Source organism: Parvimonas oralis, from assembly GCF_047608425.1.
Classification (GTDB): domain Bacteria; phylum Bacillota; class Clostridia; order Tissierellales; family Peptoniphilaceae; genus Parvimonas.
Genome location: NZ_JBLKRS010000005.1, coordinates 1 through 57,671, shown reverse-complemented (window position 1 = coordinate 57,671; position 57,671 = coordinate 1). Strand labels below are relative to the sequence as shown.

Below are 57,671 nucleotides of genomic sequence, written 5' to 3'. Positions count from 1 at the left end.
AAGGATGTTAATTTTAAATTAGACAAAGGAAAGTCTATTGCCTTTGTAGGTGCTACCGGAAGTGGAAAGTCAACTATAATGAATTTGATTTTAGGATTTTACGACAATCAAAAAGGAGAAATTTTACTTGACGGACAAAATATAAAAACATTAAGTAAAGCATCTTACAGAAAACAAATGGCTGTAGTTCTCCAAGACCCATATATTTTCACAGGAAGTATAAGAGATAATATCACTCTTAAAGAAGAAAATATAACTGAAAGTGAAGTTTTAGATGCGATTATAAAAGTTGGTGGTAAAAATCTTTTACAAAAAAGAAATGATAATTTAGATTATGAATTGGCGATAAGCGGTTCGGATTTATCTCTTGGAGAAAAACAAATCATTTGCTTTGCAAGAGCCATTGTAAGAAATCCAAAAGTTTTAATTTTGGATGAAGCAACTGCAAATATTGATACTGAAACGGAAAAAATAATCAATTATGGAATTGATGTTTTGAAACAGGGTAGAAGTACGATGATTATTGCACATAGATTGTCCACAGTAAAGAATTGTGATACAATAGTTATGATAGAAAACGGAAAAGTTTTAGAGACCGGTACTCATGATGAGCTTATCGCTTTGAATGGTAAATATAAAACTTGGTATGAAATTCAATCTGCAAAAGGGGACAATAATGAAGCAAGAGTATTATGATTTATATGATATAGTTATTAAAGATATAAATTCTGAAGGATATTTTGTTTATTCAAAAAGGGCTAAAAAACTTATTAAAGAAAAAACAAATATGACCGTTGATCAACAAAAAAGAGCTTTTCAATTTTTTGAACTTATGGGATATTTTAATCAACATGATAAATTCCCAAAGATTTATATAAGAAGTAAAAAATTAAAAGGTGGTTGTTAATTTAAAAGGGCTGTAAAAACAGCTCTTTTTTGTTGAGGAAATTATTCAGATATTTTGAAGCTGATTTACATTTAACGGTAAGCTATTAAACAAAGTTTTTTTCCTTATCCGTCATTTCGACTGTAGCGTTAGCGAAACGGAGAAATCTCATACTTTTGCTTTAGCAAAAGTAAATGTATCAAAGATACATAGAAAAATTATTTTAGAATTTCTTTTATAAATACTATTTCTTGTTATTAGCAAAAATAAGTAAAAAACTTTTCTAAATAGTTATTTTTGGAATAATCAACTACATAAATTTAGTTCTACATAATGGAGCTTTATGAGATTTCCATAGTCATTGTATTAGATAATACTACAATGACTATGTCAGACCTACTATTGATTATTTACTTGTAAATAATCTAAGTTAGGGCTAGATTCACTTCGTTTCGCTTTGCTCAACTACGGTCGAGATGACATGTTGGGAGTTTTTATTTGTTAAGTTTTATGATGTTAAATATTTTATTTGTTATAATTTTTTAAAATAAATCGTAAGCTGATTTACATTTAACGGTAAGCTATTAAACAAAGTTTTTTTCCTTATCCGTCATTTCGACTGTAGCGTTAGCGAAACGGAGAAATCTCATACTTTTGCTTTAGCAAAAGTAAATGTATCGAAGATACATACTAAAATTATTATAGAGTTTCTTTCATAAATACTATTTTTTGTAAACAAGCAATAGTCGAGAAATCTCCTAAAGCCCCTGATTTTTTGCAACAAAAAAAGCAGATTGCTCTGCTTTTTACTAGTCCATATTGTATCTTTTTTTGAATTTTTCAATTCTACCACCTTTTTCAACAAATCTTTGACGACCTGTGTAGAATGGGTGAGAGTCAGAACTGATTTCGATTTTAATTAATGGATAAGTGTTACCGTCTTCCATTTCTATTGTTTCATTTGAAGTTTTTGTTGAACCACAGATGAATTTATATCCACTTGTTGTATCCATAAAAACTACTTTATTATATTCTGGATGTATTCCCTTTTTCATTGTATTCACCTCACTTAAATATTGTAAATTAATCACTTTAGGTATTATACCATATCACAAAACTTAAATCAAGTATTTTTAATATAGAAATTAAAAATATTTTGAAATATAGCAAAAGCTATAAGCAATATGTTGTGAAAAACACTTTAATGAATTTGCCTTTTTTTAATAAAAATGTTATTCTTATTGTAGAATAATTTTAGGAGATAATTATGAGTAGAGCAGATGATATATTTATTTCAATGTGTAAAGATATACTTGAAAATGGAGTAGATACAAAAGGAGAAAAAGTTCGTCCTGTTTGGGAGGATGGAACAAAGGCATATACGATAAAAAAATTTGGAGTTGTAAATAGATACAATTTGGCGGAAGAATTTCCTGCACTTACACTTAGAAAAACAGCCATAAAATTATGTACTGACGAAATGCTTTGGATATGGCAAAAGAAGTCCAATAATATTAAGGATTTAAAGAGTCATGTTTGGGATGAATGGGCTGATGAAAACGGAAGTATCGGAAAGGCTTACGGTTATCAGCTTGGAGTTAAACATAAATATAAGGAAGGGATGTTTGATCAGGTTGATAGAGTTATTTACGATTTGAAAAACAATCCTTATAGTAGAAGAATAATTACAAATATTTACGTTCATGAAGATTTATCTGAAATGAATTTATATCCTTGTGCATATAGTATGACTTTTAATGTTACAGGGAACAAGCTGAATGCTATTTTAAATCAAAGGAGTCAAGATATTTTGGCAGCAAATAATTGGAATGTTTGTCAATATGCAATTTTGATTCATATGCTTGCTAGAGAATGTAATTTGGAAGTTGGAGAGCTTGTTCATGTAATAGCTGATGCTCATATCTATGATAGACATGTTCCGATTATAAAAGAACTTATTACTAGAGAAAAATTTCCTGCTCCAAAGGTTACTTTAAATCCTGATGTTAAAAACTTTTACGATTTTACATCAGATGATGTTATAATAGAAAATTATAAATGCGGAGAACAAATAAAAGATATTCCGATTGCAATTTAGGAGAAAATTATGAAAAGAAAAATTAATGTTTTTGATTATGCGAAAGAAATAATGTTGGCAGTTGAAAAAGGTGTTTTGCTTACTACAAAGTCAAAAGGAAAGGTAAATACAATGTCAATTTCTTGGGGAACTTTGGGAATAGAATGGAATAGACCGATTTTTACAGCATTTGTTAGAGAAAGTCGTTATACAAAAAAACTACTTGATGAAAGTGGAGAATTTACTGTAAATATTTTTTTGAATGATTTTGATAAAAATATAATTGGAGTTTGTGGTACAAAGTCAGGAAGAGATACTGATAAAATTAAAGATTTGAATTTAACTTTAGTTGAATCTGAAATTGTAGATGTTCCAGCTATTAAAGAATTGCCTTTAACTTTTGAATGTAAGGTTATTTATAAACAAAAACAAGATGAAAATGCAATACCAAAAGAAATAAAGGAAAAAAATTATCCTGAAAATGTGTCAGGAGAATTTTATGGAGCAAATAGGGATTATCATACAGCTTATTATGGAGAAATTGTAAGTGCATATATAATAGAATAAAATTAAATTTTTGTGTCAATTTTTTAAAATTGACACTTTTTTAATTGTGAAATTATAAAAATATATTGACAAAATTAATTAAATTATATAACATATAGAGAGTTTATAGATTATACGGAGATGTTTTTATGGAATATAGAATATTAAAAAGCGAAGAAATGGAAAAGGCATTCGCTTTGCGAGAGGAAGTTTTCGTAGATGAACAAAAAGTTCCGCTTGAATATGAAGTTGATGATAGAGATAGTTTAGAAGATACAATTCATGTTGGAGTTTTTGAAGGAGATGAGCTTCTTGCTACTGCAAGGATTATGAATATAAATAAAGACATTGTCTATTTTGGAAGAGCCTGTGTAAAGAAATCTTGCAGAGGAAAAGGAGTAGGAAAGTTTTTATTTATAAGTATGGAAGAAACTGTAAAAAAATTTAAAAAAGAAAATGAAAAGAAGACAATTAGATTTTCGGCGCAATATCATGCAATGACATTTTATGAAATGTTAGGTTATACTAAAGATAATGATGATATTTTTGTTGAAGTTGGAATAGAACATATTTCAATGAGTAAGATTGTATAAGGAGTTAGTTTTGTATAAAAATTTAGTTATAGTAGAATCTCCAACAAAAGCTAAAACAGTTAGCAAAATGCTTGGAAGTAATTATAAGGTTGTAGCAAGTGTTGGACATATAAGAGATTTACCTAAAAGCAAAATGGGGATAGATATAGAAAATAATTTTGAACCTGAATATATAAATGTAAGAGGAAAAGCGTCTAAGATTAAAGAATTAAAAGAACTTTATAAAAATTCTGAAAATATATATCTTGCAACCGACCCCGACAGAGAGGGAGAAGCAATTTCTTGGCATATAGCCTACCTTTTAGGTCTTGATATTAATGATAATAACAGAATAGAATTTCACGAAATTACTAAAAAGAGTATCAAAGAATCTATAAAAAATTCAAGAAAAATAGATATGAATTTAGTAAATTCTCAACAAGCCAGAAGAGTTTTAGACAGACTTGTAGGATATAAACTATCTCCGATTCTTTGGAAAAAAATAAAGAGTGGACTTTCTGCAGGTCGTGTTCAATCTGCAACTTTAAAAATTATCTGTGAACGTCAAGAAGAGATAGATAATTTTGTTCCTGAAGAATTTTGGAAGATCGAAGGGATACATAATGTCCAAAATATAGAGTTTAAATCACTATATTATGGAGAATATGAAAATAAAAAAATAGTAAAAAAAGAAATAAAAAATGAAAAAGAGGCTTTAAAAGTTGTAGAAAAAACAGATAAAGATAATTTTATCGTGGAAGATGTAAAAAAGGTAAAAAAAGAGAGAAAACCACAACCACCTTTTACTACAAGTACATTACAACAAGAAGCGGGAAGAAAATTAGGTTTTTCAAGCTCAATGACTATGAGTATTGCTCAACAACTTTATGAAGGGATTAATGTTGGTAAAGAAGGCTCTGTCGGTTTAATTTCATATATGAGAACTGACTCAACTAGAATTTCATCAGAAATAGTTGCAGAGGCAATTGAGTATATTACCGAAAATTATGGGAAAAATTATGCAAGTAAAGGTAATGAGTACAATTTAAAGAAAAAAAATTCACAAGATGCTCATGAGGGTGTTAGACCAAGTAGTATTTTTAGAAGTCCTGAAAAAATAAAAAGCTATTTAACTGCAAATCAATATAAACTATATAAATTGATTTGGGAAAGAACAGTCGCTTCTCAAATGAAGGCAGAAAGTTATGAAAGCACACAAATAGTTTTAAATTCTAATAATTGTATCTATAAATTAAATGGAAGATACACTTTATTTGACGGATTTTCAAAAATATATACTTCAAGTGATATTAAAGATGAACCATTGCCTAAATTAGAAGTTAAAGATGTAATAAATGCAGAAAAAATAGAAAAAAGTCAACATTTTACAAAACCGGTTGCCAATTTTACAGAGGCTACTTTGGTTAAAAAACTTGAAGAAAACGGAATTGGAAGACCTAGTACTTATGCTAGTATTATAAACAGTTTGACAAGCAGATTTTATATTTTAATTGAGAATAAAAAAATAATTCCTACAGAGCTTGGAAAAAATGTAAATAAGTTTTTAGTTTCCAACTTTGAAACAATTATAAATGAAAAATTTACAATGGAAATGGAAGAAAAACTTGATGAAATAGCTGAGAATAAAAAGGATTGGAAAAAAGTTATTTCTGACTTCTATGCTGTTTTTGAAACATTTTTGAAAAAGTCTGAGGGGGATTCAGAGGATTATAAAATAAAAGATGAAGTTCTTGATGAAAAATGTCCACAATGTGGTAAAAATTTAGTTGTCAAAAAGACAAAATTCGGTAGATTTATCGGTTGTAGCGGATTTCCTGATTGTAATTATATAAAAAAGGAAGTTAAAGATACTGGGGTAAAATGTCCTAAATGTGGTGGAAGAATAATAGAAAAAATATCCAAAAAGAGAAAAGTTTTTTACGGTTGTGAAAATTATCCTGAATGTGATTATGCAATTTGGGACAAGCCTATAGCTGATAAAAAATGTGAAAAATGTGGAAAATTCTTAGTTGAAGTTAAAAACAGATTTAAACATGCACTAAAATGTTCCGATGAAAATTGCGATTTTGAGATTGATTTAAAGAAAAAGAAAAATGAAAAATAAAAGATTAGAACTTAACAAATTCGCTTTTCCACTTATGGTAAATTTTATTTTAAGTTATATTTTGGAGTTATCCGATATTGCTATCGTTGCAAGAGTTTCAACACCTGCATTTAATGCGGTAAATTTGATTTCTTCAACATTATATACAATAAGTGGAGTTTTAGGGGCGACTGCAATAATTATAAATACAAAACTTGGAGAAAAACTGGGACAGGGAGATGAAAAAGGTCTAAATTATGAATTCTTTTCATCTCTTGCTATCAATATTTTTATGGGAATTTTATTCTTATTATTGATGTTGCTCGGAAAGACATATTTTTTAAAAATATTCTATAATTTGTCCGGAGAAACTTTGGAACAGGGGATTTTGTTCTCATATCCTATGAGTTTTTGTGTCTTATTACAACTATGTTTATTTACATTTGGGGCATATTTTAGAATTTCAAATATGACAAAGTGGATTTTAATAGGATCTACTGTTTCTTCAGTTTTAAATCTGGGTTTAGATTATTTGTTCGTTCTTGGAAAGTTTGGTTTCCCAAAATTTGGAATTACTATGGTCGGATTTACTACAGTTTTTTCAATGTTTGTAAATCTTTTTATTTATATTTTTGTATTGAAAAATAAATTAAATTTAAAATTTGAATTATTAAAAAGCTATTTTATAAATGGAATTAATCATTTTAAATTAGCTTTTCCTATTATGATACAGGAAATTTTTGACGGAACTATTTTTGTCATTATTTTCAATATGATTGTTATTAGAATAGGCAATAACGAATTTGCTGGATATTCAATAATTACAAATTTAATTATGTTTTTATTTACTTTTAAACATATCTATGGTTCTGCGACTTTGAGTTTAATAAGCATAAGTTCCGGAGAGAAAAACATTAGAAATTTGATAGATTATCCTAAAATATCAGTTAAAATTACAACTATATTATTTATCTTTGGAAGTGCATTATTCTTTATTTTTAGAGAATATTTACCTAAACTTATTACAGATGACGTTTCTGTACAAAATATTGCTACAAAATTTTTGATATTTTTCTTAATTGCAAATATTTGTAGTTCATATTCATACATATATAAATGTGCTTTACAAGGTTTGAATAAAAATATGTTTTTATTAAAAACAACTGCAGGAGTAAATATCTTAAGCCTTATTTTAATGTTGATATTAACACAAATTTTTGATTTATCTCTATTTGGAGTTGCATTTTCACAATTTGTGAATGAATTTATCTTGAGTGTAATATTTTTGAAATATTATAGATATATTGTAACTGATGAATTTTATAATTTGACAAAAGATTAAATAATGTATATAATTTATTTAGTTAAAATATTTAGATTTTTTTATAAAAAACTTTTGGAGGCTGGTTATGAAAATATTAGTTGTTATTGATGTTCAAAATGATTTTGTTGATGGTAAGTTGGGAACTCAAGAGGCTATAAATATGATTCCTAAATTAAAGGAAAAAATTAAAAACTTTGACGGAGAAATTATTTATACAATGGATACTCACGATGATAATTACTTAAATACACAAGAGGGAAGAAAACTTCCTATAAAACATTGTATTAAAGGAACTGACGCTTGGAAAATCAGAGAAGGTATCTATAAAGAAAACTGTAAAATTTTTGAAAAAGCAGGTTTTGGCTCTAGCAACTTGGTTGAGTATTTAAAAAGCATAAACGAAAAAGAGAAAATTGAAAGTATAGAATTTGTTGGGATTTGCACAGATATTTGTGTGATTGTAAATACTTTAATGATTAAAGGATTTTTACCTGAAGTTGAATTAATTGTAGATAGTAAATGTTGTGCGGGAGTTACTCCACAAAGTCATAACACAGCATTAGAAGCTATGAAAATGTGTCAAGTTGATATTTTGTAAAAAATAAATTATTTAATTAAGCAAAAAACGCAACAACACGATATGCAATAATATACTATTGCATATCGTGTTTTTTTATATTATAATTATATTGAGGTGATTTTATGAAATTTATTGGAAGAAAATATGAACTAAAAGAGTTAAATTTAGAATATGAAAATGGAAAATTTGCCTTATCTGTAATATATGGAAGACGAAGAGTTGGAAAAACCTATTTAATTCAAGAATTTATAAAAGACAAAGAGGGCTATTATTTTGTTGCTACTGAATCAAATGAGTTAATAAATCTTAGTTTAATTTCAAAAGCGATATATAAGACTTGTGGAAATTTAGAGGGATTACCTGATTTCAGTAATTTCGAAAGTGCATTAAGATATTTATTTCAATATAGTATAGATAAAAGGATAATTTTTGTTATTGATGAATTTCCTTATTTAGCTGAATCAGCACCATATATTTCATCATTAATACAAAATTTGATAGATGAATATAGAGAAAAAAGTAAATTATTTCTTATACTTTGTGGGTCATCTATGAGTTTTATGGAAGAACAAGTTTTAGGGTACAAGAGTCCTTTGTATGGAAGAAGAACAAGTCAATTTAAAATAAATGCTTTTAATTATTTGGAATCCGGAGAGTTTGTCAATTCATATTCAGATAAAGAAAAATCAATAGTTTTTGGATTAACTAATGGGGTTGCTGAATATTTAACATTTTTTGACGAAAATTTGTCTTTAAAAGAAAATATAATAAATATTTTTTTAAAACCAAATGGTCGTTTGTATGAAGAACCTCTTAATCTATTAAAACAAGAATTAAGACAGCCAAAGTTTTATAATGATATTTTATTTTCTATTTCCGCAGGAGCTAGTAAACTAAATGAAATATCCACAAAATTAAATGTAGTTAGTGGTGGTTTAGCTCATTATCTAAATTCTCTTATAGAGCTTGGAATTATAGAAAAAAAGACGCCTGTACTCAATAGAAAAACAAAAAGACCTATTTATGTTATAAAAGATACTATGTTTCTATTTTGGTATAAATTTGTTCAAACCAACTTAAATATGATAAATATAGGACTGGGAGAAGTTTTATATGAAAGCATAGAAAAAAATTTGAATGATTATATGGGAGATGTTTTTGAAAAAATCTCTATTGAATATTTTGAAGAGAGATTAAAAAAATCAAAATTTTTATTTATTCCAACTGATTATGGTAATTGGTGGGGAACAGATAAAGAGTTAAAAAAAGAGTCGGAAATTGATATGTTGGCTTATAATAATGAAAATGAATTTTTATTTGTCGAAGCTAAGTGGAATAATAGCAAAGTTAAACAAGATATTTTAGATAATTTGATTAGTAAGTCTTACAATTTTAGATATAAAAAAGCACATTATTGGATTACAAGTTTATCAGGATTTGAAAAATTTAAAATTGAAGACAATGTTGAGCTTATAGATATTGGAAGCATGTATAAAATATAACTTCTATAAAAATGGAGAGTTTTTGTGTTTGTATGAGTATTGTTTTGTTGTAAAGATAGTTGGTATATGTTATAATATACAATAATTAAAATAGATTCTATCTATTTTGATTTTGATATATTTATTATATGGAGGTGAGATAATGGATTGTATATTTTGCAAAATTGTTAATGGAGAAATTCCATCAAATAAAATTTATGAAGATGATGATATAATTGCATTTAATGATTTATCCCCTCAAGCTCCGATTCATTTTTTAGTAATCCCTAAAAAACATATTGAATCTTGTAATTTCGTAGATAAGGAAAATTCTGAAGTAGTTGGAAAGATATTTTTAAAAATTTCCAAACTTGCAAAGGGAATGGGATTTGATGAATCAGGTTATAGAATTATAAATAATTGTAATGAAGACGGTGGACAAACTGTTAAGCATTTACATTTTCACGTTCTTGCAGGACGTAGTTTAAATTGGCCACCGGGCTAAAATTAAAATTATCTTAAAATTTTTTATAAATTTTATCAATTATACTGAAAAAATATAGTGAATTTACTTGAATTTATATCATTTTTGTTGTATAATATTTATGTTATTTCTCAAGACAGTTTGTCTATATAAGAGAGGGGGGATATCATGGCAGAAATCAGAGTTGGCGAAAACGAATCTTTGGATAATGCGTTGAAAAGATTTAAAAGACAATGTGCACGTGCTGGAGTGCTTTCAGAATATAGAAAAAGAGAACATTACGAAAAGCCAAGTGTAAAGAGAAAGAAAAAATCAGAGGCAGCAAGAAGAAAAAAGAAAAAATTCTAAGCTGTTTAAAATTTAATTTTTTGAATTAACTAAAGTCCTTTATTTTAAGGACTTTTTTTATTGCGAAGCAACAAGGTTCTCGGGTACCCGCCCGATGCAAAGTATCGAGGAAGGGTGATGTTTTTCTTGAGTATAAGGGATAATACTTCGTTAAATAGCTAGACGTTAAAGGTAAATATCTTAACAGCTATCTATCATTTATTATTTTAATATTTTTATTTAAAAATATTGATTTTTATATAAACATTTGATATAATATAATAAGCTGTTGTTTAAGGAGGTATTATGACAAAAAGAGAGCAAGAACTTTTAGAAATAATAAAAGAAAATCCTTATATTTCTCAAAATGAACTAGCTGATTTACTTAATATAAAGAGATCGTCTGTTGCAGTTCATATTTCAAATTTGATTAAAAAAGGATATTTGGTCGGAAGAGCCTATGTGATTAATTCGAATTTATCAAAAGAAGTTTGTGTAATTGGTGGATGTAATATTGATTTTATTGCAAAAAGTTTTGAAAAAATAAATATGAAAGACTCAAATCCCGGAACTTTGGAATATTCTTTTGGTGGAGTTGGTAAAAATATTGCTGAAAATTTACTTAAAATGGGAATAGAAAATAAATTTATTTCTGTATTTGGTGATGATGTCTATTCAAGAGAAATCAAAGATTATTTGAAAAAAATTGGGCTGGATTTTTCAAACAGTAAATTTTTAACAAATAGAGGGATGTCAAATTATATTTCTATTTTGGATGAAAATAATGATTTATTTACTGCCATTTCTTCGATGGAAGTTTTGGATGAAATCAATATTGAATTTATCTCTAAACTAATTGATTTAATTAAGAGTTATAAATATATAGTTATGGATACAAATTTAAGAGAAGATGTCCTTGAATATATCTGTAAAAATTGCCCTAATTCAAAGATAATTGTAGATTGTGTTTCTAGAAAAAAGGCTTTAAAAATTAAGAAATTATTAAAGTACATCTATCTTTTAAAACCGAATATTTATGAAGCAGAAGAATTAACTGACATTCCTTATGAAAATGAAAGTGATTTAGAAAAAATAGTGAATGTATTTTTAGAAAAAGGCGTTCAAAAAGTTTTTATTTCAATGGGGGAAAAAGGAATTTTATATGCTGATAAAAATGAGAATGGAATAGTAAAGATAACTGAAAAACCAAAGATTGAAAATACTTCAGGCTGTGGCGATTCAGCTATGAGTGGAATAATCTTTGGAGTTGTTAACGAAAAAGATATTTTAGAATGTGCAAAACTTGGAAATATCGCAGGATTTATAACAGCACAATCTATGGATACAGTAAGTAAAAATATAAGTGAAAAAAATCTATTAAATTTTGGAGGAAGTTATGAAATTAGAAAAATATTTAACAGTTAGTGAAGAAGTAAAAAATGCAATTAAAGAAAATAAACCGGTTGTAGCTTTGGAATCAACAATAATATCACATGGTATGCCTTATCCTAAAAATGTTGAAACAGCTCTTGAAGTTGAAAAAGTTGTTAGAGAAAATGGAGCAATTCCTGCTACAATAGCTATTATAAATGGAGAAATTAAAGTTGGGCTAACAAAAGAAGAAATTGAAGTAATCGGGAAAGCTGGACTTAGTGTAACAAAAACTTCAAGAAGAGATTTAGCTTATGTTGTTGCTAATAAATTAAATGGAGCAACAACTGTTGCTGCAACAATGATTTGTGCAGAAATGGCAGGAATTAAAGTTTTTGCAACTGGTGGAATCGGTGGAGTTCACAGAGGAGCAGAAACTACTATGGATATTTCGGCAGATCTTGAAGAATTAGGAAATACAAATGTTGCAGTTATTTGTGCAGGATGTAAATCAATTTTAGATATGGGGCTTACTTTAGAATATTTAGAAACAAAGGGAGTTCCTGTTTATGGATACCAAACTAATATATTACCAGCATTTTACACAAGAGAAAGTGATTTTAAAGTTAGTAAAATAAATTCAGAAGAAGAAATTGCAAAAGTTTTAAAAGCTAAATGGGATTTAGAGCTTAATGGTGGAGTTGTAATTGCTAATCCTATTCCGGAAGAATTTTCAATGGATAGAAATTTAATTGACAAGACAATTTTAGATGCTTTAAAAGAAGCAGATGAAAATGGAATAAAAGGAAAAGACACAACACCATTCCTACTTGATAAAGTTCAAAAACTTACACAAGGAAAGAGCTTAGAAGCTAACATCAGATTAGTATTCAATAACGCAAAACTTGCAAGTAAAATAGCAATAGAATATTCAAAATTAGCATAAAAGTCGGGAAATCCCGACTTTTTTTATGAATTTATGCCTTAAAATTTACTATTTTGAAAAAGTTTTTTAGTATGATATAATAAAAGTGCAAAAGCATATTTTAAATGTTGTTGATGATATTATTTTAATAAAGGACAATGTTAATGATAGTGTGTGGATATCTAATATAATTAATAATATACCAAAAGATATTGATATTGTTTATCTAGGTGAAAATAAAGATATATAGGTTTATTATAGTAAAAAGTTGTGTAAAATGATAAAAATATTAGATGAAGGTAGTAAGTGGGAAATTGATAAGAAAAAAATTTACAAAGTGCCAAGTCAATCACAAAAATAGTACCTAGTATTTTTGAAGAAGAACAATTATATGAATTAATAAAAGAAATAAAAAATATTAAGTATAAAATAGGTAAATATTAAAATAAAACAAGTATTTTATATTATTAATTGATAAAGGAGTGTTATATGAATGATTATCAATACTATTTTTTTGATTTAGATGATACGTTATGTAATTATAAATCAGCAAAGGAAAAAGCTAATATTAGAATCAATAGACAATTAATGAATTATGGAATTGATATTCATCTTTTTAAGGAGAAATACATTTCAAATGAAGTTAAATTAATGAACTCTTTTCTTGAAGGAAAACTTAATAAAATAGAATATCGAACAAGAAGATATTCTGATATTTTAAATTTTTTTGGAGTAAATAATGTAGATGAAAAAGCTAAAGAATTTAATTTAATATTTATGGAAGAAGGGAATATTAAAATTAAAATATTTGATGATGTTATTCCTTTTATGAAAAAAATTAAAAAAGCTAAGAAGAAAATAGCAATTATTACAAATGGTCCTACTGATGGTCAAATGAGTAAATTAAAAGTCACAGGGCTATTAGATTATATAGATCATATTTATATTAGTGAAGAAGTTGGAGCTGCAAAACCTTCAAAAGTTATATTTAATTTTGCAATGCATGATATAGGTGCTTTACCTAAGGAATCTGTTATGTTCGGAGATAATATTAAAGAAGATATCTTTGGTGCAAAATCAGTTGGAATGAGTGCTATATTAGTTAATAGATTTAATAAAAATATTAATTATAATAATCAAATAAAAAATTTTTTTGAATTAGATAATATTTAAATTCATTATAGGACGATGATGGGAGAATATATTATCTATTATAAAGAAAAAGTTATAGGTGGAATATATGATGACAGATTTTTAGTAAAAGCTACAAAGAAAGCTATTGACTATGTTTCTGAGGTACAATTTCAACTACCTTATGAAGGAGCAAAAGAAATGCTATTAGTTGACGATGTGGAAGATAAAATCTATCTAAAAGGATTATTTTATACAATGTATGATGAATTACCTTTCCCAAAAGTTAAGAAGAAAAAATAGAACAAACAAATTATTCAATAACTATATATTATAATAAAATGAAAAAATAGGAGAATTTATGGGAAAAAGTAATTATAAAAAATCTTGTTTTGAAAATTGTAAGAAAAAATATATAAAAATACAGCAGAATAAATTTGGTCTTTGCTTATTTTTAATTTTTTCTAGTGTGTTAGTTGATTTTTTTTTTTGATTATCTGCTAAAATTTTTAGTATGGATAACAAGTGTCTTTTTTGATTATTCCAATAAAATGTTTGTATTAATTTTTTTATATGTCTAGTAGTTGCAATATCTATTACTTTTTTAGGTTTTATATATAAAATAAAAAATAATAATAGTAAAATAGCAATAGAATATTCAAAATTAGCATAAAAGTCGGGGGATCCCGACTTTTTTTATGAATTTATGCCTTAAAATTTACTATTTTGAAAAAGTTTTTTAGTATGATATAATAAAAGTAAAATTATGATTTAGTATTGAAATATCATAATAAAATGTTGAAATTAGGAGTAAAGTGATGATAAAAAGTAAGTATAAAAAGAATATTCATAAAATAATTATATTATTTATATCTGGAATTATTGTCGGAAGTTTCAGTATTTTTCCTATGGTATTAATTCAAAAAGTTATAGATTCTTTGACTACTGGTTATACAGTCGAGTTTTTTAAATATATTATATTGTATTCACTTATATATATTTTAATTGATTTATTTAAGATAATTCTTATAAATTTTGGGTCAAAGTTTGAATTGAATCTAAATAGAGATATAAAAGATGAAATTATTGAAAGTATTCTCAATACAAAAATTGATTTGCTTGAAAAAATTGGGGGAAGTAATGTTTTTAATTCTATAATTGATGATTTAAAATCACTTGATGATAAAATTATTCCTTTAGTTTTTGGATTAGGTTTTTCAATATCAAGTTTTATTATAGGTGCAATTATAATAATAAAGTATGATTATATTATGTTAATATCAATGTTGCTTATTTCTTCTGTATCAACGATTCTTATTCAAAAAATTTTAAATAGTTCGGAAATTGCTTCCGAAAGGAGTCAAATTCAGAGATTAAATGTTATAAATAAATTATTTGATATTATCGTTGGTGCAAGAGATATAAAATTATTTAATAAAGAAAAATTTTTTAGTAAGGATTTTACTTCTGAAAATAGCAAATTAAATAAATTGGATAAAAAAATTGTAAATATAAAAAATATTTCTCAAACACTTGTAAGATTGTTGTTTAATCTAATTATGGCTATTTTGATTCTTATCGGAGGAATTCGTGTCAGTCAAAATAATTTGTCCATTGGTGCGTTGATTGCAATAATTTTATATGCATCTATGATTACTGACCCGATATTTAATATAATAGAAAATCAAAAAGAAATTTCAGCATTTAAAAACTCTGTTAAGAGAATAGACAATACTTTTGAAATGCTTGAAAGAGAAAATATTGATTTACAGAAAAACTTTAATGTTATTGAATTTAAAGATGTTTCATTGAACTATGGTGATAATCAAATTTTAAGTGAATTTAATTTTATTATTAATAAAAATGATAAAGTTAAGATTAATGGAAGAACTGGTTCTGGAAAATCATCATTAGCAAAATTGATTACAAATTTGTATAAGCCTACTTCAGGAAATATCTTAATTGATGGAAAGAAAAATAAAACAATATCTTTATCGGCAGTTTTTCAAGAAAATAAATTATTTAATATGTCAATCATAGATAATATTACTTTCAAATCGAATATTGAAAAAGAAAAATTGAAACAAATAATAAAGATATGTAGATTAGAAGAAGTTATTGAAAAATATTCAGATAATAGCATCGGATTTGATAGTAGCACCTTATCAGGTGGAGAAAAAACAAGATTACTTTTAGCCAGAGCATTGTATAAAGATTGTGAATTATATATTTTTGATGAAATAAGTACAGGGCTTGATGAATCTCTTTTTTATGAAATATTTGACGATGTTATGAAATTTTTGCAGTCAAAAACAATAATAGTTATAGATCATAAATATATAGATGAAAAATACTTTACAAAAAGTATTATTATATAATTTTTTTGTTTTAGGAGGTTATTATGGCATCAAGTAAAGAATATTTAAAATATATTTTAGAACAGTTATCTGAACTTGAAGATATAAAATATAGGGGAATGATGGGAGAATATATTATCTATTATAAAGAAAAAGTTATAGGTGGAATATATGATGACAGATTTTTAGTAAAAGCTACAAAGAAAGCTATTGACTATGTTTCTGACATACAATTTCAATTGCCTTATGATGGAGCAAAGGAAATGCTATTGGTTGACGATGTGGAAGATAAAACGTATCTAAAAGGCTTATTTGATACAATGTATGATGAATTACCTTTCCCTAAAGTTAAGAAGAAAAAATAAAAAGTAAAAATTTTGTTATAAATTAAAATGGATAGCATTTCGCTATCCATTATTTTTTATATTTCTTCTAGTTAAAGTTTATTTGCTTTGTTTTATTTTAGCTTGTGCTGCTGCAAGTCTTGCGATTGGCACTCTGAAAGGAGAACATGATACATAGTCGATTCCTACAGAATTTAAGAATTCAATTGTATCAGGATCGCCACCGTGTTCACCACAAATTCCTACATGAAGATGAGGGTTTGTTTCTCTTCCAAGTTTGAAAGACATTTTTACTAATTTACCAACACCTTTTTGATCTAATTTTGCAAATGGATTAAAGTCGAATATTTTTTTATTTTCATATTCGTTTAAGAATTTTCCGGCATCATCTCTTGAAAAACCAAAAGTCATTTGTGTTAAGTCATTTGTACCATAACTAAAGAATTCAGCTTCTGTTGCGATTTCATCAGCAAGTAGGGCAGCTCTAGGAATTTCAATCATTGTTCCAATTTTGTACTTAATGTTTTCGTTCAATTCTTTTAGAGTCATTTCGATTTCTTCAACGATTTCTCTTTTTACATATTTTAATTCTTCAAGTTCTCCAACTAATGGAATCATTATTTCAGGAGTAATTGAGATATTCAAATCTTTTTGTGCTTTTATTGCAGCATTTATTATAGCTTTTGCTTGCATTCTATATATTTCAGGATAAGTAACTGCAAGTCTACAACCTCTGTGTCCAAGCATTGGGTTTACTTCTTCCAAATCTGTAATTACATCTCTTAAATGAGATTCGTCGATATTCATTTCTTTTGCCAAGTTTTTAATATCTTCATCTTCATAAGGTAAGAATTCATGTAGAGGTGGATCAAGCAATCTGATTGTTACTGATTTTTCTTTTAGTACACAGTAGATATCATAGAAATCTTTTTCTTGCATTGGTCTGATTTTTTCTAATGCTTCAACTCTTTGTTCAGTATTTTCTGAAAGAATCATTTGTCTTACAACAGGGATTCTATCTTTGTCAAAGAACATATGTTCAGTTCTACAAAGTCCAATTCCTTCAGCTCCAAATTCAACAGCTTGTTTTGCATCTCTAGGGTTATCAGCATTTGCTCTAACTCCTAAAACTTTTATTTCATTTACCCAATCCATAAAGATTTTAAAGTTTCCTGTTAATTGTGGATTTAATTTTTCAATTTCGCCTTTGTAAATAATTCCTGTTGTTCCGTCAAGAGAAATTATATCGCCTTCTTTGATAACTTCGTTTTGAGTTTTTATAACTTTTTCGATTTCATCAACCTTGATTTCACTTGCTCCTGCGATACAACATTTACCCATACCTCTTGCAACTACGGCAGCGTGTGAAGTCATACCGCCTCTTGCAGTTAAGATACCTTCAGCTTCAATCATTCCTTCGATATCTTCCGGTGAAGTTTCTTGACGAACTAAGATTACTTTTTCTCCTGATTTTACTGCATCAACTATATCTTTTGAGTGGAAATAAACTTTACCACTTGCAGCTCCCGGGGAAGCGGCTAAACCTTTTGATAAAATAGGAGTATTTTTCATCATTTCAGCATTGAAGATAGGGTGAAGAAGTTGGTCTAAACTCTTTGGTTCAACTCTTAAAATAGCTTCTTCTTTTGAAATTAATCCTTCATTAACTAAATCTACTGCTACATTTATTGCGGCATCTGTAGTTCTTTTTCCGTTTCTTGTTTGTAATAAGTATAATTTACCTTTTTCAATTGTAAATTCCAGGTCTTGCATATCTTTATAATGTTTTTCTAAAACTTTTGCAATTCTTAAGAATTCATCATAAACTTCAGGCATAATTTCTTTTAGCTTTTCAATTGATTCTGGAGTTCTAATACCTGCAACAACGTCTTCGCCTTGTGCATTCATTAAAAATTCTCCGAATAATTTATTTTCTCCTGTACTTGGATTACGAGAGAAAGCTACACCGGTACCACTTGTGTTACCCATATTACCAAATACCATTGCTTGAACATTTACAGCAGTTCCTAGTGAATCATCAATACCATTTAATTTTCTATAAACGATAGCTCTAGGATTCATCCAAGATTTGAAAACTGCTTTAATAGCTATGATTAATTGTTCAATAGGGTCTTGTGGGAATTCTTTGCCTGTTTCTTCTTTAAAAATTTTCTTAAATTTTTCAACTAAAATTTTTAAATCTTCAGCAGTTAGTTCTGTATCCAACTTTATATTTTTTTCTTCTTTAATTCTGTCAAGTTCATTTTCGAAGTAAATTTTTGGGATTTCCATAGCAACGTCGCTGAACATTTGGATAAATCTTCTGTAACTATCAAATGCAAATCTTTCATTATTTGTAGAATTTGCAAGACCGATAACTGATTTATCGTTAAGACCTAAGTTAAGAATAGTATCCATCATACCAGGCATTGATATAACGGCACCACTTCTTACAGAAAATAATAGAGGATTTTCTGTACTTGAAAAACTTTTTTGTAGCTTGCTTTCACAGTCTTTAATATGAGTTTTAATTTCTTCAATTAGACTTTCAGAAATTTTTTCGTCATTTTTGTAAAAATTATTACAAGCTTCAGTAGTAATAGTAAAACCAAAAGGAACATTTAGTCCAATGTTAGTCATTTCGGCAAGGTTAGCGCCTTTGCCACCCAATAAAGCTCTCATGTCTTTATTGCCTTCATCAAAATTGTAAACAAATTTGCTCATTTTTTTCCTCCAATTACTTATTAATTTTTAACAGATGTTTTAAGATAATGTCAGCTGTTTCTTCGATAGCTTTTGCTGATACATCTATTACGGGACAGCCTATTTTTTTCATTATTCGGCTAGAATATTCAAGTTCTTCAAGTATTCTATTTGAATTTGAATAAATACTATTATCAGGAAGACCTAAAGATTTTAGTCTTTCCTTTCTTATGCTTTCTAACTTTTCCGGAGAGTTTGTTAAGCCTATAATTTTTTTAGGCGAAACTTTAAATAATTCTTCTGGTACCGGTGTTTCAGGTACTAGTGGAATATTTGCAACTCTAATATTTTTGTTTGCAAGATACATTGACAACGGTGTTTTAGATGTACGAGAAATTCCTATTATTACAAGGTCAGCAATTAAAACTCCTCTCGGATCTTTTCCGTCATCGTAACGAACGGCAAACTCTATAGAGTCAATTCTTTTAAAATATTCTTCATTAAGTTTTCTAAGAGCGCCGGGTGTATTTCCGGGAGCCATATTACTCACTCTTTGAATTGCTAAAATAGATGCAGAAAGTAAATCTACATTAGTTATAGAATGTAGTTCTGAAAACTTTTTAACATAATCCAAAAGTGGAGCATCAACTAAAGAATAAAACAAAATTGAATTCTCAGTATCTTTACATTTGTTTAGTATCTCTGAAAGGTCTGAAAACTCTCTTATATGAGAGAATCTTTCAAAAGTGTACCCAATGTTGTTGAACTGAGCGAGAGCGGCACGTGCAAGTTGTTCCGCAGTTTCTCCGGTAGAGTCGGAAATTAAAAAAATGTTAAGCATTTATCTTCCTCCTTACTAAATATATTATAAACTTTTAATTAAGGAAATACAAGTTTTTTAAAAATTTTACTTTTAAAATTAAATATGATAAAATTAGATGATAATATTAATTGATTATTCTTTTGATATATTAAAATAAGTAAATAAAATGATTATAATACTTAAAATTATGGTATATATTAAATTATTATTAATATATTCTCATAAGAATGGAGGTGTATTTTTTGATTAAAATTAGCAAAAAATCAGATTCAGGGAAAAAATTATTTAAAAAAATAGGAATATTTTTGGGTGCATTGCTTTTATCAATTTATTTATTGGGAGTTATTATATTTTCTTTTATAGCTTTACCTAATACTAAAGTAAATGGAAATGATGTAAGCTTTGTAATGATAGATGATGTTTTCAATAAGGATTGGACAGATGTTTCTATTAAGTTAAATCGTGCTGATGGAAAAAGTGATTTTTTTAAACCTGAAAAGATTAATTATAATGAAGAATATTTAGCTGACAAGAAAATTTTACAAAATCAATTTACTTGGCCTATAGCGTTTTTTACAAGTCGTGATTTTAAATTAGAAGTAAATATAAGTTATGACAATGATAAATTTGAAGAATTTTTCAAAAATACTTTAATTTTAAAAGGTCTTAAACATCCGGAAGATGCGAAGATTATTTATAAAGACGGTAAGTATCAAATTCAAAGCGAAATTTCCGGAACTTATACAACCAAGGAAAAATTAAAAGAAGCTATTTTAATTGCTTTATCTGAAAGAAAAGAAAGTATTGATTTAAGTACAATTTCAGAGCAACCAAAGTTGAAAAAAGATGATCCGTCATTACAAGATGCTCTTTCAAAGTATGAAAAAATTTCGAAATTAAAGTATGAATTTAATATCGGTTCAAATAAAGAAGTGTTAGACGGGGAAATTTTGGCAAATATTTTTACTTTTGTTGATGGTGAATTAAAGCCGGATGAACAAAAGGCAAGAGATTATGTTAGAAGACTTGCTATAAAATATGATACTTTTGGAATGGATAGAAAATTCCAAACTACCGGAAAAGGAGAGGTTGTTGTTCCCGGTAAAGATGGAATATATGGATGGCAAATTGATGTTAATAAGACAAAAGATCTTTTAGTAGAAAAACTGTTAAAATATGAATCTGATTCTATCGAACCTGTTTTCATACACAAGGGATTATACTACGATAAAGAGGATGATATAGGTAATACCTATATTGAAATAGACTTAACCAGACAACATATGTGGTTTTACAAAGATGGAAAGCTTCTTTTAGAGACGGATGTTGTTACCGGAGATGTAAGTAAAAAGGTTGAAACCCAAATAGGAGTTATGAAAGTTTGGAGTAGAGAAAAAGATAGAAATCTTAAAGGATTATCTCCGCAAGGATATGATTATGTTGCTCATGTTGACTATTGGATGCCGATAAATTGGAAAGGTGTAGGGATTCACGATGCAACTTGGAGAAATGGAAAATTTGGCGGAAACATATACAAAACATCAGGAAGCTATGGTTGTATAAATACTCCACTTGATAAAGTAAAACAAATTTACGATAATGTTCAAATCAACACTCCGGTTATCGTATATAAAAGTAAATAAAAAATAAATTAAGTTTAGTAATTAAGGCTGATTTTTATGTCTTATTTGCTAAACTTTTTTTGTTTAAAATTGGATATAAAAAATCCATATTACAGTATTAAGCAAAGCAAATCTCATAACATGTCATTTCGACCGAAGTGAAACGGAGTGGAGAAATTTCATTGTGAAATAACGAAAGGTATGATGGAATAATTATAATATATATTATAAAGTTCTATATTTAGTGAAAGGGATTTTTACAGTCAAAATTATTAATTTTCCAACTGTTGACTTTTTAATTTAATTGTATTATATATAGTATAAGTATAAATTTTGAAAAAGGAGATTTAATTATGGAAAATATACAGGATAAAAAATGGTATGTTAATGTATTATATATATTGTGGATTTGTATAATAAGCTATGCAATTTTATTCATAAGCGAAATAATAGGAGGATTATTTATATCTAGGTTAGTTAAGGGATTATTTACATCCGGATTAATTAGAGGTGATGTATATATTTATACATTTATTATGTATATTTTATTCATTAATATATGGATTGGAGTTCTTTTTGTACTATTCATTTTTAAAAATAATCATTATATAATTGATAAAATAACAACAAAGACTAAAGGAAATAATATGGCAAATCTATTTTGGGGATTATTTATAGGATTTGTGTTAAATGGACTCTGTGCATTAATTGCCATGATAAATGGAGATTTTACTTTACGATTTAGTCAATTTGAAATATTTCGTGCTTTTGGTTTATTTTTCGCAGTTTTTGTTCAATCTTCTGCAGAAGAGTTATTATGTAGAGGATTTATGTATCAGAGATTATTAAAATCTACTAATAGTCCGGCTTTTGCAATTATATTTAATTCACTATTCTTTGCAGCTTTACATTTGTTCAATAATGGAATGTCTATTTTACCATTTTACTGTATATTAATTTTTGGCGTTTTTGCGTCAATGCTTGTATATTATTTCGACAGTTTGTGGATGGTAATGGGATTGCATGCAATGTGGAATTTTACTCAAAGTATATTATTAGGATTACCAAATAGTGGAAATAATGTTCCTTACTCCATTTTCAAAATCGGGAGCTCAGTAAAGGGAAGTTTTGCTTATAATCCGATTTTTGGGTTAGAGGGAACTATTTTATCTTGTGTTTTGATGACCGCTTGTTGTGTGGCATTGTATCTTTGGAAGTCAAAGAAAAAAGTTGAAATGGTATAAAAATATTTAAAATAGTTTAGCAATTAAGATTTAAAATTTCTTAAAAGCTAAACTTTTTTATTGTGAAATAACAAGGTTCCCGGGAACCCACCCGATGCAAAGCATCGTGGAAGGGTGGGGTTCTTATTGACTTTTTGTATTATCTGTATTATAATATATAATACAAGGAGATGAGAAAAATGTTTTTTATTGATACTTTGTCGGAAGTTCCTATTTACACTCAAATTTGTAACGGAATCATTAAAGAAATTGCAGAGGGAAATTTAAAAAATGGAGATGAATTACCTTCTGTTAGACAGCTTGCAAAAGATTTTGGAATAAATCCTATGACTGTGAATAAGGCTTATGGAATTTTAAAAAGTGAAAATGTAATAGAGATTGACAGACGTGTAGGCTCGATTGTATATGTTAGATGTACGGAAGAAAATATTGAGAACATAAAAGAAAATTTACAAAACTTAATTAATGAGGTTAAGATGAGAAATCTTGGAAAGGAGTTCTTGCTTGAGCTTATAGAAAGGAGTTTTTAATATGATTTACGATTTAATTTTAATTGGATGTCTATGGATGACTTTTACAATATGCTATTTTTCACAAAAGAAAGGATTTTCTTACAATAATAGGAAAATTTTACTTACTACAATTCCTATAAATGAGGTAGATAGTAAGGAAGTGCAAGAAATTAGTAAAAAAGCTTTAAAGAGTTTTAATTTACTTCATTTAGTATTTTTTATAATTTCATTTTTACCACTACTTACCAAAACTGATATAGAAATTCTATTTTTTATCGGAATAATCTTTGCTTATTTGATTTCTCTAGGATTTTTGTCAAATAAATATATAAAACAAATGAGAAAACTAAAAAAGGAAAAGAACTTTGCAAGTTTTACGAGAAAATATGTGGATTTTACAGTTTCAAAAGAAATAGATAAACAGAAACTTCCAATTTTCCTTTGGTTAATTCCTTTGGTGGTTTTTATTGGGGGATTTTCTATTTTTGGAACTTTTTCTGATATGGAGTTAATTTTGTTTATTTGCTTGTCAACAACTTTAATAGCAATGATATTTATGGGACTTTTCTGGAGAAGGTCTAAAATATCAGTAATAAGCGATAATAAAGAAAAGAATTTATATATAAATAAAATTAAAATTATAAAACTTCAAAATAAAATTTTTACTTTAGTAAATGTATATTCTGTTTTATTTTTAGTTTTAATATATTTACAAAAAATGGATAAATACTCTTTTCTTCCTTTTGTAGCAAGTATAATACTGATTACATTTTTTATCTTTTATATTATATCTACTGTTAATAAAATTGATATGGAAATAAGCAGTAATATTGAAGATGATAAATTTGTTGAAGATCAAGATGAATACTATGATATTTTTGGATATAAAAATCCGAATGATTCAAGAATTTTAGTACCTGATCCTATGAATACAGGTAATACAGTTATTAATCGTGGAAATAAAAAAGGGAAAATATTATTTGCCTTCTCAAATATAATTGTAGCATTTGTAATAATAGTTGCATTGGCATTAATTTTTGAAAAAGATTGGAAAGTTGAGATTTCAGATACCGTAAAAATTTCAACAATGCTTTATAAAGAAAATATAAAACAAAGTGATATTGAAAATTTAGAATTGCTTGATAAATTTCCTAAAAAAAGAGCTATTAGGATTAATGGTGGAGCTACTAAAGAAAAATCTTATGGTAATTTCTCTCTAGAAGGAGAAGGAAATGTTAGGCTTTATGTTTTCAACAAGACTGATAAGGTCATAAAGATAAGTAGAAAAAATGAAAAGCCGGTTTATATTAATATGAGAACTAATGAGAAAACTGAAGAGCTTTATGAAAAGTTAAAGAATTTTGTGGATAAATAGGAGGAGATTATGGACTTTTTAAGAGAACATTTTTTAATTTTATTGCCAATTATTATTATAAATATAACATTATTAGTAGTTGCATTAAGACATTGCTTAAAACATCAAAATTATAGATGTGGAAATAGATTGATATGGATTTGTGTGATAGTTCTTATTCAAACTATTGGACCTATTTCATATTTTGTATTTGGAAGTGAAGAATAGTGAATATTTTAACTGTAAAAAATCTAAGAAAAACTTTTAATGAAAATGACGTAATCAAAGATTTGTCTTTTAGTATCAAAGAAAAACAGATTTTTGGATTTCTAGGAAAAAATGGTGCTGGAAAAACAACCACTATGAAAATCATTTTAGGTTTTTTAAAAGCTGATTGTGGGGAGATTTTAGTTTTTGATGAAAAAGTCCATTTTGGAAATACGAAAACTAATAGATTTATTGGATATTTGCCTGATGTTCCGGAATTCTATGACTACATGACTTCAAAAGAGTATCTGAATTTATGTGGAGAAATTACGGGATTATCAAAATCAGAAATTAAAGAAAGAACAGAAGAAATATTACATTTAGTCGGACTCAAAGATGAAAATAAGAGAATAGGAAAATTTTCTAGAGGAATGAAGCAACGTCTTGGAATTGCTCAGGCTTTGTTTAATAGACCTAAATTACTAATCTGCGATGAGCCGACTTCAGCTTTAGATCCAATCGGTAGAAAAGAAATTTTGGATATACTATTAAAGATTAAGGAGCATACAACGGTCTTATTCTCAACTCATATCCTACAAGATGTTGAAAGAGTTTGTGATAAGTTTTTGATATTAAATGACGGTGTTAATAGCTTAAATGGAAATATATCCGACATCAAAAATATGGGATTAAAAGATAAAATTTCAGTAGAATTTTTTAAAATTGAAGATAGGGATTTATTTTTAAATAAATTTGAAATTAATAATATTAAAGTTGAATTAAAGGATTGCTCTGCAATATTTTCTTCTTTTGAAAACTTGAAATATATTGAAAATAGAATATTTAAAACTGTTTTGGATAATAATTTGCTTATTGGTAGCTACAATATAATTAAGCCTTCATTAGAAGATTTATTTATAGAGGTGATAAAATGAAAGTATTTATAGCATTGTTAAAGAAAGAATATCTTGAAAGTGTTAGAAATAAAAAATTATTTATAATGTCTTTTATATTTTTATTTCTTGGTATTCTAGGTCCTGTTACAGCAAAAATATCTCCTGAAATTTTAAAATCATTTTTAGGAGAAGAACTAGCTAAAGGGCTTCAAGAGCCTACATTTATTGATTCATGGGCACAGTTTTTTAAAAATGTAACTCAACTTGGCTTTATATTTATAGCTATAATTTTCAGTAATTATATAGTAAATGAGTTTTCTAAAAAAACATTAGTAAATTTAGTTGCAAAGGGATTACCTAGATTTCAGATAGTAATTTCTAAAATGATTTTTGCTTCTTTACTATGGACAGTATCTTTCATTATTTACTGTTTAATCTTTAATATATATACAGTTTATATATTTAAAGAAAATGTTGAGATATTACTTGCAATAAAGGCTTCAATCCCAATTTGGATATTTGGAATATTTTTAATAATCTTGGAATGTTTTGCAGGTTTTGTGTTTAGAAATACTGTCGGTGCTTTATCAACTTTAGTTATAACAGTTGCATTACAATTTTTACTTGGAATGTATGATAAAATAGCTAAGTTTTTACCAATGTTTTTAATCTCGGACAATATTAATTTCATTAAGGGAAGTATGTCATTTATGGATTATAAATACTCAATTACAATTACAATATTACTTACAATTTTGATGATTTTTACATCTATATTTACATTAAATAGAAAAGAAATTTAAAAATGCATTGTTCATTCGACAATGCATTTTTGCTTTCTTTAAATTATTTTAAAAGTTCCAATATATGTTGTTCAATATCTTTCGGCTTTGTTGTTGGAGCAAATCTTGAAACAACATTTCCGTTTTTATCAACTAGAAACTTTGTAAAATTCCATTTTATTTTGTTCCCTAAAAGACCGGATTTTTTTGCCTTTAAAAATTTATATAATGGATGAGTATCTTTTCCGTTCACTTCTATTTTTTCAAACATAGGAAAAGTTACACCGTAGTTCAAACTACAAAAAGATTTAATTTCTTCATTAGTTCCTGGGTCTTGATTTTTAAATTGATTACAAGGAAATCCCAAAACCACAAAATCTTTATTTTTATAGTCATCATATAGTTTTTGTAATCCTTCAAATTGCGGAGTGAAACCGCAACCGCTGGCTGTATTTACTATAAGTAAAACTTTGTTTTTAAATTGTTCCATTGAAACTTCGTTTCCATCAATATCATTTACTTTAAAATCATAAATATTCATTTCTACCTCCGAAAACATGTATAAGATATATTTATTTTAATACCCTTAATAATAGAATAACAAACATAAATCAACTTGTTTTTGTAAATAATATTTTTTATGAATAAAAATATTTAATAATTTTATTGTTATAAAATGAAAAATATCGAAAAACAATTTTTTCTAATGAAATATTTAAAAGTAAAAAAATAGAAATTTATATTGAATTTTTATTAAATGAATTGAATAAAAAATTTGACTTTTTTATGCATTTATAGTATAATTATGCCTATATTTTATAATAAACAATGAAGAGGACGGAGCTTGTGAATTAACTCAGAGAGATAGTGTATGGTGCAAACTATTTTATGAAGCAAACTCGTATCAACTTGGAGTTTTTTGGTTAATCCCGTTAAGGATTTTTGAGTGATTTAAGATTTTTTTAATCTTAAATAATTTGGGTGGTAACACGGAAAAATTTCGTCCCTAAGATTTTATCTTAGGGATTTTTTTATAGAAAAAATGGAGGTATATATGGCAAAGTTTAGAGAACTTTCAAAAGAGTCCGTTAAGGATAGAGAAATGAAAATATCTGAATATTGGAATGAGATAGATTTGTTGCATGAATCTGTAAATGCAAGAGAGGGACAAAAAAATTATATATTTTTTGATGGTCCTCCAACAGCAAATGGTAAACCCGGTATTCACCATGTTATAAGTCGTACTTTAAAGGATATGACTTGTAGATATAAAACTATGAAAGGTTTTAAAGTAAAGAGAAAAGCAGGTTGGGATACTCATGGACTACCTGTTGAAATTGAAGTTGAAAAGAAATTAGGACTTACAAGTAAAAAAGATATTGAAAATTATGGTGTAGAAAAATTCTGTAAGGAATGTAGAGATTCTGTTTTTGTTTACGAAAGTAAATGGAGAGAAATGTCTGAAAGAATGGCTTTCTTGGCGGATATGAACAATCCTTATATAACTCTTGACAACAATTATATTGAATCTGTTTGGAATCTTTTGAATGAGATTTTCAAAAAAGGTTTAATGTATGAAGGAGCAAAGATTTTACCATATTGTCCACGTTGTGGAACAGGTCTTGCATCTCACGAAGTAGCTCAAGGCTATGAAATGATTAAGACTACAACAGTTTATGCAAAGTTTAAGAAGAAGGACGAAGATGCTTACTTTATCGCATGGACAACAACTCCTTGGACTCTTCCTTCTAATGTTGCTTTGACTGTTAATCCTAATGTAACTTATGTTAAGGTAAAATATAAAGATGAAATTTTCTATTTAGCTGAAAATCTAGCAACTAAAGTTTTAGGAGAAGATTATGAAGTTGTAGAAAAATTCTTAGGAAAAGATATGGAATATTGGGAATATGAACAACTTATTCCTGAAATTGAAACAAAACAAAAAGCATTTTTTGTAACTCTTGCAGATTATGTAACTGTTGAAGACGGTACAGGTATTGTTCATACTGCTCCTGCTTTTGGGGAAGATGACTATCAAACAGGAAGAAGATATAATCTTCCGTTGATTAATCCTGTTAATGAAGAAGGAAAATTCAGCACTACAAGATATGAAGGCAGACCTGTTATGGAATGTGACGCTGATATTATCACATATCTTTTTGAAAATAATAAGGCATTGAAAAAACAAAAGGTTGAACATAATTATCCACATTGTTGGAGATGTCATACACCTTTAATTTACTATTCAAAACCATCTTGGTACATTGAAGTAACTAAATATAAAGACAAATTAATTGAAAATGCAAAGGCTGTAAATTTCTATCCTGATTTTGTTGGAGAAAAGAGATTTGCAAACTGGCTTGAAAACTTAAATGACTGGGCAATTAGCCGTTCAAGATATTGGGGAACTCCTTTCAATGTTTGGAAATGTGATTGCGGTCATTGTACAAGTGTTGGCTCAAGAAAAGAATTGGCTGAAAGAAGTATTGAAGATATTGACGAAAATATCGAATTACACAGACCTTATGTAGATAATGTTCATTTGAAATGTGAAAAATGTGGTGGCACAATGACAAGAGAAAAAGACGTTATCGACGTTTGGTTTGACTCCGGAGCAATGCCTTTCGCACAACACCATTATCCTTTTGAAAACAAAGAAAACTTTGGAGAATTATTCCCAGCAGATTTCATTAGTGAAGGAATTGACCAAACTCGTGGATGGTTCTATTCATTACTTGCAATTTCAACATTAATAACGGGAGAATCTCCATATAAAAATGTTTTAGTAAATGATTTGATTTTGGATAAAGATGGCAAGAAGATGAGTAAATCTCGTGGAAATACAATTGATCCGATAGAATTATTTGACAAATACGGAGCAGATGCTGTGAGATTTTATTCGCTTTATGTTTCACCACCTTGGGTTCCAACTAGATTTGATGTCGAAGGACTTAGAGAAATTGAAAGTAAATTCTTCAGATCTTACAAGAATACTTATAATTTCTTCCAACTTTATTCAGGAACTGACGATATAGATCCAAGAGAGTTCTTTGTAGAATACGATAAGAGACCTGAAATAGATAGATGGATATTATCACGTTATAATAACCTTTTAAAGATGTATAATGAAAATATGGATAAATTTGAAGTTACAAAAGTTGTTCGTGCTATTTCCGATTTTGTAATTGAAGATTTGTCAAATTGGTATATCAGAAGAAATAGAAGAAGATTTTGGAATACAGAAGTTGATGACGACAAAAAAGCTGTTTACAATACAACTTATGAAATACTACTTGGAATTTCAAAGATTATTGCTCCAATTACACCTTTTGTTGCAGAAGAAATGTATCGTAATTTAACTGACAAGAAGAGTGTTCATTTAGATTTTATTCCTGAATGTGATGAAAGTCTAATTGATGAAGCATTGGAAGAAAAAATGGATATCGTTAGAAATCTTGTAACAATTGGTCGTGCAAGTCGTGAAAAAGTTAAGATTAAAGTTAGACAACCACTTTCTGAAATAGTTGTTGATTTTGCTTTAAAAGAAAAAATTGGCGACTTAGAAGAATTGATTAAGGAAGAACTTAATGTTAAAAAAGTTGTATTCGAAAAAGATTTATCAGGCTTTATGAATTATATGTTAAAACCGGATTTTAAAGTTTGTGGTAAAATTTTAGGAGCTAAAATTAAAGAATTTGGAAAATTCTTAAATGAAACAAATGCAAAAGAATTTATAGAAAAACTTGAAAAAGGTTCTGTTTTTGTAAATCTAAATGGAGAAGAAACTGAAATCTTAAAAGAATATGTTGATGTAAAAGTTAGTGCAAAAGAAGGCTTTGACGTTACTATGGAAAATAATCTTTTCGTAATTTTAGACACAACTTTAACTGATGAATTACTTGACGAAGGTTTTGCAAGAGAAGTAATTTCAAAAATACAACAAATGAGAAAATCTGCTGATTTTGACGTTCTTGATGAAATTAGAATAAAATGTGCATGTTCAGAAAGATTGAAAAAAGCAGTTGAGAACTACAAAGAATTTATAATGAATGAAACTTTAAGTGTTGAATTGACTTTTGTTGACAATTTAGATACAGAGGAAGTTGACTTTAATGGAGAAGTTGGAAAATTATTTGTAGAAAGAGTTTAATAAAAAACTTTGAAAAACAACGGGTAAAAATCCGTTGTTTTTTTGTGCTAAAATAAGGCATAGAAAAAGCACAGAAATTCTGTGCTTTAATTAAAATCTTTTTATTATAAGTTTTCTCTAAATAGAGGCATACTCATACATCTTGGACCCCCACGTCCTCTAGATAATTCACCTGAATCAATCTTATGAAGTTTTACTCCTTTTTCTTCAAGTAATTGATTTGTTATAGTATTTCTATCATAAACGATAGCTTCTCTAGGTGCGATAGCTAATGTGTTATATCCGTCAGACCATTGTTCTCTATGTGTATCTAAAAGTCCACCTTTTCCTTCGCGGATAAAGTCAATTTTATCAACATGTAAATATTTTTTCAATACAACTTCTATATCAGTTGATTCAACTTCAACTTTTACTTTTCCATCAACTAATTTTAATGAATAAATTTCTAATGTCTTTTCGATTTCAGGATGTAGAGTGAATAAATCTCTATCAACTGAAGTTAAAACAGTATCAAGATGCATAAAAGCTCTGTTGTTTGGAATTACCAAAGCAAGTACGGTTTTTACTCCGTTTTCATCAGTAAGAAGTCTTTTTGCAATAGTTTCAATGGCTATTGGTGTTGAACGTTGAGAAATACCGATAGCAACAACATCTTCAGATAAAACTAAAATATCTCCACCCTCAATTGAAGGAATATCTGTTCTATTATACCACTTTTTAATTCCTTTAAATTCTTTATGATGTTCAAATATTTGTTTTCCAAAAAGAGTTTCTCTTCTTCTTGTAACGGACCACATTGTATGAAGACTTACTCCGTCTTTAATAAATGAAAAAGGATCTCTTGTAAAATATAGATTTGGAAGCGGTTTTGAAATGAAGAAATCATTTTTTGAAACAAGTTCGCTCAAAGTTGAAGGCTCTCTTAAATCTACTTCATTCTTCCTAACACCTTCCATCATTTTTAAAACTAATTCTTTATTATCTTTGATAGAAAATAAAAATTCTCTTAATAATCTTTTTTCATTCTCTACATGAACATCCGCATTATCTAAAAATTCTTCAATAAAAGCAGTTCTTATACCGTCATCATAAAGACTTTCAGCACACAAATCTTCAAGATAGAATACTTCACATCCATTTTGTCTAAAAATGTTTGCAAACATATCATGTTCTTTTTGTGCATTTTCCAAAAATGGAATTTCATCAAAAAGAAGTTCATCAAGTAAATAAGGTGTTAAATTTAAAAGTTCTTTATGAGGTCTGTGAAGTAAAACTGATTTTAATTTTCCAATTTCAGAATTTACATTAATTTTCATAGCTCCCTCCTTAAACTTACTAGCTATATTATAACAAATAAAATATTTAAAGACAATACATTTTTATAGATATATTGACAAACATAGAACAAAGTTTTACATTTTTCACATTATATTTTTTATATGTTTAAATAACAAATCAAATATATTATTATTCAAATTAATGTAATTTTTTCTCGTGAAAACAATTAGCAAAGTAAAGCTCCTAATACGTCATCTCGACCGGAGTTGAGCATAGCGAAACGAAGCGAAGCTGAGTGTAGCGAATCTAGCTCTAACTTAGATTATTTACTTGTAAAGAGAATTAACTAATTCACGTCAAAATACTTAGCATAGTAAAGCTCCTTACACGTCATCTCGACCGAAGTGAAACGGAGAGAATCTAGCCCTAACTTAGATTATTTACTTGTAAATAATCTATAGTAGGTCTGACGCAAAGATTGTCCAAATCTTGATTTGGATACAATCGACTGTGGAGATCTCATACTTTTGCTTTAGCAAAAGTAAATGTATCGAAGATACATAAAAAATATTTTAGAATTTCTTTCAGAAATACTATTGCTTATAACTAAGCAATAGTTGAGATTTCTCCACTTCACTTCGCGTTGCTTCGTTACGGTCGAAATGACGGGTAAGGAAGTACCCTCGTTTAATAGTTTACATAAATAGTGACAAATCTATTCAAAAAGGGTATAAGTAAGGAAGTACCCTCGTTTAATAGTTTACCGTTAATAGTAAAACAGCTTTCGATTTATAAAAAAATTTTAACATACAAAAAAACTCACGTCAAAGTAGTTAGAAAAGTAATGCCACTAAAACGTAATTTCGACTGAAACCTTAGCAAAATGAATCTATCCCTAAATTTATTTACCTGTAGAGGATTTAATAGTTCACGTCAAAAACCAAGCAAAGTAATGCTCTCAACACGTCATCTCGAGCGAAGTCGAGAGATCTCATACTTTTGCTTTAGCAAAAGTAAATGTATCAAAGATACATAAAAAAATTATTGTAGAATTTCTTTCAGAAACACTATTGCTTGTAAAAGAGCTTACGATTTATTAAAAAAATTATAACGAACAAAAACTCACGTTAAAATAGTTAGCAAAGTAATGCCCCTAATACGTCATCTCGACCGGAGTGAAACGGAGAGAATCTAGCCCTAACTTAGATTATTTACTTGTAAATAATCTATAGTAGGTCTGACGCAAAGATTGTCCAAATCTTGATTTGGATACAATCGACTGTGGAGATCTCATACTTTTGCTTTAGCAAAAGTGAAATGTGTTATAGACACATTAATTACTCACAAAAAAACTGACTGCAATTGCAGCCAGTTGTTAATTCGTGTTTATGATTTTTCTTTATTAAAATTTTTATCTGTATGTTTTTTTTATTCTTGTAGTTAAAACTAAAATTGCAACAAAAGTAATTCCCATTTGAATTAAATTTGGCAATGTTCTTGAAGCAACATAATACCAAAATCCTTTACCTCTTGTGATAGATAGCCAAAAGCTGTCTAAAAATATTGTAACTGTAAAAGAAAGAATTGATATAAGTGCAACTTTTAAAATTATAGAAAGTTTACTTTCTTTTTCAATATTTTTTCCAAGTATAAGTCCCGGAAAAAATCCCATTATCATATTAGTAAACATATATCCTGGGAAATACATTCCGGGAGAACCCAAAGTCATGAAATAAATCAATGGATCAGAAGCTCCACCAATCATAGTTCCAAGTGTAGGTCCTAATAATATACCTGAGAAAATCATAGGTATAAATCTAAGTGTAATTCTTCCACTTCTAGGTGGGAATAAATAAATATTTTGATAAGACAAAATAACTGTTAAAGCTATCATAAGTCCTGATATAGCTAATTGTGTGGTTGTAAACCTATTTTTTTTCATTTTTCTCCTTTCAAAAATCAATGCCAACAGTGGATGCGAAAACTAACCACGAGAATTCTCTTCGTTTACAAGCAACATCCCATCTTGTAACACTTAATGCAAGTTTCCTACTCTGCCTAAAAAATAGGCTACTATTGGTATCACACGAATACCAAATTATTTTATAAGATTTTAAAAAAATTGTCAATATCTTACATTAAAACGGAAAAAATTATTTGTATAAATTCTTTTTGAAAATTTGTAAATTTTGAGTATTTATGGTAAAATATCAGTTGTGATAAAATATATATTTTAAATAGAGGTGAGTTATGGGATTTTTTAGTGATATTTTTAATTCTTCTGCAAAAAGAGTTAAAAAGATAAACCCAATCGTAGATAAAATAATGTCCTACGAAGAAAAATATTCAAAATTAACAGATGATGAACTTAGAAATAATACAGAAATATTTAAGACTAGATTAGCAAATGGTGAAACTTTAGACGATATATTACCTGAAGCTTTTGCAACTGTTAGAGAGGCTGCTTATAGAGTTTTAGGTATGAAACATTATAGAGTACAGTTAATTGGTGGGGTTGTTCTACACGAAGGTAGAATTGCCGAAATGAAAACAGGTGAAGGAAAAACTTTAGTTGCCACTTTGCCTTCATATTTGAATGCTCTTACAGGTAAGGGTGTTCATATAGTAACAGTAAATGATTACCTTGCAAAGAGAGATAAAGAGTGGATGGGTAAAATTCACGAATTTTTAGGCTTGAAAGTAGGTTGTATTTTACACGGACTTTCAAATGATGAAAGACGTGAAAACTATAATTGTGATATAACTTATGGTACAAACTCAGAATTCGGTTTCGACTACCTTAGAGATAATATGGTTGTTTATAAAGAAGAACTTGTTCAAAGAGGACTTAATTATGCAATCGTCGACGAAGTTGACTCGATTTTAATTGACGAAGCTAGAACTCCACTTATTATTTCAGGTGAAGGAGATCAATCAACAGACTTGTATGCACTTGCTGATAGATTTGTAAAAAGTTTAAAGGGAAGAATTGCAGATCCAAGTGAAGAAAATGAAGACTTTTACAACAGAGAGCTAAGAGAAGAAACTGTTGATTTTGTAGTTAATGAAAAACATAAAACTGCAAACTTAACTGAAATTGGTACTGAAAAAGCAGAAGAATTTTTTGGACTTGTAAACCTTTCAGATCCAGTTAATATGGAAGTTGCACATCATATTAATCAAGCGTTGAAAGCTAACAACACAATGCAAAGAGATGTTGATTATGTTGTAAGTGAAGATGGAGAAATCTTAATCGTAGATGAATTTACTGGACGTATCATGGAAGGTAGAAGATACAGTGAAGGACTTCACCAAGCTATTGAAGCTAAAGAAGGTGTTGAAATTAAGTCTGAATCTAGAACTCTTGCTACAATCACTTATCAAAATTACTTCAGAATGTATGAAAAATTGGCTGGTATGACAGGAACTGCAAAGACTGAAGAAGATGAATTCAATGAAATTTATCATATGGATGTTATTGAAATTCCAACAAATAAACCAGTTATAAGAATAGATCATCACGATAGAGTTTATTTAACAGAAGAAGCTAAATTTAAAGCAATTGTTGAAGAAATTGAAAGAATTCATGCAACAGGTCAACCTGTACTTGTTGGTACAATTTCAATCGAAATTTCAGAATTACTAAGTGCAATGCTTAAGAAAAAAAGAATAGAACATGATGTGTTGAATGCTAAATTCCATGCAAGGGAAGCTGAAATAGTTGCTCAAGCAGGGGTTTTCGGTAAAGTTACTATTGCAACAAATATGGCAGGTCGTGGTACCGATATTCTTTTAGGTGGTAATCCTGATTTTATGGCTAAACATGAAATGAAGAAAAATGGAACACCTCAATACATTTTAGATAATTTAGACTCTTTCTGGGAAACTAATGATGAAGAAGTTTTAGAAGCTAGAAAAGTGTTTAAGAACTTGTATGAAAAATATAAGGCTCAAACTGATGAAAATGCGAAGAAAGTAATTGAAGCAGGTGGTCTTTTCATTGTTGGTACTGAAAGACATGAATCAAGACGTATTGACAATCAGTTAAGAGGTCGTTCAGGTCGTCAAGGAGACCCTGGTGAATCAAGATTTTTCGTTTCCCTTACAGATAACCTAATGCGTTTATTTGGTGGAGAAGCTATACAAAAATTTGCCATGAATAGAAATTATGACCCGGATGAAGTATTGGAATTTGGTACTGTTACAAAGAGAATTGAAAGAGCTCAAGAAAGAGTTGAAGCAAATAACTTTGGTATCAGAAAGAATGTATTAAAATATGATGACGTTATGAATGTTCAAAGAAATGTAATCTACAAAGAAAGACGTGCAGTTCTTGACGGTGCAGATATGAAAGACACTATTCAAGAAATGTTGATTGAATTCGTAGATGCAACAGTTGAACAATATTCTGACGGAAAATCAATAGAATTAAGCGATTTAAAAATGGCAATTGAAAATGCATATTTACCTCACGGTTTATTAAACTTTGATGAAATGAAGGGCTTAAATAAAGAGGAATTAAAAAGCTATATAACAGAAGTTTCTCAAAAATTCTATGCTGAAAAAGAAGAGCAAATCGGCGAAGAACAAATGAGAGAAATTGAAAGAGTAATTATGCTTATGGTTGTCGATAGAAAATGGATGGATCATATAGACGCTATGGATCAATTAAGACAAGGTATCGGTATAAGATCTTACGGACAACAAGACCCTGTAAGAGCATACGGAGCAGAAGGCTTTGAAATGTTTAACGAAATGAACGAATCAATCAGAGCAGACGTTCTAAAGGGATTATTCAACATTCAACCTGCAGGAGCTGAAATCGAAAGAGAAAGAGCGGCAGTAGAAGTTTCAACAAATGTTCCGGACGAACAAACAACAGTTGTTAAAGGAAAACAAGTTGGAAGAAATGACCCATGCCCTTGCGGAAGCGGTAAAAAATATAAAAAATGTTGTGGAAGAAATAAATAGATAAGTTAGAGGAAAGAGTGAAGTTATTTCGCTCTTTTCTGCTAATAGAAAGGAAATATATGTCAAGAAGAAAGAAAAAATATATAGAGGGAATAATTGAAAAAGTCAATTTTCCAAATATGTCCGAATTTACTTTTGAAGATAAGAAAGTAAATTTTAAAGGTGGAATTGAAGGGCAAAAAGTTTCTGTAGTCGTTGGAAGAAAAAGAGAAAAACATATGGAAGCTAAACTTTTGGGAATTTTAGAAAAAAGTCCACTTGAAACTAACACAACTTGTCCAAATTATTTGGAATGTGGAGGTTGTAGCTATCAAAGCGTTCCTTATGAATATGAACTTAAACTAAAACAAAGACAGATAAAGGAACTTTTTGAAGATGTATATTCAGAAGAACCTGAAATATTTGAAAGTCCATTAAAAACAGCATACAGAAACAAAATGGAATATACTTTTGCAGATATGTATAAAGACAGTCCAATAATGCTCGGAATGCATAAGAAGAATAGATTTTACGAAGTTGTTGACACAAAAGAATGTAATTTAGTACATAGTGATTTTGAAATAATAAGAAATGCAATTATCGACTTTGTAAGAGAAAAAAATCTTCCATTTGTTAAAAAGAGAACTCACGAAGGACTTTTAAGACATTTAATCATTCGTTATGCATTGACAACTGGCGAAATAATGGTAAATATCGTAACGACAACGCAAAGTGAGTTTAATAAACAAAGTTTTGTAGAGATGCTTCTAGGATTGAAACTTGAAGGAAATATTAAATCTATCGTGCATACTGAAAATGACTCGCTTGCAGATGCTGTTGTTCCGGAAAAAATAAATATAATTTTTGGAAAAGAATACATAACAGAAAAAATATTTGACTTGGAATTTAAAGTAACACCATTTTCATTTTTCCAACCAAATGTATTTGGAGCAATAAATCTATACTCAAAAGCAATTGAACTCTGTGGAGACATAGAAAACAAAGTAGTCTTTGATTTATATTCAGGAACGGGAACAATAGGACAAATTGTAGCTAGAAAAGCAAAAGCAGTCTATGGAATTGAAATCGTAGAAGAAGCAGTCGAAAGTGCGAATAAATCCGCAAAGGAAAATGGACTAACAAATTGTACTTTCATAGCCGGAGATGTGCTAGAAGAAATTGAAAACAGAAAAGAAATGGTAGATGTAATCATCGTAGATCCACCAAGAGACGGAATAAACCAAAAAGCATTGGAAAAAATAATCTCTTGCGGGGCAAAAACAATGGTATACATTTCTTGCAATCCAAAAACACAAAAAAGAGACGTACAAGTTCTACTTGAAAATGGATATGAACTAAAAACATTAAAAGTCTTTAACCAATTTCCAAGAACAGTTCATTGTGAGACGGTATCACTGCTTGTACGAGCTGATACATCAACAAAGTAGAAATTGAGTATATTTATATTTCCAGCACCAAATGGAGGTGACAACAAGTGATTCATCTTAGTCGCTTAAAAAAAACGAATGAAAATTGTTTAATAGACAATCATAACCATTCCGATAAGAGTTTTAAAAATATAGATACCAAAGAAGGAACTTTAATCGACTGCCATCAATTTCAGAAAAACAACGCAACTTGGTTCGCTTATCGAAAAAGTGACAATGAAATTCGGATTGAAGTGAGAGACGAAAAGAATCTTCAAAGTTTCTATTTAGATTTGGAAGATAGCTTTCTTGATTCTGAGGTAACTTTTAGGAGTTTCTCTGATAATAATAGAATTATCATTTCATTGACAGCGGGACAGGATGGTTCACAGGACTTTTGCCTTGAATTTTTGAATTATGAGCTAAGTGTGAGGCATAAATTTCCACGAAATTTAGCGTATGTTTTTACGATTGATGATGAAAGTTCGTTGTTGGTAAATTTTTACACGACTGAATTTTATAAAATATCGAACAATGATTTTCAAATAGAGTCTAGTCAACGATTTCCTGTATTTGAAAATGACGGGGTTTCAAACGTATGGAAGATTAACGATTCTTATGGTGTATTCTCTACAACGGAAGAAAGATGGTTTGTGTTTCATTTAAAGACATTGAGGCTCATTGATGAAATGGTACTAGATAAATGCCAAGGAGAATACTCTGGGGTAGACACACTGTTTCAGACAAGCAATCAATTGATTTTTAGATGCTATCATTACAATGAAGGAACAAAAGAAGTTGAATACATTATTGTGAAAAAGAATTATTTAGAGAGCGTGATTAAAAAATCAAGCTAAGGAAAGTTTAGGAGGGTTATCGATGTATATATTGGAATTATATCAAAATAATTATTCAAAAGATTTAGTAGCATTTGATTCATTAGAAGAAGGAAAAGACTTTGTGTCTAAAATACCCGGATATACAATAGAAAAAGAAGATAATATAGAATATGAATATTTTAATCCTAAAAACATACCTGATTATATGGAAATTATCTATAATGAAAATATTGTACCACTATCCAGATTTATGTTTGACACTGAAGAGAATGTTGAAATTATTTGGAAAGAAATTTCTAATCTATCAATCACAAAAGATAAAATTATAGCAGGATATTCAAAAATTTTATATTCAGTTTCCAAGAACAGTCCATTATGAGTTTGTGGCATTGTTGTCAAAACTTAACTGAGTAGGGCATAAGATTAGTCAATTCTGTCTATTATATGATTTATATGACGAATGTTATTGCAAAAATGAAAAGAAAAGAGGGATATTATTCAAGAAATGAGAATTATCGAAACATTGACAGAGTATCAAATACTCAAAGAACAAGAAAAGTTTAGTTTGTTTTTGTTTGGATCACAGGCTTGTGCTCCGTGCAAAGCGCTTAAGGAAAAAATTACAGTTTGGAGTGAAACACATCCGCAAGTGTTCACTGGCTATGTATCAATAGATAATAATATCTCACTTGCAGGACAGGAAAATATCTTTGGTACACCAGCAATACTTGTTTTTGTTGAAGGGAAAGAAGCGATACGAAAAATTGGATATTTCAGCCTTGAAGAAGTGTTTACCGCATTGGATAGATATATATCATACAGTGATTAAAGTAAGCCAAACTTATTTTGTTATCAAAGAAATTATCAGAATTAAAGGAAAAAGTTAATATTTGATAAGTTATTTATTAAGATTTGGAGGTTTGTAGATGTATATATTGGAATTATATCAAAATAATTATTCAAAAGATTTAGTAGTATTTGATTCTTTAGAAGAAGGAAAAGAATTCGTATCTAAAATACCTGGATATTCAATAGAAAAAGAAGATAATATAGAATATGAATATTTTAATCCTAAAAATATTCCTAAATATATGGAAATTATCTATAATGAAAATATTGTACCACTATCCAGATTTATGTTTGACTCTGAAGAGAATGTTGAAATTATTTGGAAAGAAATTTCTAATCTATCAGTCACAAAAGATAAAGTTATAGATGGATATTCAAAAATAGATGCTTATGTAATTAACAACGAAGAAGTAAAGGCTTATATTGAAGAAAGAGAAACTAAATACAATATGATAAAAGATTTCTTAGAAAGTAATGGATATGAAGTAGATAGAAGCTTTTTCGGAAGTGAAGATGGAGAAGCAATCTTATACAGAAAAAAAGAAACTAAAGATTGGCACTTTTTGTGTCACTTAGACCCAGCGTTCTTAGAGATAGAAGATTTAGAAGGATATGTTAAAGAATTAATAGAGGATTTATAGTAAAAAAATGAAGATGATATGAAAAAGTAACTTAAACAGGTATATATTTATGGAATATCTTATATACAAGAAGTATCTTTAAAGAGAAGGAGTTATTATGTGGTTCTTAGATAAATTATTAGGTAAAGATAAAATATGTATTAAATCGTATAAAAGAGGCATTGTGTCAGTAAATCAAATACAGGTTAATTATAATAATATTGATTCTATAAAAAAGAGATTTATTGCATTTGATGTTGAGACAACAGGATTAGATTCATCCCATGATAGAATTATTGAAGTAGCTGCAATTTTATTTGAAAATGGAGTTCCAGTAAAAAAATATGCATCATTAGTTAATGCAAAAGTTAATGTACCATATTCAGCATCTTCTGTTAATCATATTACTAATGAAATGGTAAAAAAAGCACCTTCTGAAGATGAAGTTTATACAAAATTGATAGATTTCTTTGGAGATGCATTACAGGAACAAACAGTTATTTGTGCACATAATGCAAAGTTTGATATCAGTTTTTTGTCTGAAACACTAATGAGATTAGGATATAGTGCTAAGATAAACTATGTTGATACACTTTCTTTGTCAAGGTATTTGATAAAAGGACTATTTAATTATAAGCTAAAAACAGTAGCATCTTATTTTAATCTTAAAAATCTAAATGAACATAGAGCTGAAGGTGATGCAGAAGTATGTGGTAGTATTTTTCAAAAATTATTGTTTATTTTAGATGGAAAATTAAAACACAATAAAATTTTTATGGAAAATCGAAAGCCATCAGAAGAAGAAATGGAAGTTTGTGCTGTTATTCAAAATATGATTTTGTCAAGAAATGGAAATGTAGACTTACTTGGATTTTATAAAAATAGTAGTGGTTATGTTGATGTTTACTATTTACATAATATTATTAAATTTAAATTTGCGAAAAAAGGTAAATACATTATTGTTGATAGAAATTTAATAGGTATTCATAATTTTACTAAAGAACCGTGTACAATGACTGAGGGAGGATGTGAATTTATTAGAGTATTTTTTAATTCTCCGCTTGAACTTAAAGTTTTAGACGACTATATTTTTCAAAAATATATGGATGCTCGTAATTCTGTTTTAGAATATATTTCTTATAATGATAACTTTTTATTAGAATATAAGAATAGTATAATTATGAATAATGCCCTATCGACTTGTGATTTAAAAAATATTTTATCTACTGTATATAATAAAGATTATGGTATTAATAATATTAGAGAAGATATAGAAATAGCTGATATGACAGATTTAGAGATAAATCCTATAAATAATAGGGTTCCAATTTCTGAAATTTTGAATTTAAATAGTTGGGATAAAGGGTTTGAAATGGGATTTCCATTTTGGAAAAAGGGAGAAGACTTTAGAAAATCTGGTAATATTGAGAAGGCAATAGCTTTATATGATAAAGCAAGATTTTATGGTTATTGTGCTCCAGTATTATTTGAGTCTTATGCTATAGCATTTCACAAAATTAAAGATTATGAGAATGAAATTGATATTTTAGATGAAGGAATAGAACGTGAGAGAAAACAAGGAACAAATATTAGCAAATTGATAACACGTAGGGCAAATGCAATAAATTTGTTAAGAAAAATTAGAAAAAAAGAAGAAACCATTAAAGAAAAAGATAAAAAACTGAAAGAAAAAGAACAAAAAAAGAAAGAACAACAAAAAAATGTAATGGAATTAATTTTAGATAAACACAAAATTAACAAGTCAAATACTGAAGATACACTTAAAAAATATAATTGCAATAAAAACGGACGGCCTATATTGCAAATGGATGATGATATGAATATTATTGAGCAGTATGACTCTGTTGCTGAAGCAGTAAGAATTACTGGAATCAATTCAAAAAGTATTCGTGATGCAGCCAAAGGAGTTCAAAAGCATGCTGGATTCTTTGTGTGGAGATATGCTGATGAGTATGACAAAGAAGATTAAAGCTGTTGAAAATAAATTATTAATAAAAAGTTATGATAATAAAGATAAAAATAGAAAACAACAAGTTTTTAAGAAATAAAAAGAATCAGTAAAAGATGAATTTAAATATTTAAAAATTAATTGTCATGTGTATATTAACTATAAGGATTTCAATTTAAGAAAGGCATATTATAACTATGGATTCAAATGATATTTTTAGAGTAAAATATTATTCTGCAAAAGATGTAAGTATTGAAGTTTATAAAGATAGAATAGAAAATCTTATAAGCAACTTTGTGGTTGAAGCAAAAAGAATAGATATTAACGAAATTATTGAACTATATAATATACAACAATTTTTTAAACATCACATTTACTCTAAACATTGGAGTAAGGATAAATTCGACGATTATAATAAAGTTGTAAATAGTTCTAAAGGTATTATTGGTAAATATTTGTCGGAAATTAATATAAATAACTTAGAAAGTATAATTGAGATTATAAATTATAATTACAGAGATGATTTTTGGAAGATTATAAATGAATATAAAAATTATGAAAAAATACCTGCAGAAATATTTATAAAAATACTTAAAAACAATCAATATATATTAAATTATATTTTAAAGTGTGATAAAATTGTAAATTATTTTTCACAGGAAATAGTTATGTATATGGAAGAAAATCCATTTTGTGCAGAAATATTATTAAGATATTATTTAGAAAAACAAGGTAGTTATAAAGAAACATTATACTTTCCATCTGATTTATCAAGTGAAAAGAGAGTATTAATATTAGATAAATATATATCAAGTAACTTTTCAAATCCTAACTTGTTGAAATTAATTTTTAAATCTGGTAGAAATAATGAATTAGATTTACCGGATAAATTAAAATTAAAGGCAAAACGAAAATATGAAGAACAAATGGAAGAGTTATTTAAAGGTGAAGGAGGAGTAGAATATGGTGTAAGTATTTCTTTTTCTGATAGTTTAGATGAAGAAATAATATTTGAAAAAGGAAATAATAGATTGTTATCATTTTCATATAGTTCAAAATGGATAGAAGACAATTTGGATTATCCAACATTGTTGAATAATTTTATATTTCTATTTGGATATACAGATTTGCAGTGTAGATCTTCTCATGTTAATATTGAATCCCAATTGGGAATTTTCGAAAAAGTTTTTGGAGTTAAAGGTATAAAAGAATATATCACTGGAATAACATTTAATAATAATCAAATGCTAGCTCAACTTCAAATTATTGGATATTGTAGGGAATTAGAAAAGAATAATATTTATTTAGAGGAGATTATTAAATGGTTTTTTTGCACTTATTTAAAACAGGAATTTAATGCTGATGGATTTATTTTTAATGAATCTTCAAAAACTTCTTCATATCTCGAAAAGTGTAGAAATATTGCTGCTGAAATTGATAGCATTTTAAAACAATTTAAATTTTTTTGTGAAGATGGAGAAATTGATAAAGATTTATTACATATGTCATCAGAACATATATTTATTAAAAATATACCAAGTATGATACATAACAAGTACATTTATCCATGTGGAGACAATTACAAAAAGATAAGTCATTTATTATTTTCTGATCAATCACCAATTTATTTTATCCCTGAGTTATCAGGGAAATATAATTCTTTTTATGATTTATTAAATAAAGAAACTATATATTATGATATGTTTAGTAATCATCAAAAAACTGAAATTGACTGGTTAATTGAACAAAATATTATAAAAATTGATGATAATAAAAAAATAATACCATATAATAAAAAGGTAAAGATATTAAAGGATTTGTATAACCACAATGTAGCGAGTTTTTCATATTTAAAAAAATATAAGTATATACTTAAAGAATTTGAAAGTTTAGGAATGATAGAATTTTCATCATCACTTTTTTCAAAACCAGAACAGGATTATTATAATTATCTTCTTAATAAATCTGTATTTGATAATGGTTTAGATCTTCGTAACAAATACTTACATGGGACTCAAAAATCAGATGAATATAGTAATAATCAAGATTATTTTATTTTTCTTAGAATTTTAATTCTCATAGTTATAAAAATAAATGAAGAATTTTGTTTAAAGTATTCTACAGAAAAATAAATTTTTATTTTTTAAATGTTCATAGTAGTTTCAGATAATTTTTTAAGTGGAGGGAAAATAGTTGAGAAAATCATTAAAGAAAATTATTGAAGTATCAAGTTTAAAAGAAAATGAGTTAGTTACATCTTTTGCTTTTGGAGAAAAAAAGTTCTGTAAATCTTCGGTTTATGGAGAAAAAGTTGGAGGACGGTATGTTTTTTGTGATTTGCGTACAAAATTTGATACTAGTAAGATTGGATTAAGTAATGATATTGATTTTGCTATCAATAAAATTTCTTTTATTGAAAGAACGTATCGATATTATAATGCAAATATAAAAGGTCTTGATTTAGATTATTGTAAAAGTATGCGTAAAAAATATTCATTTAAAATTATGGAAGATTTATATACTGTGTTATGGGATAAGAAATTAGAAAAAATTAATTCTGCTGAAACACTTATTTCTACTAAACAGAATGTTGTAAAAATTTTTCCTGAACTAAGAAAAAAACAGAGAGGTAGACAAACTGTAGATTGGGACAAATTTCGTTGTAACAAAAATTGTGACCTAGATAGATTATCTCATAGTGTTGGTATGATAGGAAATTTTATGCCAGTGCCATCTTGTGAACAAAAAATTTTGAGTACATATTTTGTGGAAAGATTTGATAAACTTTTGCAAGAAATAAAAAAATATTATAAAGAAAACAATAAAGATAATAAACTTTACAAGTCTTTTACAAATGACTTTATAGAATGGTTAAATCTATTTGTAGATGAAAATAAAAACATATCTTGGGAAATATTTGTAAAAAGTAATTATTTAATGGGATCATTTGTAGATGAATTTTTTAACATTATATGTTTTGATGGGACTGCAGATCAACTTTCAGAAATAATTTACAATAGATCTGTTGTGATGATAGAAGAGTACGAAAAACGGATTTCTAAAATTACTGAAAAATAGTTACTACTATTTAGTAATTTGTTGTTAGATTTCCTAAAATTTTGTACTTTATTTATTAAAAACAGGTTGACTATAAAAAAATATTTATATAAAAAGGAGATACTAAAATGTGTAATGTAGAAAATAAAATTAATGATGAAGAAATTCTTAAATTTTTAAAGTTTTCCTACTTTGGAGATTTAAATATTTCAATAAAAGTAGCAAGTAATAGAGCCTATCGCGATATGTGTCGTACCATAAAATTCAATAAATTAAAAGATATTACTGATAGAAGAAAATTAAGAGATAAAGTGAATATTATGTTTGAAACAGAAATTAAAAAATTAACTTCTGGAAGTAAGAAGAACTCAGATGATTTTAACAACTGGCATGGTGAAGTATATGAAAATATGAAAAATTTATATGAAGAAAATGGCATTAAACTTACTTATGGACAAGCTCAAAAATGGATTAATATGACCATAAAGTATTTATATCTATTTGGTGGATATACATTTGATAGTGTTTTTGAGGAATTACATATACCAGTTGACAATTATATTCTGGATATAGCTAACAAAAAACTTGGAATTGACGCACCAACAAATGCTTGGAGTAGATGGGACAATTATGATGAGTACCTTAAATATCAAAATGATATTAGAGAAAAAATTTGTACTGCACCACTTCGTTGGGAGTTTGAAAATTGGCTAGATGTAGCACAAAATAAAAATTAATAAAATATTATAGTTGTATATTTAGTATTAAACTACAAATCAAAAAGGTATAAAAATGTTAAACAAAATTAAATCACACTGGCACAAATTAAAAACTGAATATGAAAATAGATATAATAAACCATTTTTAACAGATTTTGAAACTTCAAAAGAATATCTTGAAAGAATGAAAAGTTATCTTTTAGAAAAGCAAGAAGAATCTCCGTCAGATGTTGATGTTATTTGTACTCTTGCTTCTGTTTGTGTGGAACTTAGAGATGAGAAATTTGATTATGTTGAGTTTTTATTGAACTTCTTAAATGAGTTTGAAAATTCTTTAGGGAATACTGATAAAGCTAGAATTTTTACTAATCTTGCTTTCTGGGATGATTTTTCTAAATATAGTTTAAAGTATTTTAATAAAGCTAAAGACTTGGGTTCTCCATTTGTAGAAACTTATACAGGTCTTGGTCTTTATTATTTTAGTGAGTATGAATATTCTAAAGATGAAAAAGTCTTATCAATAAGTCATAATTATTTCAAGACAGCAAGAGAAATGGAAGAAAGTTATGTAACTTCTTTCAATTTTGCTGTATCTTTATTTGAGCTTAAGGAATATGAAAAAGCAAATGAAATATTATTAGGCTTACTTGAAATTTATCCTAACAGAATGCGTTTGTTACTATGTTTAGCTTACTGTGAAGTGTGTCTTGGAAATAAAGATAAAGCAATGTCTTATGTAGAGAAAGTAAAAGCTGGACAAGATGTTAATTATAATTTAAATACAGATGATATTTCAGAAGACCAAATTATTGATGTCTATTATGCTCTTGAAGAATATGACATATTTTTAAATCTTTGTGGAGATTGTGTTGAGTACTATTATATCGCAGAGTGGGAAGAGTATTTTTATGTTCTTTGGTTAAAAAATCAAAAGGAAAGATTTTTAATGCTTGAAGAAAAGAATCGAAAGTATTTTGAAGAAGCTATAAGTGAAGCTATTTCTGATGAAGATTATGAGAGTGAAAAAGAGAAACAGGAAACTATTGCTAGTTGGAAAGAGGATAAAAGTAATTTTGAAGAAATGATTTTTAAAATAAAGAGTGGCGCTTCAAGACCTGAGGGAAAATTAAAGTTATATCCTGAGTATTCTTGCTTTATGGTTGATTGTGTTAGACATAAATTTTAGTAAAAAAGAAGTAATAATTAAGTATAGTTACATTTAAAGATTATAACAGTTTAAGGAGTATTATGGAATTAATTAGATATTTGAATGCATATTTTGCATTTAGTGTTTTGGGCTGGATATGGGAAAGTATATACTGCACAATCGACCAAAGAAAATGGCAAAATCGTGGATTTTTGTATGGACCATTATGTCCGATTTATGGTTTTGGTTCGATTTTAGGATTGATTTTTTATGATCTTATTTCAATGGGTAAAATTTCTCATCTTTCTTGGTGGCAAATATTTATTATGGGATTTGTTGCCAGTATGATATTAGAATATCCAACATCTTATGTGCTTGAGAAATTGTTTCATGCTAGATGGTGGGATTACTCTGATATGCCACTTAATATAAATGGAAGAACTTGTGCTCTTACTTCTATTGGTTTTGGTATTGGAGCAATTGTTATAATGGAATTTTTTATTCCACTTTTTGAAAAAATTTATGTGACAATTCCTAATAATTTTTCAATAGCTCTTGCTGTTTTTTTACTGGCTATACACTCTTCGGATTTTACACTTACAGTTTCAGGATTGACTAACTTCCAAAGAAATATTGCTGAACTTGAAGAAGAGTTCCAAGATAAAATGACTTTGACTGTTGATAAAATTTTTGAAAGACATAGCAGATTATATGGTAGAACATTAAGCAGAATTGCTTCTTTTAGGATGGGTGAATCTCGTAATATGATTGCAGATAAATTAGTAAAAATAAGACGTGATTTGAAAAAGAAGAAATAATTTTATATTTTTATTTCTTGTATATGGATTTTGATAATATTCTAAGAGATATAATAGAATATGCAGTTTATAAGATATTTGTTATATTATAGCTGATATTGACTAATCATTATAAAAATAAATTAAATAAAATACTCTAAAAGAGTTGTCTATAGTTGATTGAATAATCAATTATAGCAACTTTTTTTTAATAAAAAGCAAAGAGAAAAGAGTGGATAGATATGATATAATATATTAAGATATTAATATAAGAAATAAAATTATTTAAGATAATTAAAATTAAAAGTTTTTAAAAAAGCTTATTTGGTTGAGAAATATTATAGTTAATTTAATTTATATTGGGAGGGAAGAGATATGAGTGAAAGAAATCGATTCAACTGGGTAAATTTTTATGAGGAATTTGCCTTAAAATTATTAGAGTATAAGGATAGTCGAGTAGAACTTATAGAAAAAGTAAAATCTGTTTTTAAAATGGCAGGTATAAAATTACCAACTTTAGAAAGAGAGAATAATATTGTTGATATTGATCCTTTTACTGTATTTGCTCTTTTTAACAAGAATATTAAGGATGAAAATCGTATAAAAATACTTAAGGCTATATCTGAATTGTTTGATGTTGTATCAGAAATTCCAACATCATTTGATGGCTTACCTTTACTAACTCCTCAAAATGCAACTTTTTACTATTTTATAGGTGATCGCGAAGATAATGATATTAATAATTTATGGGGATTTTTTGAGTCAGCATTGGCTTATGTAAAAGACCCTTCAGAAATTCGAAGAAAGGATTTTTCAGATTATTTTGATTTAGCTATTAATATAAAAGGTAATGGTAATAGTAAAATTACAATGGGTTTGTATTGGATTTCACCAGATACTTTTTTAAATTTTGATAGTAGAAATGAGTGGTATATTTATAAATCCGGAAAAATTCCGGTTGATATTGTTAAACAACTTCCTCTAATTAAATCAAAATTTTCTGCAAAAGAGTATTTGATGATAGGAGATTGTTTAAAATCTTATTTGAATAGTTCTAGGAGTGTTTTGAAAGACTTTAAAGAATTATCATTTGATGCATGGAATTATTCTGAGCAGGTAAATCGAGATAAAAAGAAAGAAAAAAATAATACTAAAATAAGTTTTTCGTTTGCAGATGATGAAGAGAGATTAAATTTAATATATGAAGATGAGAAAAAAGTAGATTTAAAAGAATTTGAAAAAGCAATTCAAAAGTATAATAAAGATGATTTTTTATCAGAAGTTTATATGCAAGAAGAAGAATATGATAATTTAGCAACCCTTCTAAAAAAGAAAAAGAATTTAATATTACAAGGTGCACCTGGAGTTGGAAAAACTTTTGTTGCAAAAAGATTGGCTTATTCAATAATGGGTGTAAAAGATATTGATAGAGTAATGATGGTTCAATTTCATCAAAGTTATTCTTATGAAGATTTTATTATGGGATATAGACCTACAAAAAATAGTTTTGAATTAAAAAATGGAGCTTTTTATAATTTTTGTAAAAAGGCAGAAATTGATGAAAAAAATGATTACTTTTTTATTATTGATGAAATTAATAGAGGTAATTTGAGTAAAATATTTGGAGAATTATTTATGCTTATTGAAAATGATAAGCGTGGACAATCATTACAGCTTTTATATTCTGATGAAACATTCTCTGTTCCAAAAAACATATATATTATAGGTATGATGAATACTGCAGATAGAAGTTTGGCTATGTTAGATTATGCTTTAAGAAGAAGATTTTCATTCTATGATATTAAGCCGGGATTTGTAACTGATGGATTTATTAAGTATAGAAATAGCTTAAAAAATGATAAATTTAATAGACTTATAGAATGTGTAAAAAGTCTTAATGATATTATTTCAAGTGATGAATCTTTGGGAGATGGATTTTGTATTGGGCATAGTTATCTATGTAACTTAAGTAAAGATAAAATAGATGATAAAGTATTATCAGGAATTGTAGAATATGAATTAATTCCACTTTTAAAAGAATATTGGTTTGACGAACCTTCCAAGGTAAATAATTGGATTATCAATCTTAGGAGTGCAATTAAATGATTCCAATACAAAATATTTACTATATGTTGTCATATGCTTTTAGAGTTCTTAATCAACAAGGATATAAAAAATTAGCTACTGAAAAATTTGACAATACTTTGGAATTAATGGCAGAGATTTTAATAAAAGGGATATCCGGACAAATTAAAAGAGGACTTGAAAGAGAGTATATTTTACAAACAGATGAGTTAACATCTGTTAGAGGAAAATTAGAAATATCTGAATCCATAAAAAATAATAGTATGATAAGAAAAAAATTAATTTGTGCCTATGATGATTTTTCAGTAAATAGTACAATGAATATAATTATAAAATCAACGGTTGAAACACTCTTAACTTCAAATTTATCTAAAAAAAGAAAAAAAGAGCTTAGAAAATTAATGATATATTTTAGAGATGTTGAGACTATTAATATAAGATATATAGATTGGAATTTTAAATATAATAGAAATAACAAACACTATCAAATGTTGATTGCAATATGTTATCTTATAGTTAAAGGATTAATACAAACCAATAAAGATGGAACTATGAAGATGATGGATTTTCTAGATGATCAACGAATGAGTCGTCTTTATGAAAAATTTATACTTGAGTACTATAAGAAACATTATCCAAAATTATCTGTTAGAGCTTCTCAAATTCCGTGGTCATTGGATGATGGTGTCAGAGAAATGCTTCCAATTATGCAAAGCGACATATATATTCAGAATGAAGATAGTATTTTGATTATTGATGCTAAATATTATGGGAAGACAACCCAAATGCAGTTTGATAAACGTAAGATTCACTCAAATAATCTATATCAAATTTTTACCTATGTAAAAAATTGTGATTATCAATTTGAAAATCAAAATAAAACAGTATCCGGAATGCTTTTATATGCAAAGACAGATGAAACAATTCATCCGGATAATGTATATCAGATGCATGGCAATCAAATAAGTGTAAAAACTCTAGATTTAAATTGCTCATTTGATAAAATTGCCGAACAAATGGATAATGTAGTAGAATCTCATTTTGAAAGAGTAAAAAAATATGAATGATTTGAGAATTTTATTTATAAAAAAGCAAAAATTGTGCTTTATTATAATTTTTAATAACTTTTAGATTTTTATCTTGATAGTATTAAAAAATGATATCAGTGAGAATAAAATAAGTTTAACTATGAGGGATGATGTAATTTGGATAGGAAAGAGAATGAAAGTACTCGTTCAAAAATTTTAGGTATTTGTTTAATTTTATTTATTTTAGCAATTGCTTTTTTCACATTTAGTCAGCTTCTCGTAAGAGATGATACTTATGTAAATATTGAAAGAAGTGGACAGAGAATTGGCAATAGCATTTTTTATAAATATGATAATAAGATTTATGCACTTATTCCAAGTGGTGGATATTATATTGTAGAGGATGCGGATATGGATTCTTTTAGTGTAATTAACACAAGTGATACTTATCATCCTTCTGTTGTTGGAATTGATAAAAATCATGTTTATTTTGGAAATGTGAAAATTGAAGACCTTAATCCAAAAAATATTTCTTATATTGGAAATGGATATTATACTGATGGCAAAAGCAGTTATTTTTGTTCTCCGCTTTCTGAGAGAAATGATGAGATTTCTTATCTTTCAGAAGGTTTTGGACATATAGTTCATGCTTTTTTAAAGGATAAAAAGCCTAAATCTTATATTTATCCATATCACAAAGTAGAAACCGAAAAGAAAATTTCAAATTTTAAGGAATTATTATTTTTTGCAACAGATGGAGATGTTCTTTACTATAAAGGCAAAGTGCTTAAAAATGCAGATGTTAATACTATAACTCAGGTTTCTAAACGTGGAGAGTATTTTTGTGATAAAAATAATGTCTATTATAAAGATGAGCTTTTACCTATAAAGAATAGTGGTGAATTGGAAGTCGTTTTAGCTGAGCAGGGTGATGATTTGCTTTATGATAAAAAGAGTGGAGAAGTTTTTAAAGGTAATCTTAGATTTGATGAAAAGTCTGTTCCTTATAAATTAATTGGAAATAAAAGTTCACATATTCGTAATTTATTTTTCATTTCAAATGATGGAGTATATTTTTATAATCAAAGAAAAAATAAGCAAGTAAAAATTGGAGAAAATAATTTTAAGGGAAATATTAAGCATTTAGATGATAATGTGTTCTGTGATGAAGAAAATATCTATTTTTTAAGTTCTTATGAAAAATATCTTTTTGCACGTAGATTTAATAGAAGACGATTGTATTCAATAAATTCTCAAATAGTTAGTTTTGACAAAAAAGAAGGTTGGGAAAAAGTAAAATCTATAAATGGTAATGTAATAGGTTCTGTTTGGATAAAAAATGGGAAATATTATTATTTTGATAATTTAGGAAATAGCCAACTTATAAAAGATACTGTATTTGAAATTACTGATAAAGAAGTATTGAAAGAATTATTATCAGATGAAAACAAAATAACTGTTAATAGAATTAGAGAAATAATAAAAGCTGAAAAAATGCAAGCTATATCAGGAGAAGTTAAATATACAGCAACTGTGAAATATAGATATTACTATCTTTATATGATTTTATTTATTCCATTAATAATTATTGGGAATAGGATTAAATGGAAAAGAATTAAAAATAATGCTAACGAAAGATAAAATTAAACAATATAAGTAAAATGTAATAACATAAAAATAGAAAAAAATTTGACTTTTTATTTCTATGGTGATATAATTGTTTTAGAAAAAATATTTGATTTATTTTTCTAAAACAATTATAGGAGCAAAAGTATGAATTTTAAAATTAGAAAATTTTTTGAACAGCTGTTGATTTTTAATTTAGAATCAGAAGGCTATGAAGTTTTAAGCGAGGGGAAAATAATTCGTGCGTATAAAGAATCAACTAATGCAGAACTCATTATTGCATTAGTTACTAGGAATTTATCAAATGTAAAAACGACTGAAACATCTGTAGTTAAGGCGGCTACAGAAGTGGTTAAAAAACTAAAATCAGAAACATCAGTATTAGGAGAAAATTCCAATTGTTGTATAGCTTTTGGCATTGCAAAATATGGATTAGATGAATTTGAACTTGCTATAATACCCACTGAAATAATTGAGAAAAAATCTGTTTGTGGTGGAGTATATGCAATTACTAATCTAGGATATTTTTATGATTATCAAAAATTTAAAGCTGATAATAAAGAAGAAATGATATTAAGAAAATCCTGGAAGAAGATTTAAAAGAAAAAGTTAAAGAGTACAATATAGAAACTATTTATACCTATCATAGTGAATATGGGAAAATTGATGATAATACATTTGCTTATATTTGGGAAAATTTAGACTTTGATAGAAAAAATCATTTTGATGAAGATGCTCCTGATGACTGTATGAAATATTAGTTATAAATGAAAAGTTTAGTATGAAGATAATTATATATTCTATCTTAATTAATATAAAATTAAATAGGCTCCTGAATTACTGCTAGGAGCCTTTTAAGAAATTCAAAATATGTTTTAAGGCTTATATTTAGGGCAAATTATAATAAAATATAGAACATATTATGAGGAGTACAAAATGGAACTAAAAACTATAGTTGAAAAACAAAAAGAGTTTTTTAAAACAAATACTACAAAATCTGTTGAATATAGGATTAGTATCTTACAAAAACTTGAAAAAGTAATTCGAGCTAATGAAAAGCGAATACTATCTGCATTATATGAGGATCTTTCAAAATCTGAAGCAGAAGCCTATATGACTGAAATTGGAATTGTATATGGGGAAATTCATGAGGCATTAAAAAATGTAAAAAAATGGAGTAAGCCTAAAAGAGTAATGGGAAGTCTTGGAACTTTCCCTGCTAAAAGTTATGTGTATTCTGAACCTTATGGTGTTGTGCTGATTTTATCACCTTGGAATTATCCTTTTAATTTATCGCTTTCTCCACTGGTTGCTTCCATTGCTTCAGGAAATTGTGCTGTTATAAAATGCTCAAAAGAGAGCAAAAATACATCAAAAATTATTAGAGATATAATAAATAAAACATTTGAAGAAGAATATATTTACTGTGTAGATTCTGAACTTGATTATGATGAAATTTTACATCAAAGATATGATTTTATATTTTTTACCGGAAGTGCAAGAGTCGGGAAAATTATAATGCGTGTAGCGAGTGAAAATTTAATTCCTGTATCTTTAGAATTAGGAGGAAAGAGTCCTTGTATTATTGACGAAACAGCTGATATTAAACTTTCAGCAAAACGTATCGTATGGGGGAAACTATTAAATGCAGGACAGACATGTGTTTCAATAGACTATATTGTTGTTCATAAAAATGTAAAAGAAGAACTTATTAAATCTTTACAAAAAGAAATTGAATTAAGATATCCTGATGCTATAAATAATAAATCTTATCCGAAAATTATTAATCATCATCATTATGAACGTCTTTTAAATTTAATAAAGACTGAGTCAAATGTAATTGGGGGAAAGAGTAATGACAATGAAAGAAAGATTGAACCTACAATATTTCCTGATGTAGAATTTGATCATGAGATTATGAAAGATGAAATATTTGGACCTTTGTTACCGATTATTGAGTATTATGATATAGATAAAGTTCTTGATATAATCAAAGAAAGAGAAAAGCCTTTAGCATGTTATATTTTTACACAAAGCAAGAAAAATGCAAATTATATTATTAACAGCCTTTCTTATGGAGGGGGTTGTGTAAATGATGTAATAATGCAATTAGCAAATAAAAATCTTCCTTTTGGTGGAGTAGGAAATAGCGGTATGGGCTCTTATCACGGAAAGCACGGTTTTGATTTATTAAGCCATAAAAAAGGAATTGTAAAAAATAAAACAATTTTGGATTTACCTTTTAGATATGCACCTTTTGATTTGAAGAAATTAAATATATTTAAAAAGATAATGTAGTAAGTAATATTTAGTTTTAAAGTTGAAGATAGAAATTCTTCAACTTTTTTGTTGCAAAAAAATATATTAAAAATAATTAAAAAGTTTTGAAAATTATTGATAACAAGTTAAGTATTATAATATAAATTTATTGGGTTAAAAAATAGTAAATTTATTTTAAATATTGGAATTTACCATAGTTTTGTGATATAATTATTTATATTATACCTTGGTTGTAAAACTGTAATCATTTCATTATATAAAACTAAATTTAAAAGTTAAAACAAAATGATGGTATAGTTTATATATGGGTAATAAATTATATATTTTAAGGAATTTAATATAAATTTAAAGACTTTTTATAAATGTTGGGGAACATTTTATTTGTAGATTTTATCTATAAATTAAACTTTAAATTTATTTCCAAACTAAATAATTACATTTTTAAAAATATTAAGAAGGGGAAGAAAAAATGACTGGAAAGTTAAAAAGGGATTTTATTAAAAGAAGTTTAAGTATTTTTCTTGCGTTTGTTATGGTTTTCTCGATTGTATTACAATCCGGAATTACATCACATGCTGAAGAATTGTCTTCTAATGTAATAACAAAAGCATTTGTTACAGATTTAGAAGGGAATCCAATTACAGCTCCAATGGACGCTTGGAAAGCATTTAGGGTAAATGCAGAGTATGCATTGCCAAATAATCAAGTAAAAGAGGGAGATACGACAACGCTAACTTTGCCTGTAGGGTTTGCACCATATGCTCCATTTAACTTTGATATTAAAGATGCATCTAATAATATCATTGCAAATGGAAAATTAGTTGATGAAAGTCCTATGAAAGTTGTTCTTACTTATACAAAATATGCGGAAGAGCATTCAGGAGTTAAAGGCTCATTTTATTTTAATATTCAAATTAATAGTGGAACACAAACTCAAACCGGTGTTATCCCTGTAACACTTACTGCAAAAGGAGATGGAACAGTTATTCAAGCGGGTACTGTTACTTATAATCCACATCAAGTTACAGGAGTTCAATTGATTAAAGGTGGATGGATGGATAGTGGAAATAAAACTATCGGTCATTATAAAATAGCTATTAATCAAGCTAATAAAGAAATGGTTAATGCTAAGGTAACTGATACACTTTTGAATCCAGGTGTTCAATATATTGAAGATTCTTTTAAGATACTTGAAGGTAAATGGGTTAGTAATGCAACAGGAACAGATATCTTATTTACTGAAGAATCAGATATAACCGCACAATATAAAGATAAACTTAAAGTTGAGGGAAATAAGTTTACGCTTGATATTGGAAATAGGCCTGCCGGTAAGGGAATGATGATTAGATATAAAGTTAAAATATCCTATGAACCGGTAGTTGGTGAAATATTTAAAAATAAAGTAGAACTTATAGATGGCGATAAAACTTTTAGTTATAGTGCATCTTATAAAATTACCGATGCCAGCGGTGGTGGTGAAGGATATGTTTATAAGATTAAAGTAAACAAAACAGGCAAAAATGGCATACCATTATCTGGTGTTGAGTTTGATGTTATTCGTGTACGTAATAACCAAAAGGTTGGAACTATTACTACAGGTGCAGATGGAACTGGAGAAATTGGAAATTTAGTTTTAGATAAATATAAACTGGTTGAAACAAAAACACCAAGTGGTTATTTACCTTTAACAGAACCTGTTTTTGTTGAAGAAAGTGACTTTACTGGAAATGATAAAATTGCTCTAAAAAATATAGTTAATCAACCAAATGAAAAGATTTCTGTTTCAGTAACAAAGAAGTGGATAGGACCGGCAAAAGATTCTGTTATTGTAGAGCTTAGAAAAGTTGGAAGTAATGATGTTTTACAAGAATATGAATTAAAAGCAAGTGATAACTGGAAACATACCTTTACAGGTTTAGATAAATATGAAGATGATGGTACACTAATTAAGTATGAAGTAGTTGAAAAGAATGTACCTGAAGGATATACATCAGAAGTTACAGGAACGATGGGAGACGGATTCACAATCACAAATACAAATGTAGAAAAAGTGGAAGTATCCGTAACAAAGAAATGGGTAGGACCTGCGAAGGATTCTATTATTGTAGAGCTTAGAAAAGTTGGAAGTAATGATATTTTACAAGAATATGAATTAAAAGCAAGTGATAACTGGAAACATACCTTTACAGGTTTAGATA

At 27.5% G+C, this 57,671-nt stretch carries 49 protein-coding genes and 1 riboswitch (1 of these 50 running past the window's edge); of the genes, 43 read left to right on the top strand and 6 right to left on the bottom strand.

The features are described from left to right. Positions 1–696 carry the 3' end of an ABC transporter ATP-binding protein gene (locus ACMX2D_RS06060; RefSeq protein ID WP_414973156.1) on the top strand. Its footprint begins 1,059 nt before the window's first position, so only the last 696 of its 1,755 coding nucleotides appear in the window; its start codon lies off the left edge, out of view; the stop codon is at positions 694–696. After that, on the top strand, positions 677–907 hold the full coding sequence (locus ACMX2D_RS06055) for a hypothetical protein (RefSeq protein WP_314938518.1): 231 nt from the start codon (positions 677–679) through the stop codon (positions 905–907). The genes ACMX2D_RS06060 and ACMX2D_RS06055 overlap by 20 nt, the downstream gene beginning before the upstream one ends. A 788-nt stretch (positions 908–1,695) precedes the next feature. Here the strand turns inward: ACMX2D_RS06055 and ACMX2D_RS06050 are convergent. Beyond that, the gene (locus tag ACMX2D_RS06050; RefSeq protein WP_004832367.1) at positions 1,696–1,941 is read right to left on the bottom strand and encodes a type B 50S ribosomal protein L31; all 246 of its coding nucleotides are present in this window, start codon (positions 1,939–1,941) and stop codon (positions 1,696–1,698) included. A 212-nt stretch (positions 1,942–2,153) separates the two neighbouring features. Between ACMX2D_RS06050 and thyA the strand changes: the two genes are divergently transcribed. The 15 genes from thyA to ACMX2D_RS05975 all read left to right on the top strand — a co-directional run bounded on the left by thyA (position 2,154) and on the right by ACMX2D_RS05975 (position 16,530). Beyond that, on the top strand, positions 2,154–2,984 hold the full coding sequence (gene thyA, locus ACMX2D_RS06045; RefSeq protein ID WP_009354911.1) for a thymidylate synthase: 831 nt from the start codon (positions 2,154–2,156) through the stop codon (positions 2,982–2,984). A gap of 9 nt (positions 2,985–2,993) precedes the next feature. Next, positions 2,994–3,530 carry a flavin reductase family protein gene (locus ACMX2D_RS06040; RefSeq protein ID WP_414973155.1) on the top strand — a complete coding sequence of 179 codons (537 nt, stop codon included), beginning with the start codon at positions 2,994–2,996 and terminating at the stop codon, positions 3,528–3,530. 128 nt (positions 3,531–3,658) lie between these two features. Beyond that, a complete protein-coding gene (locus ACMX2D_RS06035) occupies positions 3,659–4,102 on the top strand; it encodes a GNAT family N-acetyltransferase (RefSeq protein ID WP_009354882.1) in 444 nt (147 codons plus the stop codon). Between the two features lie 10 nt (positions 4,103–4,112). Then, on the top strand, positions 4,113–6,206 hold the full coding sequence (gene topA / locus ACMX2D_RS06030) for a type I DNA topoisomerase (RefSeq protein WP_414973154.1): 2,094 nt from the start codon (positions 4,113–4,115) through the stop codon (positions 6,204–6,206). Then, entirely contained in the window at positions 6,196–7,527 is a 1,332-nt protein-coding gene (locus ACMX2D_RS06025; RefSeq protein WP_414973153.1) for an MATE family efflux transporter, read from the top strand. Before topA ends, ACMX2D_RS06025 begins: the two co-directional genes overlap by 11 nt. Positions 7,528–7,594: 67 nt before the next feature. Beyond that, complete coding sequence (locus tag ACMX2D_RS06020; RefSeq protein WP_414973151.1) at positions 7,595–8,107, top strand: cysteine hydrolase family protein; 513 nt, start codon at positions 7,595–7,597, stop codon at positions 8,105–8,107. 104 nt (positions 8,108–8,211) lie between these two features. Next, entirely contained in the window at positions 8,212–9,591 is a 1,380-nt protein-coding gene (locus tag ACMX2D_RS06015; protein WP_414973149.1) for an ATP-binding protein, read from the top strand. 142 nt (positions 9,592–9,733) lie between these two features. After that, positions 9,734–10,075: a histidine triad nucleotide-binding protein gene (locus ACMX2D_RS06010; protein WP_414973147.1), complete on the top strand. Its 342-nt coding sequence runs from the start codon at positions 9,734–9,736 to the stop codon at positions 10,073–10,075. 147 nt (positions 10,076–10,222) lie between these two features. Then, positions 10,223–10,402 (top strand): 30S ribosomal protein S21, encoded by a 180-nt coding sequence (gene rpsU, locus ACMX2D_RS06005; RefSeq protein ID WP_004832359.1) that lies wholly within the window; start codon positions 10,223–10,225, stop codon positions 10,400–10,402. A 285-nt stretch (positions 10,403–10,687) separates the two neighbouring features. Beyond that, positions 10,688–11,806, top strand: coding sequence for a carbohydrate kinase (locus ACMX2D_RS06000; RefSeq protein WP_414971193.1), 1,119 nt, complete (start codon positions 10,688–10,690; stop codon positions 11,804–11,806). Then, the gene (locus ACMX2D_RS05995; RefSeq protein ID WP_004832357.1) at positions 11,778–12,698 is read left to right on the top strand and encodes a pseudouridine-5'-phosphate glycosidase; all 921 of its coding nucleotides are present in this window, start codon (positions 11,778–11,780) and stop codon (positions 12,696–12,698) included. Before ACMX2D_RS06000 ends, ACMX2D_RS05995 begins: the two co-directional genes overlap by 29 nt. A gap of 468 nt (positions 12,699–13,166) precedes the next feature. Then, on the top strand, positions 13,167–13,850 hold the full coding sequence (locus ACMX2D_RS05990; protein WP_414973145.1) for an HAD family hydrolase: 684 nt from the start codon (positions 13,167–13,169) through the stop codon (positions 13,848–13,850). A gap of 18 nt (positions 13,851–13,868) precedes the next feature. Continuing rightward, complete coding sequence (locus tag ACMX2D_RS05985) at positions 13,869–14,111, top strand: TfoX/Sxy family protein (RefSeq protein WP_448669191.1); 243 nt, start codon at positions 13,869–13,871, stop codon at positions 14,109–14,111. Between the two features lie 515 nt (positions 14,112–14,626). Beyond that, positions 14,627–16,186 (top strand): ATP-binding cassette domain-containing protein, encoded by a 1,560-nt coding sequence (locus ACMX2D_RS05980; protein ID WP_414973144.1) that lies wholly within the window; start codon positions 14,627–14,629, stop codon positions 16,184–16,186. A gap of 23 nt (positions 16,187–16,209) precedes the next feature. Then, complete coding sequence (locus tag ACMX2D_RS05975; RefSeq protein WP_414973143.1) at positions 16,210–16,530, top strand: TfoX/Sxy family protein; 321 nt, start codon at positions 16,210–16,212, stop codon at positions 16,528–16,530. 78 nt (positions 16,531–16,608) lie between these two features. Here ACMX2D_RS05975 and ppdK read toward each other — a convergent pair whose 3' ends face one another. Both ppdK and ACMX2D_RS05965 read right to left on the bottom strand, forming a co-directional pair. Then, positions 16,609–19,233 carry a pyruvate, phosphate dikinase gene (gene ppdK, locus ACMX2D_RS05970; protein ID WP_414973142.1) on the bottom strand — a complete coding sequence of 875 codons (2,625 nt, stop codon included), beginning with the start codon at positions 19,231–19,233 and terminating at the stop codon, positions 16,609–16,611. Between the two features lie 13 nt (positions 19,234–19,246). After that, positions 19,247–20,053, bottom strand: coding sequence for a pyruvate, water dikinase regulatory protein (locus tag ACMX2D_RS05965; protein WP_414973141.1), 807 nt, complete (start codon positions 20,051–20,053; stop codon positions 19,247–19,249). A 215-nt stretch (positions 20,054–20,268) separates the two neighbouring features. Here ACMX2D_RS05965 and ACMX2D_RS05960 point away from each other — a divergent pair, with 215 nt between their 5' ends. The 7 genes from ACMX2D_RS05960 (at position 20,269) to ACMX2D_RS05930 (ending at position 26,673) form a co-directional block, all read left to right on the top strand. After that, entirely contained in the window at positions 20,269–21,678 is a 1,410-nt protein-coding gene (locus ACMX2D_RS05960; RefSeq protein WP_414973140.1) for a L,D-transpeptidase family protein, read from the top strand. Between the two features lie 332 nt (positions 21,679–22,010). Further along, positions 22,011–22,901: a CPBP family intramembrane glutamic endopeptidase gene (locus tag ACMX2D_RS05955; protein ID WP_414973139.1), complete on the top strand. Its 891-nt coding sequence runs from the start codon at positions 22,011–22,013 to the stop codon at positions 22,899–22,901. A gap of 179 nt (positions 22,902–23,080) precedes the next feature. Next, the gene (locus ACMX2D_RS05950; RefSeq protein WP_269754661.1) at positions 23,081–23,431 is read left to right on the top strand and encodes a GntR family transcriptional regulator; all 351 of its coding nucleotides are present in this window, start codon (positions 23,081–23,083) and stop codon (positions 23,429–23,431) included. A gap of 1 nt (position 23,432) precedes the next feature. Continuing rightward, the gene (locus tag ACMX2D_RS05945; protein WP_414973138.1) at positions 23,433–24,788 is read left to right on the top strand and encodes a hypothetical protein; all 1,356 of its coding nucleotides are present in this window, start codon (positions 23,433–23,435) and stop codon (positions 24,786–24,788) included. 9 nt (positions 24,789–24,797) lie between these two features. Then, positions 24,798–24,995 carry a PLD nuclease N-terminal domain-containing protein gene (locus tag ACMX2D_RS05940; protein ID WP_004832345.1) on the top strand — a complete coding sequence of 66 codons (198 nt, stop codon included), beginning with the start codon at positions 24,798–24,800 and terminating at the stop codon, positions 24,993–24,995. Continuing rightward, complete coding sequence (locus ACMX2D_RS05935; protein WP_414973137.1) at positions 24,995–25,909, top strand: ABC transporter ATP-binding protein; 915 nt, start codon at positions 24,995–24,997, stop codon at positions 25,907–25,909. Before ACMX2D_RS05940 ends, ACMX2D_RS05935 begins: the two co-directional genes overlap by 1 nt. Beyond that, on the top strand, positions 25,906–26,673 hold the full coding sequence (locus ACMX2D_RS05930; protein ID WP_414973136.1) for a hypothetical protein: 768 nt from the start codon (positions 25,906–25,908) through the stop codon (positions 26,671–26,673). Before ACMX2D_RS05935 ends, ACMX2D_RS05930 begins: the two co-directional genes overlap by 4 nt. Positions 26,674–26,716: 43 nt before the next feature. Here the strand turns inward: ACMX2D_RS05930 and ACMX2D_RS05925 are convergent, their stop codons facing one another. Further along, entirely contained in the window at positions 26,717–27,193 is a 477-nt protein-coding gene (locus ACMX2D_RS05925; protein WP_414973135.1) for a glutathione peroxidase, read from the bottom strand. A 513-nt stretch (positions 27,194–27,706) separates the two neighbouring features. Between ACMX2D_RS05925 and ileS the strand changes: the two genes are divergently transcribed. Next, on the top strand, positions 27,707–30,802 hold the full coding sequence (ileS, locus tag ACMX2D_RS05920) for an isoleucine--tRNA ligase (RefSeq protein WP_414973134.1): 3,096 nt from the start codon (positions 27,707–27,709) through the stop codon (positions 30,800–30,802). Positions 30,803–30,906: 104 nt separating this feature from the next. Here the strand turns inward: ileS and ACMX2D_RS05915 are convergent, their stop codons facing one another. Together ACMX2D_RS05915 and ACMX2D_RS05910 are read right to left on the bottom strand one after the other, a co-directional pair. Beyond that, positions 30,907–32,118 carry an arginine deiminase gene (locus ACMX2D_RS05915; RefSeq protein ID WP_414973133.1) on the bottom strand — a complete coding sequence of 404 codons (1,212 nt, stop codon included), beginning with the start codon at positions 32,116–32,118 and terminating at the stop codon, positions 30,907–30,909. A 1,373-nt stretch (positions 32,119–33,491) separates the two neighbouring features. Continuing rightward, complete coding sequence (locus ACMX2D_RS05910) at positions 33,492–34,022, bottom strand: folate family ECF transporter S component (protein ID WP_414973132.1); 531 nt, start codon at positions 34,020–34,022, stop codon at positions 33,492–33,494. 25 nt (positions 34,023–34,047) lie between these two features. Then, positions 34,048–34,139: riboswitch (THF riboswitch) on the bottom strand. Positions 34,140–34,330: 191 nt separating this feature from the next. Here ACMX2D_RS05910 and secA point away from each other — a divergent pair. From secA to ACMX2D_RS05820, 18 genes are all read left to right on the top strand, one after another. Next, positions 34,331–37,051: a preprotein translocase subunit SecA gene (secA, locus tag ACMX2D_RS05905; RefSeq protein WP_414973131.1), complete on the top strand. Its 2,721-nt coding sequence runs from the start codon at positions 34,331–34,333 to the stop codon at positions 37,049–37,051. Positions 37,052–37,110: 59 nt separating this feature from the next. After that, positions 37,111–38,478, top strand: coding sequence for a 23S rRNA (uracil(1939)-C(5))-methyltransferase RlmD (gene rlmD, locus ACMX2D_RS05900; RefSeq protein WP_414973130.1), 1,368 nt, complete (start codon positions 37,111–37,113; stop codon positions 38,476–38,478). A 47-nt stretch (positions 38,479–38,525) separates the two neighbouring features. Then, entirely contained in the window at positions 38,526–39,314 is a 789-nt protein-coding gene (locus tag ACMX2D_RS05895; protein WP_414973129.1) for a hypothetical protein, read from the top strand. A 22-nt stretch (positions 39,315–39,336) separates the two neighbouring features. Next, positions 39,337–39,675 carry a hypothetical protein gene (locus tag ACMX2D_RS05890; protein ID WP_414973128.1) on the top strand — a complete coding sequence of 113 codons (339 nt, stop codon included), beginning with the start codon at positions 39,337–39,339 and terminating at the stop codon, positions 39,673–39,675. 126 nt (positions 39,676–39,801) lie between these two features. Beyond that, positions 39,802–40,125: a thioredoxin family protein gene (locus ACMX2D_RS05885; protein ID WP_414973126.1), complete on the top strand. Its 324-nt coding sequence runs from the start codon at positions 39,802–39,804 to the stop codon at positions 40,123–40,125. A gap of 97 nt (positions 40,126–40,222) precedes the next feature. Further along, complete coding sequence (locus ACMX2D_RS05880; RefSeq protein WP_414973125.1) at positions 40,223–40,786, top strand: hypothetical protein; 564 nt, start codon at positions 40,223–40,225, stop codon at positions 40,784–40,786. A gap of 97 nt (positions 40,787–40,883) precedes the next feature. Then, on the top strand, positions 40,884–42,755 hold the full coding sequence (locus tag ACMX2D_RS05875; protein WP_414973124.1) for a 3'-5' exonuclease: 1,872 nt from the start codon (positions 40,884–40,886) through the stop codon (positions 42,753–42,755). Positions 42,756–42,931: 176 nt separating this feature from the next. Continuing rightward, the gene (locus tag ACMX2D_RS05870; protein ID WP_414973123.1) at positions 42,932–44,866 is read left to right on the top strand and encodes a hypothetical protein; all 1,935 of its coding nucleotides are present in this window, start codon (positions 42,932–42,934) and stop codon (positions 44,864–44,866) included. 61 nt (positions 44,867–44,927) lie between these two features. Then, positions 44,928–45,812, top strand: coding sequence for a hypothetical protein (locus ACMX2D_RS05865; RefSeq protein WP_414973122.1), 885 nt, complete (start codon positions 44,928–44,930; stop codon positions 45,810–45,812). 107 nt (positions 45,813–45,919) lie between these two features. Next, positions 45,920–46,528, top strand: a complete 609-nt coding sequence (locus tag ACMX2D_RS05860; protein ID WP_414973121.1) for a hypothetical protein — start codon at positions 45,920–45,922, stop codon at positions 46,526–46,528. Between the two features lie 55 nt (positions 46,529–46,583). Next, positions 46,584–47,696, top strand: a complete 1,113-nt coding sequence (locus ACMX2D_RS05855) for a hypothetical protein (RefSeq protein WP_414973120.1) — start codon at positions 46,584–46,586, stop codon at positions 47,694–47,696. Between the two features lie 62 nt (positions 47,697–47,758). Next, positions 47,759–48,475, top strand: coding sequence for a putative ABC transporter permease (locus tag ACMX2D_RS05850; RefSeq protein WP_414973118.1), 717 nt, complete (start codon positions 47,759–47,761; stop codon positions 48,473–48,475). Positions 48,476–48,829: 354 nt separating this feature from the next. Next, positions 48,830–50,560, top strand: coding sequence for an AAA family ATPase (locus ACMX2D_RS05845; RefSeq protein ID WP_414973117.1), 1,731 nt, complete (start codon positions 48,830–48,832; stop codon positions 50,558–50,560). Next, a complete protein-coding gene (gene mcrC / locus ACMX2D_RS05840; protein ID WP_414973116.1) occupies positions 50,557–51,606 on the top strand; it encodes a 5-methylcytosine-specific restriction endonuclease system specificity protein McrC in 1,050 nt (349 codons plus the stop codon). Before ACMX2D_RS05845 ends, mcrC begins: the two co-directional genes overlap by 4 nt. Positions 51,607–51,744: 138 nt before the next feature. After that, positions 51,745–53,208, top strand: coding sequence for a DKNYY domain-containing protein (locus ACMX2D_RS05835; RefSeq protein WP_414973115.1), 1,464 nt, complete (start codon positions 51,745–51,747; stop codon positions 53,206–53,208). Between the two features lie 132 nt (positions 53,209–53,340). Continuing rightward, positions 53,341–53,793, top strand: a complete 453-nt coding sequence (locus tag ACMX2D_RS05830; protein WP_414973114.1) for a hypothetical protein — start codon at positions 53,341–53,343, stop codon at positions 53,791–53,793. Between the two features lie 336 nt (positions 53,794–54,129). After that, positions 54,130–55,491: an aldehyde dehydrogenase gene (locus ACMX2D_RS05825; RefSeq protein ID WP_414973113.1), complete on the top strand. Its 1,362-nt coding sequence runs from the start codon at positions 54,130–54,132 to the stop codon at positions 55,489–55,491. Between the two features lie 451 nt (positions 55,492–55,942). Then, on the top strand, positions 55,943–57,671 hold a 1,729-nt coding region (locus ACMX2D_RS05820; RefSeq protein WP_414973112.1), incomplete at its 3' end, for an Ig-like domain-containing protein.

Excerpts from the sequence above, each read along its gene's own strand:
- ACMX2D_RS05930 (WP_414973136.1), top strand. The coding sequence starts at position 25,906 with ATGAAAGTATTTATAGCATTGTTAAAGAAAGAATATCTTGAAAGTGTT.
- ACMX2D_RS05860 (WP_414973121.1), top strand. The coding sequence starts at position 45,920 with ATGTGTAATGTAGAAAATAAAATTAATGATGAAGAAATTCTTAAATTT.
- ACMX2D_RS05885 (WP_414973126.1), top strand. The coding sequence starts at position 39,802 with ATGAGAATTATCGAAACATTGACAGAGTATCAAATACTCAAAGAACAA.
- ACMX2D_RS06015 (WP_414973149.1), top strand. The coding sequence starts at position 8,212 with ATGAAATTTATTGGAAGAAAATATGAACTAAAAGAGTTAAATTTAGAA.
- ACMX2D_RS05825 (WP_414973113.1), top strand. The coding sequence starts at position 54,130 with ATGGAACTAAAAACTATAGTTGAAAAACAAAAAGAGTTTTTTAAAACA.
- ileS (WP_414973134.1), top strand. The coding sequence starts at position 27,707 with ATGGCAAAGTTTAGAGAACTTTCAAAAGAGTCCGTTAAGGATAGAGAA.
- ACMX2D_RS06000 (WP_414971193.1), top strand. The coding sequence starts at position 10,688 with ATGACAAAAAGAGAGCAAGAACTTTTAGAAATAATAAAAGAAAATCCT.
- ACMX2D_RS05980 (WP_414973144.1), top strand. The coding sequence starts at position 14,627 with ATGATAAAAAGTAAGTATAAAAAGAATATTCATAAAATAATTATATTA.
- ACMX2D_RS05855 (WP_414973120.1), top strand. The coding sequence starts at position 46,584 with ATGTTAAACAAAATTAAATCACACTGGCACAAATTAAAAACTGAATAT.
- ppdK (WP_414973142.1), bottom strand. The coding sequence starts at position 19,233 with ATGAGCAAATTTGTTTACAATTTTGATGAAGGCAATAAAGACATGAGA.
- ACMX2D_RS05850 (WP_414973118.1), top strand. The coding sequence starts at position 47,759 with ATGGAATTAATTAGATATTTGAATGCATATTTTGCATTTAGTGTTTTG.
- ACMX2D_RS05915 (WP_414973133.1), bottom strand. The coding sequence starts at position 32,118 with ATGAAAATTAATGTAAATTCTGAAATTGGAAAATTAAAATCAGTTTTA.
- ACMX2D_RS05965 (WP_414973141.1), bottom strand. The coding sequence starts at position 20,053 with ATGCTTAACATTTTTTTAATTTCCGACTCTACCGGAGAAACTGCGGAA.
- ACMX2D_RS05870 (WP_414973123.1), top strand. The coding sequence starts at position 42,932 with ATGGATTCAAATGATATTTTTAGAGTAAAATATTATTCTGCAAAAGAT.
- secA (WP_414973131.1), top strand. The coding sequence starts at position 34,331 with ATGGGATTTTTTAGTGATATTTTTAATTCTTCTGCAAAAAGAGTTAAA.
- ACMX2D_RS06025 (WP_414973153.1), top strand. The coding sequence starts at position 6,196 with ATGAAAAATAAAAGATTAGAACTTAACAAATTCGCTTTTCCACTTATG.
- ACMX2D_RS05950 (WP_269754661.1), top strand. The coding sequence starts at position 23,081 with ATGTTTTTTATTGATACTTTGTCGGAAGTTCCTATTTACACTCAAATT.
- ACMX2D_RS06050 (WP_004832367.1), bottom strand. The coding sequence starts at position 1,941 with ATGAAAAAGGGAATACATCCAGAATATAATAAAGTAGTTTTTATGGAT.
- ACMX2D_RS05830 (WP_414973114.1), top strand. The coding sequence starts at position 53,341 with ATGAATTTTAAAATTAGAAAATTTTTTGAACAGCTGTTGATTTTTAAT.
- thyA (WP_009354911.1), top strand. The coding sequence starts at position 2,154 with ATGAGTAGAGCAGATGATATATTTATTTCAATGTGTAAAGATATACTT.
- ACMX2D_RS06055 (WP_314938518.1), top strand. The coding sequence starts at position 677 with ATGAAGCAAGAGTATTATGATTTATATGATATAGTTATTAAAGATATA.
- ACMX2D_RS05995 (WP_004832357.1), top strand. The coding sequence starts at position 11,778 with ATGAAATTAGAAAAATATTTAACAGTTAGTGAAGAAGTAAAAAATGCA.
- ACMX2D_RS05975 (WP_414973143.1), top strand. The coding sequence starts at position 16,210 with ATGGCATCAAGTAAAGAATATTTAAAATATATTTTAGAACAGTTATCT.
- mcrC (WP_414973116.1), top strand. The coding sequence starts at position 50,557 with ATGATTCCAATACAAAATATTTACTATATGTTGTCATATGCTTTTAGA.
- rlmD (WP_414973130.1), top strand. The coding sequence starts at position 37,111 with ATGTCAAGAAGAAAGAAAAAATATATAGAGGGAATAATTGAAAAAGTC.
- ACMX2D_RS06010 (WP_414973147.1), top strand. The coding sequence starts at position 9,734 with ATGGATTGTATATTTTGCAAAATTGTTAATGGAGAAATTCCATCAAAT.
- ACMX2D_RS05945 (WP_414973138.1), top strand. The coding sequence starts at position 23,433 with ATGATTTACGATTTAATTTTAATTGGATGTCTATGGATGACTTTTACA.
- ACMX2D_RS06035 (WP_009354882.1), top strand. The coding sequence starts at position 3,659 with ATGGAATATAGAATATTAAAAAGCGAAGAAATGGAAAAGGCATTCGCT.
- ACMX2D_RS05845 (WP_414973117.1), top strand. The coding sequence starts at position 48,830 with ATGAGTGAAAGAAATCGATTCAACTGGGTAAATTTTTATGAGGAATTT.
- ACMX2D_RS05890 (WP_414973128.1), top strand. The coding sequence starts at position 39,337 with ATGTATATATTGGAATTATATCAAAATAATTATTCAAAAGATTTAGTA.
- ACMX2D_RS05940 (WP_004832345.1), top strand. The coding sequence starts at position 24,798 with ATGGACTTTTTAAGAGAACATTTTTTAATTTTATTGCCAATTATTATT.
- ACMX2D_RS05925 (WP_414973135.1), bottom strand. The coding sequence starts at position 27,193 with ATGAATATTTATGATTTTAAAGTAAATGATATTGATGGAAACGAAGTT.
- ACMX2D_RS05875 (WP_414973124.1), top strand. The coding sequence starts at position 40,884 with ATGTGGTTCTTAGATAAATTATTAGGTAAAGATAAAATATGTATTAAA.
- ACMX2D_RS05880 (WP_414973125.1), top strand. The coding sequence starts at position 40,223 with ATGTATATATTGGAATTATATCAAAATAATTATTCAAAAGATTTAGTA.
- rpsU (WP_004832359.1), top strand. The coding sequence starts at position 10,223 with ATGGCAGAAATCAGAGTTGGCGAAAACGAATCTTTGGATAATGCGTTG.
- ACMX2D_RS05985 (WP_448669191.1), top strand. The coding sequence starts at position 13,869 with ATGGGAGAATATATTATCTATTATAAAGAAAAAGTTATAGGTGGAATA.
- ACMX2D_RS05990 (WP_414973145.1), top strand. The coding sequence starts at position 13,167 with ATGAATGATTATCAATACTATTTTTTTGATTTAGATGATACGTTATGT.
- ACMX2D_RS06040 (WP_414973155.1), top strand. The coding sequence starts at position 2,994 with ATGAAAAGAAAAATTAATGTTTTTGATTATGCGAAAGAAATAATGTTG.
- ACMX2D_RS06020 (WP_414973151.1), top strand. The coding sequence starts at position 7,595 with ATGAAAATATTAGTTGTTATTGATGTTCAAAATGATTTTGTTGATGGT.
- ACMX2D_RS05955 (WP_414973139.1), top strand. The coding sequence starts at position 22,011 with ATGGAAAATATACAGGATAAAAAATGGTATGTTAATGTATTATATATA.
- ACMX2D_RS05910 (WP_414973132.1), bottom strand. The coding sequence starts at position 34,022 with ATGAAAAAAAATAGGTTTACAACCACACAATTAGCTATATCAGGACTT.